This window comes from Kitasatospora sp. NPDC038210 (assembly GCF_055600605.1).
Genome location: NZ_JBVJYK010000038.1, coordinates 1 through 52403 on the forward strand (window position 1 = coordinate 1; position 52403 = coordinate 52403).

General features: G+C 74.2%; 40 protein-coding genes, 1 tRNA gene, 1 rRNA gene and 1 pseudogene. 32 read left to right on the forward strand and 11 right to left on the reverse strand.

The features are described from left to right. The 3 genes and pseudogenes from rrf to ACZ7KX_RS39140 all read left to right on the forward strand — a co-directional run. A 5S ribosomal RNA gene (gene rrf, locus ACZ7KX_RS39130) occupies positions 1–91 on the forward strand; the annotation flags it as partial. Positions 92–413: 322 nt separating this feature from the next. Then, a pseudogene (locus ACZ7KX_RS39135) lies at positions 414–1781 on the forward strand (hypothetical protein); the annotation flags it as partial. A 63-nt stretch (positions 1782–1844) separates the two neighbouring features. Then, positions 1845–2735, forward strand: coding sequence for a tetratricopeptide repeat protein (locus ACZ7KX_RS39140; RefSeq protein ID WP_470330737.1), 891 nt, complete (start codon positions 1845–1847; stop codon positions 2733–2735). A gap of 119 nt (positions 2736–2854) precedes the next feature. Here the strand turns inward: ACZ7KX_RS39140 and ACZ7KX_RS39145 are convergent, their stop codons facing one another. Further along, positions 2855–4225 (reverse strand): DUF1015 family protein, encoded by a 1371-nt coding sequence (locus tag ACZ7KX_RS39145; RefSeq protein ID WP_402804932.1) that lies wholly within the window; start codon positions 4223–4225, stop codon positions 2855–2857. A gap of 92 nt (positions 4226–4317) precedes the next feature. Here ACZ7KX_RS39145 and ACZ7KX_RS39150 point away from each other — a divergent pair, with 92 nt between their 5' ends. Together ACZ7KX_RS39150 and ACZ7KX_RS39155 are read left to right on the forward strand one after the other, a co-directional pair. Beyond that, positions 4318–4905, forward strand: coding sequence for a tetratricopeptide repeat protein (locus tag ACZ7KX_RS39150; protein ID WP_470330707.1), 588 nt, complete (start codon positions 4318–4320; stop codon positions 4903–4905). Between the two features lie 186 nt (positions 4906–5091). Continuing rightward, positions 5092–6129 (forward strand): HAD-IIA family hydrolase, encoded by a 1038-nt coding sequence (locus ACZ7KX_RS39155; protein WP_470330708.1) that lies wholly within the window; start codon positions 5092–5094, stop codon positions 6127–6129. A gap of 58 nt (positions 6130–6187) precedes the next feature. Here the strand turns inward: ACZ7KX_RS39155 and ACZ7KX_RS39160 are convergent, their stop codons facing one another. After that, positions 6188–6535 (reverse strand): SCP2 sterol-binding domain-containing protein, encoded by a 348-nt coding sequence (locus tag ACZ7KX_RS39160; protein WP_470330709.1) that lies wholly within the window; start codon positions 6533–6535, stop codon positions 6188–6190. Positions 6536–6712: 177 nt separating this feature from the next. On the opposite strand from ACZ7KX_RS39160, the gene ACZ7KX_RS39165 reads away from it, so the two are divergent. The 4 genes from ACZ7KX_RS39165 to ACZ7KX_RS39180 all read left to right on the forward strand — a co-directional run bounded on the left by ACZ7KX_RS39165 (position 6713) and on the right by ACZ7KX_RS39180 (position 9702). After that, positions 6713–7654, forward strand: coding sequence for a hypothetical protein (locus ACZ7KX_RS39165; protein WP_470330710.1), 942 nt, complete (start codon positions 6713–6715; stop codon positions 7652–7654). Further along, positions 7638–7862: a hypothetical protein gene (locus ACZ7KX_RS39170; RefSeq protein ID WP_470330711.1), complete on the forward strand. Its 225-nt coding sequence runs from the start codon at positions 7638–7640 to the stop codon at positions 7860–7862. The genes ACZ7KX_RS39165 and ACZ7KX_RS39170 overlap by 17 nt, the downstream gene beginning before the upstream one ends. A gap of 36 nt (positions 7863–7898) precedes the next feature. Continuing rightward, complete coding sequence (locus ACZ7KX_RS39175; RefSeq protein ID WP_350523518.1) at positions 7899–8705, forward strand: TlyA family RNA methyltransferase; 807 nt, start codon at positions 7899–7901, stop codon at positions 8703–8705. A 91-nt stretch (positions 8706–8796) separates the two neighbouring features. Next, positions 8797–9702, forward strand: a complete 906-nt coding sequence (locus ACZ7KX_RS39180) for an NAD kinase (protein ID WP_350523507.1) — start codon at positions 8797–8799, stop codon at positions 9700–9702. Positions 9703–9759: 57 nt separating this feature from the next. On the opposite strand, the gene yczR is transcribed toward ACZ7KX_RS39180, so the two are convergent. Further along, on the reverse strand, positions 9760–11277 hold the full coding sequence (gene yczR / locus ACZ7KX_RS39185) for a MocR-like transcription factor YczR (RefSeq protein WP_470330712.1): 1518 nt from the start codon (positions 11275–11277) through the stop codon (positions 9760–9762). Positions 11278–11406: 129 nt separating this feature from the next. Here yczR and yczE point away from each other — a divergent pair, with 129 nt between their 5' ends. From yczE to ACZ7KX_RS39200, 3 genes are all read left to right on the forward strand, one after another. Beyond that, positions 11407–12129 carry a membrane protein YczE gene (yczE, locus tag ACZ7KX_RS39190; protein ID WP_470330713.1) on the forward strand — a complete coding sequence of 241 codons (723 nt, stop codon included), beginning with the start codon at positions 11407–11409 and terminating at the stop codon, positions 12127–12129. Between the two features lie 82 nt (positions 12130–12211). Then, positions 12212–13969 carry a DNA repair protein RecN gene (gene recN / locus ACZ7KX_RS39195; protein ID WP_470330714.1) on the forward strand — a complete coding sequence of 586 codons (1758 nt, stop codon included), beginning with the start codon at positions 12212–12214 and terminating at the stop codon, positions 13967–13969. A 166-nt stretch (positions 13970–14135) separates the two neighbouring features. Further along, positions 14136–15314, forward strand: a complete 1179-nt coding sequence (locus ACZ7KX_RS39200; protein WP_470330715.1) for a glycosyltransferase family 4 protein — start codon at positions 14136–14138, stop codon at positions 15312–15314. 49 nt (positions 15315–15363) lie between these two features. On the opposite strand, the gene ACZ7KX_RS39205 is transcribed toward ACZ7KX_RS39200, so the two are convergent. After that, positions 15364–17364: a glycoside hydrolase family 15 protein gene (locus ACZ7KX_RS39205; protein WP_470330716.1), complete on the reverse strand. Its 2001-nt coding sequence runs from the start codon at positions 17362–17364 to the stop codon at positions 15364–15366. A gap of 759 nt (positions 17365–18123) precedes the next feature. On the opposite strand from ACZ7KX_RS39205, the gene ACZ7KX_RS39210 reads away from it, so the two are divergent. The 10 genes from ACZ7KX_RS39210 (at position 18124) to ACZ7KX_RS39255 (ending at position 31794) form a co-directional block, all read left to right on the forward strand. After that, positions 18124–19761 (forward strand): CTP synthase, encoded by a 1638-nt coding sequence (locus ACZ7KX_RS39210; protein ID WP_350523502.1) that lies wholly within the window; start codon positions 18124–18126, stop codon positions 19759–19761. A 106-nt stretch (positions 19762–19867) separates the two neighbouring features. Further along, positions 19868–20515 carry an NUDIX domain-containing protein gene (locus tag ACZ7KX_RS39215; protein WP_470330717.1) on the forward strand — a complete coding sequence of 216 codons (648 nt, stop codon included), beginning with the start codon at positions 19868–19870 and terminating at the stop codon, positions 20513–20515. A 275-nt stretch (positions 20516–20790) separates the two neighbouring features. Continuing rightward, the gene (locus ACZ7KX_RS39220) at positions 20791–23001 is read left to right on the forward strand and encodes a tetratricopeptide repeat protein (protein WP_470330718.1); all 2211 of its coding nucleotides are present in this window, start codon (positions 20791–20793) and stop codon (positions 22999–23001) included. 260 nt (positions 23002–23261) lie between these two features. Further along, the gene (gene ald, locus ACZ7KX_RS39225; RefSeq protein ID WP_350523499.1) at positions 23262–24377 is read left to right on the forward strand and encodes an alanine dehydrogenase; all 1116 of its coding nucleotides are present in this window, start codon (positions 23262–23264) and stop codon (positions 24375–24377) included. 425 nt (positions 24378–24802) lie between these two features. Continuing rightward, positions 24803–25870: a ParA family protein gene (locus tag ACZ7KX_RS39230; RefSeq protein WP_030290161.1), complete on the forward strand. Its 1068-nt coding sequence runs from the start codon at positions 24803–24805 to the stop codon at positions 25868–25870. Next, complete coding sequence (locus tag ACZ7KX_RS39235) at positions 25867–26541, forward strand: hypothetical protein (RefSeq protein ID WP_470330719.1); 675 nt, start codon at positions 25867–25869, stop codon at positions 26539–26541. The genes ACZ7KX_RS39230 and ACZ7KX_RS39235 overlap by 4 nt, the downstream gene beginning before the upstream one ends. Before the next feature lie 876 nt (positions 26542–27417). Beyond that, positions 27418–28308 (forward strand): segregation and condensation protein A, encoded by an 891-nt coding sequence (locus ACZ7KX_RS39240; RefSeq protein ID WP_470330720.1) that lies wholly within the window; start codon positions 27418–27420, stop codon positions 28306–28308. Between the two features lie 317 nt (positions 28309–28625). Continuing rightward, on the forward strand, positions 28626–29219 hold the full coding sequence (gene scpB / locus ACZ7KX_RS39245) for an SMC-Scp complex subunit ScpB (protein WP_470330738.1): 594 nt from the start codon (positions 28626–28628) through the stop codon (positions 29217–29219). Positions 29220–29281: 62 nt separating this feature from the next. Next, positions 29282–30541: a pseudouridine synthase gene (locus ACZ7KX_RS39250; RefSeq protein WP_470330721.1), complete on the forward strand. Its 1260-nt coding sequence runs from the start codon at positions 29282–29284 to the stop codon at positions 30539–30541. A gap of 245 nt (positions 30542–30786) precedes the next feature. Beyond that, positions 30787–31794 carry a helix-turn-helix domain-containing protein gene (locus tag ACZ7KX_RS39255; protein ID WP_470330722.1) on the forward strand — a complete coding sequence of 336 codons (1008 nt, stop codon included), beginning with the start codon at positions 30787–30789 and terminating at the stop codon, positions 31792–31794. Between the two features lie 93 nt (positions 31795–31887). On the opposite strand, the gene ACZ7KX_RS39260 is transcribed toward ACZ7KX_RS39255, so the two are convergent. The 3 genes from ACZ7KX_RS39260 to ACZ7KX_RS39270 form a co-directional block, all read right to left on the reverse strand. Then, positions 31888–32250, reverse strand: coding sequence for a DUF952 domain-containing protein (locus ACZ7KX_RS39260; protein WP_350523493.1), 363 nt, complete (start codon positions 32248–32250; stop codon positions 31888–31890). An 86-nt stretch (positions 32251–32336) separates the two neighbouring features. Then, positions 32337–33896: a DUF4139 domain-containing protein gene (locus ACZ7KX_RS39265; protein ID WP_470330723.1), complete on the reverse strand. Its 1560-nt coding sequence runs from the start codon at positions 33894–33896 to the stop codon at positions 32337–32339. A 2-nt stretch (positions 33897–33898) separates the two neighbouring features. Further along, on the reverse strand, positions 33899–36154 hold the full coding sequence (locus ACZ7KX_RS39270) for a DUF4139 domain-containing protein (protein ID WP_470330724.1): 2256 nt from the start codon (positions 36152–36154) through the stop codon (positions 33899–33901). A 405-nt stretch (positions 36155–36559) separates the two neighbouring features. Between ACZ7KX_RS39270 and ACZ7KX_RS39275 the strand changes: the two genes are divergently transcribed. From ACZ7KX_RS39275 to der, 3 genes are all read left to right on the forward strand, one after another. Continuing rightward, a complete protein-coding gene (locus ACZ7KX_RS39275) occupies positions 36560–37645 on the forward strand; it encodes a prephenate dehydrogenase (RefSeq protein WP_470330725.1) in 1086 nt (361 codons plus the stop codon). A 220-nt stretch (positions 37646–37865) separates the two neighbouring features. Beyond that, positions 37866–38579, forward strand: a complete 714-nt coding sequence (cmk, locus tag ACZ7KX_RS39280) for a (d)CMP kinase (RefSeq protein ID WP_350523489.1) — start codon at positions 37866–37868, stop codon at positions 38577–38579. A gap of 240 nt (positions 38580–38819) precedes the next feature. Beyond that, positions 38820–40274: a ribosome biogenesis GTPase Der gene (gene der, locus ACZ7KX_RS39285; RefSeq protein WP_470330726.1), complete on the forward strand. Its 1455-nt coding sequence runs from the start codon at positions 38820–38822 to the stop codon at positions 40272–40274. Between the two features lie 247 nt (positions 40275–40521). Here the strand turns inward: der and ACZ7KX_RS39290 are convergent, their stop codons facing one another. Together ACZ7KX_RS39290 and ACZ7KX_RS39295 are read right to left on the reverse strand one after the other, a co-directional pair. Beyond that, on the reverse strand, positions 40522–41382 hold the full coding sequence (locus tag ACZ7KX_RS39290; protein ID WP_470330727.1) for a hypothetical protein: 861 nt from the start codon (positions 41380–41382) through the stop codon (positions 40522–40524). A gap of 417 nt (positions 41383–41799) precedes the next feature. Then, entirely contained in the window at positions 41800–42666 is an 867-nt protein-coding gene (locus tag ACZ7KX_RS39295) for a hypothetical protein (protein ID WP_470330728.1), read from the reverse strand. A gap of 591 nt (positions 42667–43257) precedes the next feature. On the opposite strand from ACZ7KX_RS39295, the gene ACZ7KX_RS39300 reads away from it, so the two are divergent. The 7 genes from ACZ7KX_RS39300 to ACZ7KX_RS39330 all read left to right on the forward strand — a co-directional run bounded on the left by ACZ7KX_RS39300 (position 43258) and on the right by ACZ7KX_RS39330 (position 49314). Continuing rightward, entirely contained in the window at positions 43258–44037 is a 780-nt protein-coding gene (locus ACZ7KX_RS39300; protein ID WP_470330729.1) for a transglycosylase family protein, read from the forward strand. Positions 44038–44295: 258 nt separating this feature from the next. After that, positions 44296–44685 (forward strand): transglycosylase family protein, encoded by a 390-nt coding sequence (locus ACZ7KX_RS39305; protein WP_470330730.1) that lies wholly within the window; start codon positions 44296–44298, stop codon positions 44683–44685. Positions 44686–44948: 263 nt separating this feature from the next. Further along, on the forward strand, positions 44949–45563 hold the full coding sequence (locus ACZ7KX_RS39310) for an alpha-ketoglutarate-dependent dioxygenase AlkB (protein ID WP_470330731.1): 615 nt from the start codon (positions 44949–44951) through the stop codon (positions 45561–45563). A gap of 198 nt (positions 45564–45761) precedes the next feature. After that, positions 45762–46622 (forward strand): acyl-CoA thioesterase, encoded by an 861-nt coding sequence (locus tag ACZ7KX_RS39315; protein WP_470330732.1) that lies wholly within the window; start codon positions 45762–45764, stop codon positions 46620–46622. A gap of 148 nt (positions 46623–46770) precedes the next feature. Beyond that, positions 46771–47559: a DUF1684 domain-containing protein gene (locus ACZ7KX_RS39320; RefSeq protein WP_470330733.1), complete on the forward strand. Its 789-nt coding sequence runs from the start codon at positions 46771–46773 to the stop codon at positions 47557–47559. A 71-nt stretch (positions 47560–47630) separates the two neighbouring features. Next, complete coding sequence (locus ACZ7KX_RS39325; protein ID WP_470330734.1) at positions 47631–49103, forward strand: MFS transporter; 1473 nt, start codon at positions 47631–47633, stop codon at positions 49101–49103. 134 nt (positions 49104–49237) lie between these two features. Next, a tRNA-Pro gene (locus tag ACZ7KX_RS39330) sits at positions 49238–49314 on the forward strand. Between the two features lie 386 nt (positions 49315–49700). Here ACZ7KX_RS39330 and ACZ7KX_RS39335 read toward each other — a convergent pair. Then, complete coding sequence (locus ACZ7KX_RS39335; protein WP_470330735.1) at positions 49701–50951, reverse strand: tyrosine-type recombinase/integrase; 1251 nt, start codon at positions 50949–50951, stop codon at positions 49701–49703. A 574-nt stretch (positions 50952–51525) separates the two neighbouring features. Further along, positions 51526–52242, reverse strand: a complete 717-nt coding sequence (locus tag ACZ7KX_RS39340; protein ID WP_470330736.1) for a hypothetical protein — start codon at positions 52240–52242, stop codon at positions 51526–51528. Between the last annotated feature and the right edge of the window lie 161 nt (positions 52243–52403).

The following is a 52403-nucleotide window of genomic DNA, read 5'->3' on the forward strand; positions in this document are numbered from 1 at the left end:
GCCCGGTTACATTCCGAACCCGGAAGCTAAGCCTCACAGCGCCGATGGTACTGCAGGGGGGACCCTGTGGGAGAGTAGGACGCCGCCGAACAATTATTCAAGGCCGCGGCCCCAGCGACTCGCTGGGGCCGCGGCCTTTTTGTGTTTTGCGAACGTGAAGAAGTCCGGCAGAACGGGACTTCCGCCCAGACGCGGAGGGTCCTGACATGCCGGACAATGGAGAAGGTGCGCGGGCCAGGAGGCCGGCGCCGAAACCGCGTGACGGCAGCGGGAGTTGCACGCACGGCCCACGCGGTGAAGCTGAAGCAGCAGAAGGAGTCACCACGATGTCGAACCAGCCCCAGGACCGTCCCGAGCGTCGATCGGACGACGGCCGAGGCTACGAGCCCCGGTCGCGTGGGGGCTGGTCGAACGACCGTGGCGCCTCCCGCCGCGACGACCGCCCCTCCGGCGGCGGCTACCGCCGCGACGACCGCCCGGGTGGCTACCGTCGCGATGACCGCGACGACCGTCCGCGTCGTGACGACCGTCCCTCCGGTGGTTACGGCCGTGACCGTGACGACCGCGGTGGCGAGCGTGGCGGCTTCCGCCGCGACGACCGCCCCTCCGGCGGTGGCTTCAACCGTGACCGTGGCGACCGTCCGTCGGGCGGCTTCAACCGCGACCGTGACGACCGTGGTGGCGACCGCGGCTTCCGTCGCGACGACCGGCCGGCCGGTGGCGGCTACCGCCGTGACGACCGTCCGTCGGGCGGCTTCAACCGCGACCGCGATGACCGCGGTGGCGACCGCGGCGGCTTCCGCCGCGACGACCGGCCGTCGGGTGGCTTCCGTCGGGACGACCGCCCGGGCGGCTTCAACCGCGACCGCGACGACCGTCCGCGTCGTGACGACCGTCCCTCCGGTGGGTACGGCCGTGACCGTGACGACCGCGGTGGTGACCGTGGCGGCTTCCGCCGCGACGACCGCCCCTCCGGCGGTGGCTTCAACCGTGACCGTGGCGACCGCCCGTCCGGCGGTGGCTTCAACCGTGACCGTGGTGACCGTCCGTCGGGTGGCTTCAACCGCGACCGTGACGACCGTGGTGGCGACCGCGGCTTCCGTCGTGACGACCGTCCGGCTGGCGGCTTCAACCGCGACCGCGATGACCGCGGTGGTGACCGTGGCGGCTTCCGCCGGGATGACCGTCCGGCTGGCGGTGGTTTCAACCGTGACCGTGGCGACCGCCCGGGCGGCTTCAACCGCGACCGCGATGACCGTCCGCGTCGTGACGACCGTCCCTCCGGTGGGTACGGCCGTGACCGCGACGACCGCGGTGGCGACCGTGGCGGCTTCCGCCGCGACGACCGCCCCTCCGGCGGCTTCAACCGCGACCGCGGCGACCGTCCGTCGGGCGGTTTCCGTCGGGACGACCGCCCGAGTGGCTTCAACCGTGACCGTGATGACCGCGGTGGCGAGCGTGGCGGCTTCCGTCGCGACGACCGTCCCTCCGGCGGTTACGGCCGTGACCGCGACGACCGCGGTGGCGACCGTGGCGGCTTCCGTCGCGACGACCGCCCCTCCGGCGGCTTCAACCGCGACCGCGGCGACCGTCCCTCCGGTGGTTACGGCCGTGACCGTGACGACCGCGGTGGTGACCGTGGCGGCTTCCGCCGCGACGACCGGGGTGGCGAGCGCGGCGGCTTCCGCCGTGACGACCGCCAGGGTGGTGGCTACCGCCGCGGCGGCGACGACCGCCGCGACGACCGGGACCGTCGGGACTACGACGACCGCCGTGGCAACTACGAGCCCGTCAAGCGCCTGCCGATCCCGGAGGACGTCACCGGCTTCGAGCTGGACGCGGACGTGCGCCAGGAGCTCAAGAGCCTGCCCAAGACCCTCGCGGACGATGTCGCCCGCAACCTGGTGATGGTGGCCCGCCTGCTCGACGGCGAGGCCGAGGAGGCCTACCAGTACTCGCGCGTCGCGCTCCGTCTGGCGTCCCGCGTGGCCGCCGTCCGTGAGGCGGCCGGTTTCGCCTCGTACATGACGCAGCGTTACTCCGAGGCGCTGACCGAGTTCCGCGCCGCCCGTCGGATGACCGGCCGGGCGGACCTGTGGCCGGTGATGGCCGACTGCGAGCGTGGTCTGGGCCGTCCGGAGCGGGCGCTGGCCATGGCCGGCGAGCCCGAGGTGAAGCAGCTGGACAAGGCCGGCCAGGTGGAGATGCGCCTGGTGGCGGCCGGTGCCCGCAGCGACATGGAGCAGTTCGACGCCGCCGTGGTGACCCTGCAGAGCCCGGAGCTGGCCTCCAGCTCCGTGCAGCCGTGGACCGCGCGCCTGCGGTACGCCTACGCCGAGGCGCTGATCGCGGCCGGCCGTGGCGACGAGGCCCGTGACTGGTTCGCCAAGGCGGCCGAGGCCGACACCGACGGCACCACCAACGCCTCGGAGCGGCTCGCCGAGATCGACGGCGTGGAGTTCACCGACGCGCTCGACCCGGAGCTGGCCGAGGAGGAGGCCGAGCAGGCCGAGGCCCCGGCGAAGAAGCGCACCGGCGACGTCGCCGACGACCGCGTGATCTTCGAGGACGAGGAGGACGTCGAGGAGTTCTACGACGAGGACGACCTCGAAATCGACGAGGACTTCGACGGCGTGGTGCCCGAGCGCGCCAAGGACGTCGCGTCCGCGGACGCCGAGGCTGACGACGCCAAGGCCGAGGACGTCAAGGCCGACGAGGCCGACGCCAAGAGCTGAGCGATCGCGTAACGCCGTGAGGCCCTGCCGTTCCCGGACTTCCCGGGGTACGGCAGGGCCTCACGGCGTCCGGGCCCGTGACACCGCGCGGCGAAGCGCGGGGACGGCCCGGCGCGGGGTCAGCCCAGCGTGAGGTTGCGCAGCACCAGTCCGGTGGCCGGCTTGGGCCCGAAGGAGGTGGACTTGCGCGGCATGGTGACGCCCTGCTCGGCCAGTCGGCGCACCACGCTCTCCCGGACCGGGTGCAGCAGGACGGCGGTGCCGCCGGTGCGCGCGGCCTCCCGTTCGGCGGCGACGGCGGTGTGCAGGTAGCCGATGTCGTCCGGACCGTCGGGGACGTGCCAGGTGCGGTCGAGCAGGGTGGAGTGCAGGACGGTGGCGTCCAGGTGGCGCCACTCCTCCGGCCGGTCGCGCGGCACGGTGGCGTCCAGCAGCGACTCGTCGGGCTCGCCGAGCAGCCAGTAGACGCCGTCGCCACCCGTCAGCACGAAGCCGTTGCCGCCGTGGCGTTTCTGCTCGGCGAGTGCCTGGAGCGCGGCGGGCAGCGGGCCCGGGACCTCCTTGACCTTCCAGTGGTCGCCGAGCTTCTCCAGCGCCTCGGCCACCGGCAGCCGGTAGAGCACCCGGTGGATCGCGCGGACCCGCAGCGGGTACCGGGCGGTGTCGACCAGGAGCACCATGCCGCGGTCCCAGGGGCTGCGCGGCAGGTGGCGGTGCTCGCGCTGGAGGCGCAGGTACATCTCCCAGCGGTGGTGGCCGTCGGCGATCAGCGCCCGGCAGGTCGCCAGGTCGCGGCCGATCTCGGCGATGTCGGCCCGGTCGGTGACGGCCCACAGCCGGTGGTGGGTGCCGTCGCTGGTGGCGGTGGAGATCAGCGGCTCGCCCTCGACCGTCCGCTCGATCACGCCGGAGGCGCCGCCGTCGCCCCGGTAGGTGAGCAGCAGCGGTTCGAGGTTGGCCCGGGTGGTGCGCATCAGGCCGACCCGGTCGGCGACCGGCCGGGGCATCACGTCCTCGTGGGGGAGGACGACACCGGCCTCGCGGCCGCTCACCGCGAGGGCGCCGATCAGGCCGCGCTGGAGCAGCTCGGGGGAGTCGGCGGTGGCGGGGACCCGTTGCTCGTACACGTAGATCGCGGGGGCCGGGTCGGCGGCGAGGATCCCCTCGCGCTGCCAGGCGGCCAGCAGCCGCGCGGCGTGCCGGTACCGGGTGTCGCGGTCGGGGCGGTCGCCGGCGTCCTCGGGCTCGGGCCTGGGCAGGATCAGCCGGACCACGTTGTGCGGGTCGGCGGTCTCCAGGTCGAGCCGACGGCCCGGGTCGACCACGTCGTACGGCGGGGACGTCACCGCGGCCAGGGCGCCGACCCGGTCGGGGACGTAGCGCAGGCCGCGGAAGGGGGACAGGGACAGGCCGGCGGTGGCGACGTGCCCGGGATCGCCGGGGCCGCCCTCGGGAGTCTCGACTCCGTCTTCTGCACTGGGTGTGCTCATTCTGGGCATCGTAACCGGGTACGCGTTGTTGAGAGATCGGAACACCCGTGCCGACTCGTGGGGCGGGTGTGCGACCGAGGGCGAGGTACCGCATGGACGACGGGCAGGAACGGGTGGACGGCGGCGGTCCGACCGGGTCGGGCGGGCCGGTCGGCGGGGTGCCGCCGCAGAGCCGGTCCGGGGAGCCCGCAGGGGACGTGTACGACTGGTTCCGCCGCGGCGCGCAGCTGCTGGCGCAGGGCCATCCGGCGGCCGCCGAGCAGCTGCTGGCCAGAGCGGTGGCGGCCGAGCCGCACTCCCGCAGCATCCGGGAGGCCCTGGCCCGGGCCCAGTTCGACGCGGGTTCGTACGCCGCCGCGCTGGAGAACTTCCGGGCGGTGGCGCTGGCCGACCCGTCGGACGACTACGCTCAGTTCGGGTGGGGGGTCGCGGCAGCCCGGCTGGGTGACTTCGAGACCTCCGCCGAGCACCTGGCGCTCGCCGTGGCGATGCGGCCGGAGACCGACCACTACCGGGCGGCCCTGCGGCAGACCCGGGCGACGCTGGCGGCCCGGGCCGGTGCGTACGGCCCGCTGCTGCCGGGGGCTCCCGGGTACCTGGCGCCCCCGCCCGGGGAGGCGGACCGGCCCGGGGGCGAGCCGGACGGCACCGCCGGCGACGTCCGACCGGCCGACGGCTGACCGACCGGCGCAGGGCCGACGGATGCCGGGTCGGTGAGTGCCGGGTCGACTGGCGCCGGGCCTCCCGTGGGGCCCGACGTACCCGGTGCCGGTGGGCGCGGCGTCGCACAGCGTGGTGCGGCGGCGAGGTGTACGACGTGATCACGACGCAGTGAACGACGACGCAGTGAATGAGGTAGCGCAGCCATGACCGATTCGGCCACCCCCGTGCGACGGACCGCCCCCGGCGGCAGCGAGCGGCCGCTGACCGAGGCCTACGACACGGCGCTGCTGGACCTGGACGGCGTGGTCTACGCGGGCGCCCGGGCGATCGAGCACGCGGTGTCCGCCCTGGACGCCGCCCGGACGGCCGGGATGCGGCTGGCCTACGTGACCAACAACGCCTCCCGCCCGCCGCGGGTGGTGGCCGAGCACCTGACCGAGCTGGGCGTGCCGGCCGAGCCGACGGACGTGATCAACTCGGCGCAGGCGGCCGCCCGGGTCGTCGCCGAGAAGGTCCCGGCCGGGGCGAAGGTGCTGGTCGTGGGCGGCCTCGGGCTGGAGGAGGCGCTGGCCGACCTGGGGCTGGTCGCGGTCCGCTCGCTGGCCGACGAGCCGCTCGCGGTGGTCCAGGGCTTCGACCCCTCGGTGGGGTGGGCGGACCTGGCGGAGGCCTCGTACGCGGTGCAGAGCGGGCTGCCATGGGTGGCGTCCAACCTGGACCTGACGGTGCCGCGGGCCCGAGGCATCGCGCCGGGCAACGGCACGCTGGTCGCGGCGGTGCGGGCGGCGACCGGGGTGGAGCCGGAGGTGGCGGGCAAGCCGCTGCCGCCGATGCACCGGGAGACCGTGCTGCGCACCGGCGCGAAGCGGCCGCTGGTGGTCGGGGACCGGCTGGACACCGACATCGAGGGCGCCTTCAACGGCGGGGTGGACAGCCTGCTGGTCTTCACCGGGGTGACCACCCCCGAGCTGCTGCTGGCGGCCCCGGTCGAACACCGGCCGACCTACCTGGCGGCCGACCTGCGCGGGCTCCTGGTCCCGCACGCGTCGGTGACGGCCGAGGCCGGCGGCTTCGCGTGCGGCGGCCGGGTCGCGGGCGTGGAGGGCGGCGCCCTGCGGCTGACCGGGTCGGGCGACCGTTGGGACGGTCTGCGGGCGCTGTGCGCGGCGGCGTGGGCGGCGCTGGACGCGGACGGTGAGCCGGTGGACGGGCGGAAGGCCCTGGCCGAGCTGGGCTTCTGAGGTCCGCCGGGGCCCGGTGGTCCCGGCTCCTGCGGAACGGGGCGGGCCGGGGCCGGCGTCAGAGGAGGGTGCGCAGCCGCAGCAGGTCGCGGAAGCCGGCCTCCAGCCGGACCCGGCCGCCGGCCCAGGCGGCGGCGAAGTTGAGGCGGCCGTCGACCATCGCGACCAGGTCGTCGCTGCTCATGGTGAGCCGGATCTCGGCCTTCTCGGCGGGCGGGCCGGGCGTGGTGACCACGTCCTGGATCCGGCCGTCGCGCAGCCGCCCGGTGAAGGTCAGGTCCAGGTCGGTGATCCGGCAGCTGAGCGACCGGTCGAGGGACGCGGCCTTGCGGACGTTGCCGGTGGACTGCGACATGTTCCGGCTGAGCTGTTCCAGGGCCTCCCGGCACTCCTCGACGTTGGCCATGGGCGGCGGCTCCCTCCCCCGGTCGCTACGGTGCTGACTGCGGGCCACGGTACCTCAGCGGGGTTTTGGCGGTAGCGTCGTCCGTGGGGTGCCCGGAACGGCCCGGGTACTGAGGGCGACGGAGCGACGCGAAGGCGATTGGGAGGCACCCGGATGCTGCCGAGGACGGTTCGGGGAGTGGTGGAGACCGCCGCCGGGGTGGTCGAGGAGGTGGGCAAGCGGGTCGTCGTGACGGCCGCCTCGATGCTGGAGAAGGCCGGGGTCGACGTCACGGAGGTCGAACGCCGGCTGGGCGGGGAGTTCCCGCCGTCGGCGAAGACGCTGCAGACGCTGGCGGGGGAGGCGGTCACCGCCGGGCTGGCCGGGGTCGACCTGGCGGTCGGGGTGGCGCGCAACGAGGCGGAGAAGGTCTTCGAGAAGGTCGGCGACCAGGTCACCAAGGTCGGCGTGGTGCTGGCGTACCTGGAGAGCAAGCTGCGCGAGGTCGAGGAGGAGACCCCGGCGGCGCCCGGCGAGGGTGCGTACGGCTCGGAGGAACGGGTGCCGGCGCCGCGGGCGGACGACCTGTTCGGGCGCGGCTGGGAGTACGAGGACGAACCGTCCGGCCGGTCGGCGGGCGAGCCGATAATCGCCGAACGGGTGGAGGTGGACGCGCCGGTCGAGGTCGACCCGCCGGTCCCGCCGGCCGCGCGGTTCTCGCCGACGCCGCCGGAGTCGAAGGAGCAGGCGCAGAAGGCTCCCGCGAAGAAGGCGGCGGTGAAGAAGGCGGCGGTGAAGAAGGCGGCGGTGAAGAAGGCGGCGGTGAAGAAGGCCGCGGCGAAGAAGGCCGCCCCGGCCGGGGGCAGCGCCGCCGAGAAGACGGCGACGCCCGGGACGGCGGCCGGGAAGGCCGCGGCCGAGAAGGCGGCTGCCACGCCCGCGAAGCCCGCCAAGCCCGCCAAGGCTGCGAAGGCTGCCAAGAAGACCACGACGGTCAAGAAGACCGCCACCGCCGGGCGCGGCACCGCCGCCGAGCAGTCGGCCGCGCAGCCCAAGGCACCGGCGAAGCGCACGGCGACCAGGAAGACCACCGTCCGCAAGGCCACCAGCGTGAAGAAGCCCGATGCCCGGGACGAGTGAGCCCGTCGCGGCACCCGGGGGCACCGGGCCGGCACCGGGGGCGGAGCCGCTCGGCGTCGACCTGCAGCCCACCGGCCATCCCGTGGTGGACGCCGCACTCGCCCGGTTGGAGGCTCTGGACGGGGCCCCCGCCGAGGCGCACGTCGCGGTGTACGAAGATGTTCACCAGCGGCTGGCCGACACACTGGCCGCGCTCGACCAGGAATGACCCGCGGGACCCGTAGGAGCTGAAACACCAGTGGCAGTGGCACGACGCCGACTCGACGCGGAGCTGGTCCGCCGCAAGCTGGCCCGGTCGCGTGAGCACGCGTCCGAGTTGATCGCGGCCGGCCGGGTGACCGTCGGCGGCACCACCGCGACCAAGCCGGCCACCCAGGTGGAGACCTCGGCGGCGGTCGTGGTGGCCAAGGACGAGAACGACCCCGACTACGTCTCGCGCGGGGGCCACAAGCTCGCCGGGGCGTTCGCCGCCTTCGTGCCGCAGGGCCTGGTGGTCGAGGGCCGCCGGGCGCTGGACGCCGGCGCGTCCACCGGCGGGTTCACCGACGTGCTGCTGCGCGCCGGGGCGGCCCGCGTGCTGGCGGTGGACGTCGGGTACGGGCAGCTCGCCTGGTCGCTGCAGAGCGACGAGCGGGTCACCGTGATGGACCGCACCAATGTGCGCGAGCTGACCCTGGACCTCATCGGCGGCACCCCCGTGGACCTCGTGGTGGGCGACCTGTCGTTCATCTCGCTGGGCCTGGTGCTCCCGGCGCTCGCCTCCTGCGCGGCCGAGGACGCCGACCTGGTGCTGATGGTCAAGCCGCAGTTCGAGATCGGCAAGGAGCGCCTGGGCAGCGGCGGGGTGGTGCGCAGCCCGGAGCTGCGCGCGGAGATGGTGCGCCAGGTCGCCGGGCAGGCGTGGGAGCTCGGGCTGGGCGTTCGCGCCGTCACTGCGAGCCCCCTGCCGGGACCGTCGGGCAACGTGGAGTACTTCCTGTGGCTGCGGCGGGACGCCCCGCAGCTGGACCCCGCGGACGCGGACCGGGCCGTGGCGGAGGGGCCCCGGTAGGGTGCTCAGCGGACGTCCGGCCCGTCATGCTGTATGGCGGCCGCACCGGGGCCATGAGAGACCCGGCAGGCGTGAGGGAGAGGGCAGCGGCATGAGCGATGAAGAACGTACGGTCTTCCTGATCGCGCACACCGGCCGGGAGGCGGCGCTGCGCAGCGTCGAGGGCCTGGTGCACGGGCTGCTGAAGTCCGGGCTCCGGATCAGACTGCTGGAGGCCGAGGCGGTCGACCTGGACCTGCCGGACGGCGTCGAGAAGGTGGCCGAGGGCCCCGGCGCGGCGGACGGCTGCGAGCTGATCCTGGTGGCCGGCGGGGACGGGACGCTGCTGCGCGGGGCCGAGCTGGCGCGCTCGCACGGGCTGCCGATGCTCGGGATCAACCTGGGCCGGGTGGGCTTCCTCGCCGAGGCCGAGCGGGACGACCTGGCCGTGGTGGTCGAGCGGGTGGTCGACGCGGACTACGAGGTCGAGGAGCGGATGACGATCGACGTCATCGTCCGCACCAACGGCGACGTGGTGCACGAGGACTGGGCGTTGAACGAGGCCTCGATCGAGAAGGCGTCCCGGGAGCGGATGCTGGAGGTGGTGACCGAGGTGGACGGCCGCCCGGTCTCCAACTTCGGCTGCGACGGCGTGGTGTGCGCCACGCCGACCGGCTCCACCGCGTACGCGTTCTCCGGCGGCGGGCCGGTGGTGTGGCCCGAGGTGGAGGCGCTGCTGATGGTGCCGATCTCGGCGCACGCGCTGTTCGCCCGCCCGCTGGTGACCTCGCCCGAGTCGGTGCTGGCCGTCGAGGTGCAGCCGAAGACCCCGCACGGCGTGCTCTGGTGCGACGGGCGGCGCTCGGTCGAACTGCCCGCCGGGGCACGGGTGGAGGTCCGCCGGGGCCGGACCCCGGTGCGGCTGGCCAGACTGCACCGGGCGCCGTTCACCGACCGGCTGGTCGCCAAGTTCGCGCTGCCGGTGACGGGTTGGCGCGGCCGGGCGAACCACCACTAGGAGCGCACGGCCGGACCGCACCGCCGGTCCGGCTCCGGCCCGGCCGCGGACGGTCCGTCAGACCGCCAGCGGCTGGGCCTCGTCGGTCGGGCCGAGCCGCCCGCCCGCCGCCGCGCGGGCGGCGACCGCGGCCAGGCGGCCGACGGCGGCCGGCACGGTCGCGGCGGGCACGGTGAGCGGGATCCGGATGTGGTGCTCGAACGCGCCGTCCGAGCCGAAGCGGTTGCCCGAGGCGACCCGCACCCCGCCGTGCTCCCCGGCCTGCGCCAGCGCCGCGCCGGACAGGCCGGCGGTGGAGACCCACAGCGCGAGCCCGCCGGTCGGCATCGGGAAGCTCCAGTCCGGCAGCTGCTCCGGCAGCGCGGCGGCGAAGGCGTGCGCGGTGGCCCGCAGCCGTGCCAGCTGGTGCGCCCGTACGGCGGGCAGCGGCTCGCCCAGCAGTTCGGCGGCGATCAGCTGGTCCAGCACCGGGGTGCCGACGTCGCTGTAGACCCGCTCGCCGGCCAGCCGGCGCACCAGCGCGGGCGCGGCCCGGACCCAGCCGATCCGCAGGCCGCCCCACAGGAGCTTGCCGGCCGAGCCGACGGTGACCACCTGGGCGGACCGGTCCAGCGCCGCCACCGGGCGCGGCAGCGGCCCGGACTCCGGTACGCCCCAACCGAGTTCGGCGGTGGTCTCGTCGACCAGCACGATGCTCCCGGCGGCCCGGGCGGCGGCCAGCAGCTCGCGGCGCTGCTCCTCGCCGATCAGCGCGCCGGTCGGGTTGTGGAAGTCCGGGATCACGTAGGCGAGCCTGGGCGCGGCGCCGCGCAGCACCCGCTGCCACTCCTCCGCGTCCCACCGCGGTGCCGGCCCGCCGTCCGGCCCCGGGCGGTACGCGAAGGGCACCGGGACCAGGCGGGCGCTGGAGAGCCGCAGCGCCTGCAGCGTGTGCGCGTAGCTGGGCGCCTCGACGGCGACCCGGTCGCCGCGGCCCACCAGCACCCGCTGGACCAGGTGCAGGCCGCCCATCGCGCCGGTGGTGATCAGGATCTGGTCGGGCGTGGTCGCCAGTCCGCGCTCGGTGTAGCGGCGGGCGACGGCCTCGCGCAGCACCGGGACGCCGGTGGGGTAGTGGCCGTGCCCGGAGGCGTAGTACGGCAGCTGTTCGACGGCCCGGGCGGCGGCGGCGCCGAACCAGGGCTGCGGGGCGGGCGGGGCGGCGACGCCGAGGTCCAGGGTGCGGCCCTGCTCGTCCGGCGGGACGGGGTGCAGGGCGTCACCGGGCGGCGGGGCGCCCTCGGGCAGGGCGGTCCAGCTGCCCGCGCCGCGCCGGCTGTGCAGGTAGCCGTCGCCGCGCAGCGTCTCGTACGCGGTGGCGACGGTGGTGCGACTCAGCTCCAGGGCGGTGGCCAGCTCGCGCTCGGCGGGCAGGCGGGCGCCGACCGGCAGCCGGCCCTCGGTGACCAGCAGCCGGATCTGCCCGGCGAGGGTGCGGTAGGCGGGCCGGCGGGCGGTGGCCGGTTCGGGGAGCCGGGCGGTGGCGAGCAGCCGGGCCAGCGCGGGCGGGGTGACGGTGGTGTGCCAGTCGGCCATGGATATCAGTCCACTTGCTCGGGATTGGCCCTGTAGTGGGCCGTTTTGGCTCGTCCATCATGGCAGGGTGGCCGCACCGGCCGCCACCGCCGGGCGGACCGGGGGTGCAGCACCACCGCAGGAGCACCAGTGGCCACGTCGACCACGCCCCGACCGGGCACGCCCGTACCGACGACCGGAGAACCCGCCGGGGACAGCAGCCTCGCGGCCCGCGTCCTCGGCGACACCCACGGCCTGGGCCGCCGGGTCCCGCAACTGTTCGCCGGCCTCGCCCTGTACGGCGCGAGCATGGCGCTGATGCTCCGCTCCGGCCTCGGCCTCGACCCCTGGGACGTCCTCCACCAGGGCCTGCAGCGCAGCATCGGCCTCTCGGTCGGGGCCTGGGTGACGATCTGCGGCGCCCTGGTGCTGCTGCTGTGGATACCGCTGCGCCAGCGTCCGGGGCCGGGCACCGTCGCCAACGTGCTGGTGATCGGCGCGGCGATGGACCTCACCCTGCGGGTCGTCGACGGTTTCGCGGCCCTGCCCGTGCGGATCGCCGTGATGGCCGGCGCGATCGTGCTCAACGGCCTGGCCAGCGGCCTCTACATCGGCGCCCGCCTCGGCCCCGGCCCGCGGGACGGACTGATGACCGGCCTGCACCGGCGCACCGGCCGCTCGCTGCGGCTGATCCGCACCGGCATCGAGCTGACCGTCCTGGCCGTCGGCCTGCTGCTCGGCGGCACCGCCGGGATCGGCACGGTCGCGTACGCGCTGGCCATAGGCCCCCTGGTGCAGGTCTTCCTTCCCCTGTGCACCGCACGTGCGACCGCACCTGTGACCGCGCCCACAGCCGGGCCACAGCCCGCGTGAAACCGCCGGAAGGGGTGAACTTCGGGGCACGGAGTTGCCGCGCGCCGTTGTCGCTCGTCGCGCGCCGGGGGCGGAACCTCGTATGGTCGTCTCCGTGTTGGACGAGATGCGGATACGGGATCTTGGGGTCATCGACGACGCGGTGGTCGAACTGGCCCCCGGCTTCACCGCCGTGACCGGTGAGACCGGCGCGGGCAAGACCATGGTCGTCACCAGCCTCGGCCTGCTGCTCGGCGGGCGCGCCGACCCGGGCCTGGTGCGCAACGGCACCGGACGGGCCGTCGTCGAGGGCCGGCTGGAACTGCCCGCCGACTCCCCGGTGGCGGCCCGGGCCGTCGAGGCCGGAGCGGAACTGGACGACGGAGCCCTGCTGATCAGCCGGACCGTCTCCGCCGAGGGCCGCTCCCGGGCGCACGTCGGCGGGCGGGCCGTGCCGGTCGGGCTGCTCGCCGAACTCGGCGAGGACCTGATCGCCGTGCACGGCCAGACCGACCAGCAGCGCCTGCTGCGCCCGGCCCGCCAACGCGGCGCGCTGGACCGGTACGCGGGCGAGGCGGTCGCCGAGCCGCTGGCCCGCTACCGGGAGACCTACCGCACCCTGCGCGAGGTCTCCGCGACCCTGGAGGAGCTGACCACCCGGGCCCGCGAGCGCGCCCAGGAGGCCGACCTGCTGCGCTTCGGCCTGGACGAGATCGCCGCCGCCGAGCCGGTGGGCGGCGAGGACGCCGAGCTCGCGGCCGAGGCCGAGCGGCTCGGCCACGCCGACGCGCTGTCCTCCGCCGCCGCCCTCGCGCACGCCGCACTGGCCGGCGACCCGGCCGACCCGGAGGCCCTGGACGCGGGCACCCTGCTCGGGCAGTCCCGCCGCGCCCTGGAGGCCGTGCGCCACCACGACGAGCGCCTGGCCGCCCTCGCCGACCGGCTCAACGAGGTCGGCTACCTGCTCGCCGACGTGGCCGGCGACCTGGCCGGCTACGCGGACGACCTGGACGCCGACCCGGTGCGCCTGGCCGCCGTCGAGGACCGCCGGGCCGTGCTCGCCCAGCTGCTGCGCAAGTACGGCGGCGAGGAGAACACCCTCGCCGAGGTGATCGCCTGGGCCGAGGCCGGGGCCGTACGGCTCGCCGAACTCGACGGCGACGACGACCGGATCGACGAGCTCGGCGCCCGCGAGACCGAACTGCGGGCCGAGCTGGCCGAGCTCGCGGCCGAGGTGTCGGCCGCCCGGCAGGCTGCGGCCGGGCGCTTCGCCGCGGCCGTGTCCGCCGAACTCGCCGAACTGGCCATGCCGCACGCCCGGGTGACCTTCTCGATCAGCCAGGTCGACGACCTCGGCGGGATCGAGGTCGGCGGCCGCACCGTCGCGTACGGCCCGCACGGCGTGGACGAGGTCGAGGTGCTGCTCGCCCCGCACCCGGGCGCCCAGCCCCGCCCGATCGCCAAGGGCGCCTCCGGCGGTGAGCTGTCCCGGGTCATGCTCGCCGTCGAGGTGGTCTTCGCGGGCGCCGACCCCGTCCCGACCTACCTGTTCGACGAGGTGGACGCGGGCGTCGGCGGCAAGGCCGCGGTCGAGATCGGCCGCCGGCTGGCCAAGCTGGCCGAGTCCGCCCAGGTCGTGGTGGTCACCCACCTCCCGCAGGTCGCCGCGTTCGCGGACCGGCACCTCGTGGTGGAGAAGACCAACGACGGCACCGTGACCCGCAGCGGGGTCAAGGTGCTGAACGACGAGGAGCGGGTGCGCGAACTCTCCCGGATGCTGGCGGGCCTGGAGGACTCGGAGCTGGGCCGTGCCCACGCCGAGGAACTGCTGGCCGCCGCCCGGGCTCCGCGCCACCGGTAGCCGGCGCCGACGGCCCCCCGGACCGCCGGCGACGCGCCCCGGTGGCGCCGACTGTCCAAGAGGGCCGCCGACCTGGCATGGTGGCCGCTGGACACTGGCTTCCCAGCCCCGAGCGCCGCCCGGCGGGCAATCCTCGCGAAGCGGCGCGCGAACCTGATCGAGTCGGATGCGAGACGACGTGGACCATTCCGCCGCCCGGGCCACCGCGGCCGCCCCGGAACCGGGGCAGCTGCACGTGGTACTCGTCCTGGCCGCCAGCACCGGCGGCATCGGTGCGCACGTGCGCTCCCTGGCCCAGGGCCTGGTCGCGCACGGGGTGATCGTCACGGTCTGCGCGCCGGCCGGCACGGACGCGCTGTTCGGCTTCTCCCGCACGGGCGCCAGGTTCCACACCGTCGACATCACCCCCACCGCGGGCGCCCGCAGCGACGCCACCGCGATCGGCGAGCTGCGCCGGGCCTTCACCGGCGCGGACGTGGTCCACGCCCACGGGCTGCGCGCCGGGCTGCTCTCGGACCTCGCGCTGCGCACCGCCGGCCGGTTCCCTGGCCTGCGCCCGGAGACCCCGCTGGTGGTCACCTCGCACCACGCGCTGCTGGCCACCGGCATGGAGCGCCGGCTGCAGCGGCTGATGGAGCGCCGGGTCGCGCGCGCCGCCGACCTGGTCCTCGGGGCCTCCTCCGACCTGGTCGCCCGGGCCCGCGAACTGGGCGCCACCGACGCCCGGCTGGGCCCGGTGGCCGCCCCGCCGATGCCCGAGGGCCGGCTCGGCCGGGCCGAGGCGCGCGCCACGCTGCTCGGCGGGGGACCGGACCGCCCGCTGGTGCTGACGGTGGGCCGGCTCGTCCCGCAGAAGGCCTTCGGGCTGCTGCTGGACGCCACCCGGGAGCTGGCCGCGCTGGACCCCGAGCCGCTGGTCCTGCTCGCCGGGGACGGCCCGGAGGCGGGCCCGCTGCGTGAGCGGGCGGCCGCCGAGAAGCTCCCGGTGCGGCTGCTCGGCTACCGCACCGACGTGCCCGACCTGCTGGCCGCCGCCGACCTGGTGGTGGTCCCCAGCCGCTGGGAGGCCCGCTCGCTGGTGGTGCAGGAGGCGATGCGGGCCGGCGTGCCGGTGGTCGCCACCGCCGTCGGCGGCATCCCCGAACTGGTCGGCGACGCCGCCGTGCTGGTGCCCTCCGGCGACCCGGCCGCGATCGGCGGCGCGGTGCGCGGGCTGCTCTCCGACCCGGCCCGCCGCGAGGCGCTGGTGGCGGCCGGCCGGCAGCAGGCCGAGACCTGGCCGGACGAGGCCGCCACCGTCGCCCAGGTGCTCAGCACCTACGACGAGCTGGTGCAGCGCAGCTAGGGCCTGCTCCGAGCCCGTCCCGAGCCTGCCCCGGGCCGGTTCCGGTGCGTCAGACCGTCGCCTGCTCGACGCGGTCGGCGGCCCGGCCGTCCGGCTGGGCGGACAGGTACGCGGCGCCGCACGCGGTCAGCCGCAGGGCGGTGTCGATCAGCGGGACGTGGCTGAAGGCCTGCGGGAAGTTGCCGACCTGGCGCTTGAGGCGCGGGTCCCACTCCTCGGCGAGCAGGCCCAGGTCGTTGCGCAGCGACAGCAGCCGGTCGAAGAGGTCGCGGGCCTCCTGCACCCGGCCGATCATGGCGAGGTCGTCGGCCAGCCAGAACGAGCAGGCCAGGAACGCGCCCTCGTGGCCGGAGAGGCCGTCCACGTTGTTGCCCGACTCGTCGTGGGTCGGGTAGCGCAGCACGAAGCCGTCCTCGGTGGACAGTTCGCGCTGGATCGCCTCGATGGTGCCGATCACGCGCTTGTCGTCCGGCGGCAGGAACCCGACCTGGGGGATGAGCAGCAGTGAGGCGTCCAGCTCCTTGCCGCCGTAGTACTGGGTGAAGGTGTTGCGCTCCGGGTCGTAGCCCTTCTCGCAGACGTCCCGGTGGATGGTCTCGCGCAGCTCGCGCCAGCGCTCCAGGTGGCCGTCGGCGGGGGCGTCCTCGGGGGTCTGCTCCAGCAGCTTGATGGTGCGGTCGACCGCGACCCAGGCCATCACCTTGGAGTGGACGAAGTGCCGGCGCGGGCCGCGCACCTCCCAGATGCCCTCGTCCGGCTCCTGCCAGTGCTCCTCCAGGTACTCGATCAGGCGCAGCTGCAGGTGGTGGGCGTGGTCGTTGCGGACCAGGCCGGTCATGTGGGCCAGGTGGAGGGCCTCCACCACCTCGCCGTAGACGTCGAGTTGGAGCTGCCCGGCGGCGCCGTTGCCGACCCGGACGGGCTGCGAGCCCTCGTAGCCGGGCAGCCAGTCCAGCGAGGACTCGGTGAGCTCGCGCTCGCCGGCGATGCCGTACATGATCTGCAGGTTCTCCGGGTCCCCGGCGACGGCCCGCAGCAGCCACTCGCGCCAGGCCTTGGCCTCGTCGCGGTAGCCGGTGCGCAGCAGGGAGGAGAGGGTGATCGCGGCGTCGCGCAGCCAGGTGTAGCGGTAGTCCCAGTTCCGCTCGCCGCCGATGTCCTCGGGCAGCGAGGTGGTGGGGGCGGCGACGATGCCGCCGGTGGGGGCGTAGGTGAGGCCCTTGAGGGTGATCAGGGAGCGGACCACGGCCTCGCGGTAGGGGCCCTGGTAGGTGCACTGGTCGGCCCACTCGTGCCAGAAGTCGGCGGTGGCGTCGAGCATCACCTCGGCGTCCGGGGTCCGGGGCGCGTCCAGGTGGGAGGCCTGCCAGGTGAGGGCGAACGCGATCCGCTCGCCGGCCGTGACGGTGAAGTCGGCGTAGGTGGTGAGGTTGCGGCCGTAGGTCTCCGAGACGCCGTCCAGCCAGACGGAGTCGGGTCCGGCCATGGCGACGGTGCGGTGGGTGCCGTCGGCCTGCTCGACGCGGTGCACCCAGGGCACGATGCGGCCGTACGAGAAGCGCATCCGCAGCGCCGAGCGCATCCGGACGGTGCCGGCCACGCCCTCGACGATCCGGATCACCTGGGGGACGGCGTCCTTGCCGGCCAGCGGACGCGGCGGCATGAAGTCGATCACCCGGACGGTGCCGCCCTGGGCGTCCCACTCCTGTTCCAGGATCAGCGAGTCGCCCCGGTAGCGGCGGCGGTCGGCGGGCACGGCGGGGGCGGCGGCGGTGGGCGGCGGCACCCGGAGGTCGGCGGTGTCGGCGATGCGGACCCGGCCCCCGGTGGTGGGGGCGGTGGCCGTGGCGGGCGCGGGGACCTCGGTCAGGACGGCTTCGGCGGGGCCGATCCGCCAGAAGCCGTGTTCATCGGTGCCCAGCAGGCCGGCGAACACGGCCGGCGAGTCGAAGCGGGGCAGGCAGAGCCAGTCCACCGCCCCGTCCCTGCTGACCAGGGCGGCGGTCTGCATGTCCCCGATGAGTGCGTAGTCCTCGATACGGCCGGCCACGTGGATCTCCAGTTCGCAATGTGGTCAGGGCATCGGCGAGACGAGGGAGCGGGTCTGCGGGGCCGGAGGTCCACCCCGGGACGTCCGGTCTGCCGGGGGGTGGTGGCAGGCCTTGCTGGAGTGTCCGCGCGGGGCTCGGTCGAGCCCCTGGAGTGGGTGGGGAGGAGCTGCAATACGGGGAGGTCCGGTCGCGCATCGGGGACCGGGAGCGTCCTGACCCTCCCACGCCCTCCGCGTGCTCGTGCTGTCGGCGATGCGTCCGAGCAGCTTACGACGGACGAAAGGGGCGAAGCACGCGGGCGCCGCCCGGTGTGGCGCCGCAATTCGGCGGAAATGCCGTGCATCGCGGAGGCGTGGCGCAGGATGGTCCGGAAGGATCACCTCCGGCTGGTCCCTGTGGAGGAGCCGCCATGACCCGGACGGATGCCGCCGGCTGGCCCGGTCCGGTGGGTCGTGCGACCGGTGTGACTCATGCGGCGGATGATGCGCCGGTGGTGCGCCCGGCGTGCGCCCCAGGTGCGGCGCGCGCGGCCCGAACGGCGTCCGGGTCGGGTCACTGTTACCCTGGTATCCCGTGGACCGGCGGGATCAAACGCCCCGGACCAGCCGAACCGGCGACTCTTCGAGCGCGGTGCCCAGCACCCGCCACCGTCGCCCGGCGAACCCCGAGCCTCCCGCCCACGTCACTTTCGACACGCGACCCACGGGAGCCCCCTCTTGGCACAGCCCCATTCCGGCAAGGCAGCGAACGGCCGAGCCGTGACGACCAAGCACCTCTTCGTCACCGGGGGTGTCGCCTCTTCGCTCGGCAAGGGGCTCACCGCCTCCAGCCTCGGAGCCCTGCTCAAGGCCCGCGGCCTGCGCGTCACGATGCAGAAGCTCGACCCGTACCTCAACGTGGACCCGGGCACCATGAACCCGTTTCAGCACGGTGAGGTGTTCGTCACCGACGACGGCGCCGAGACCGACCTGGACATCGGCCACTACGAGCGGTTCCTGGACACCAACCTGCACGGTTCGGCGAACGTCACCACCGGCCAGGTGTACTCGACCGTCATCGCCAAGGAGCGCCGCGGCGAGTACCTGGGCGACACCGTCCAGGTCATCCCGCACATCACCAACGAGATCAAGTCCCGGATCCGCCGGATGGCGACCGAGGACGTCGACGTCGTGATCACCGAGGTCGGCGGCACCGTCGGCGACATCGAGTCGCTGCCGTTCCTGGAGGCCGTCCGCCAGGTCCGCCACGAGGTCGGCCGGGACAACGTGTTCTTCGTGCACGTCTCCCTGCTGCCGTACATCGGCCCCTCGGGCGAGCTCAAGACCAAGCCCACCCAGCACTCCGTCGCCGCGCTGCGCAACATCGGCATCCAGCCGGACGCCATCGTGCTGCGCGCCGACCGCGAGGTGCCGCAGGCCATCAAGCGCAAGATCTCGCTGATGTGCGACGTGGACGAGGAGGCCGTGGTCGCGGCCATCGACGCCAAGTCGATCTACGACATCCCGAAGGTGCTGCACGGCGAGGGCCTGGACGCCTACGTCGTGCGCCGCCTGGACCTGCCGTTCCGCGACGTGGACTGGACCACCTGGGACGACCTGCTGCGCCGCGTCCACGAGCCGCAGCACATCGTCAAGGTCGCCCTGGTCGGCAAGTACATCGACCTGCCCGACGCCTACCTGTCGGTGACCGAGGCCCTGCGCGCCGGCGGCTTCGCCAACAACGCCCGGGTCGAGATCAAGTGGGTCACCTCGGACGACTGCGAGACGCCCGAGGGCGCCCGCGAGCAGCTGGGCGACGTGGACGCGATCTGCATCCCCGGCGGCTTCGGCGACCGCGGCGTCAACGGCAAGGTCGGCGCCATCACCTTCGCCCGTGAGAACAAGGTCCCGCTGCTCGGCCTGTGCCTGGGCCTGCAGTGCGTGGTCATCGAGGCGGCCCGCAGCCTGGCCGGCCTGCCCGAGGCCAACTCCACCGAGTTCGACGCCGCCGCCAAGCACCCGGTCATCTCCACCATGGCCGAGCAGCTGGCCATCGTCGACGGCAAGGGCGACCTGGGCGGCACCATGCGCCTGGGCCTCTACCCGGCCAAGCTCGCCGAGGGCTCGATCGTCCGCGAGGTCTACGGCGGCGAGCAGTACGTCGAGGAGCGCCACCGCCACCGCTACGAGGTCAACAACGCCTACCGCGCGGACCTGGAGAAGACCGGCCTGCAGTTCTCCGGCCTCTCGCCGAAGGGCGACCTGGTCGAGTACGTCGAGTACCCGCGCGAGGTGCACCCCTACCTGGTGGCCACCCAGGCCCACCCGGAGCTGAAGTCCCGCCCGACCCGCCCGCACCCGCTGTTCGCGGGCCTGGTCAAGGCCGCCATCGAGATCAAGACCGCGGCCTCCGCGTAGTTTTCCTCTCATCGGCCTCGGTCGTTCACCGGACGGCGGCCCCGCGATTCCCGCGGGGCCGCCGTCCGGCGTTAGATTGTGTCGTACTGACGAAAAGGGGAGAGCGATGGACGAGCACAGCGACCCGGTGATCGCCGACGTGGCCGAGGAGTGGGAGGTCCGGGCGAGCGGGACGCCGTTCCGGGGCAAGGTCACCGGCGTGCGCAGCGAGGAGGTCCGGATGCCCGACGGCAGCTGGGCCCGCCGCGACTACCAGACCCACCCCGGCTCGGTCTCCGTCCTCGCCCTGGACGGGGAGCAGCGGGTGCTGGTCCTGCGCCAGTACCGCCACCCCGTGCGCCAGCGGCTCTGGGAGCTGCCGGCTGGCCTGCTCGACGTCCCCGGCGAGAACCCCTGGCACGCCGCGCAGCGCGAGCTGTACGAGGAGGCCCACTGCAAGGCCGGCACCTGGCGGATCCTCGCCGACTACTACACCTCGCCGGGCGGCACCGACGAGGCGCTGCGGATGTTCCTGGCCACCGACCTGGCGGCGGCCGAGGGCGAGCGCTACGCCGCCGAGGGCGAGGAGCAGGAGATCGAGGTCGCCTGGGTGCCCGTGCCGGAACTGATCAGGCTGATCCAGGCCGGACAGCTGCACAACCCGACCCTGATCACCGGCACCCTCGCCGTGCACGCCGCGCTCACCGGCCCGGACGGGCTGGACGCGCTGCGCCCGGCGGACTCGCCCTGGCCGGCCCGGCCCTTCGAGGCGTGAGCGAACCGCCCGGCGGACCCGGTGAACCTCCGGGCGAACCGTCCGGTGGACCTGCCGGCGCACCTGATGGCGAACCGCCCGGTTGATTCGCCCGGGTGATTCGCCGGTTCGTACGACCGGTCACCTCGGCTCAGCCGGACGGTCGAACTACGCTTCGCAGACAGGGCGCCCGTCCCGGGCCGCCTCCGCTGAGCACCGGGCACCCCGTCCGGATGCCGAGCGCCGGATGCCCAGCTCCGGATGCCGAGCGCGGGATGACGTCGGGAGTGGCACGGGTGGCGAGGAAGACGGCGACGACGGACCCCGGCCCCGACGTGCCCGCCGGAGCCGTCCCAGGCCTGGACCGACTCCCGGCCGGGCCCACGCTCTTCGTCGGCCGGCGCGCCGAGCTCGCCGCGCTGCGGGCGGCCGCCACCCGTCCGGTGAGCGGCCGCTGCCCGGTCCTGGTCCTGGCCGGGCGCCCCGGCTCCGGGCGGACCGCGCTGGCCGCACGCTTCGCCCGCACCGTCGCCGCCGACTACCCGGACGGCGTGCTGTTCGCTCGGCTCTCGGCCCCCGACGGCGGACGGGTCCCGCCCGCTCGGGCCGCCCGACTGCTGCTGGAGCAGCTCGACCCGGAATCGGCCGTGCCGCTGCCCGGGGCGGTCGAGGACGGACGGGACGAGCCCGGCTGCGTCGCGCTGCGCGAGGCGCTGGCGGGACTGCGGGTGCTGCTCGTGCTCGACGACGTGCGGGACGCCGGACAGGTGTGGCCGCTGCTCGCCGACGAGCCCGGCTGCCTGGTGCTGGCCACCACCGCGGGCCCGCTCACCGGGATCGAGGACATCGACCCGGTGATCCTCGGCGGGCTGGACCGGACGGCCTCCGGCGAACTGCTGGCCGACCTGGTCGGCGGCACCCGGATCTCCTGCGACCCGGTCGGCGCGGCCGACCTGGCCGAGGCCTGCGCCGCCCGGCCGGCGGCGCTGCGGCTGATGGCGGGGTGGCTGCGGGGGAACGCGAAGACCGCGGTCACCGACGCGGCGCGCGAGCTCACCCGGGTGGTGGGCGAGGAGACGGGGACGGCCCCGGGGGGCAAGGGCGCCGCGGACGACGTGGTGAAGGCGGGGGCGGAGCAGGCGAAGCCGTCGGCGAACGCCCGGAAGGAAGCACGCAAGGACGCGTCGCGGAGTGCCGCTCGGACGCAGGCGGGGGACACGGCACGGAACGCGCCAGGGAACGGGCCGGGGAACGGGTCACGGAACGGGTCGGGGGACGGGGCACGGAACGGGTCGGGGAACGGGTCGGGGAACGCGCCAAAGAAGAAAGAGGAGGGCGGGGTCGCTCCCGGTGCCGGGGCGGCCGCTCCCGGTGTCGAGTCGGCGGGCGACCGGGCGGCCTGGGTGAAGCCCGGCCCGGAGCCGGCCGAGCCGGTGCCCGTCCCCGACAACGACCCGCTGCTCGGCGCCTTCACGCTGCTGTACCGCGGGCTGCCGGCCGCCCAGGCGCGAATGCTGCGCACCCTCACCCTGGCCCCGGCGCAGACCGCCGACCCGCGCACCGCCTCCGCCCTGGTCGGCTGCCCGGTGCCGGACGCGGCCGCGACCCTGGCCGCGCTGGCCGAGCGGGAGCTGCTCGGCGCGGAGGCGCCGGCCGCCGACGGCACCCCGCGCTACCGGGTGCCCGGGCGCCTCTACCCCCGGCTGGTCCGGCTCCGCGAGCAGGAGGACCGGCCTGCCGAGACCGAACTCGCCCGGGCCCGGCTGCTGGAGCGGCTGGTCCGGCTCACCGAGTCGGCCCGTGCGCTGCTCGACCCCGAGGGCGGCCCCGCCCCCGACCCGCTGCCGGCCGCGTTGCGGCTGCACTCGCCCGAGCACGCCCGTGAGTGGCTGCTCGGCGAGCGGGAGCTGCTGCTCGGGGCGGTGGCCGACGCGATCGGCCAGGGCGACCTGGACGGCTCGGCCGGGCGGCTGGTCACCGCGCTGCTGCGGGCGCTGCCGCTGACCGGCGCCCCCGCGCCCGCGGACCTCTACCGGCTGCACGAACTGGTGCTGACCGTCGCCGAGCGCAACGGCCGCCCCCGCCGGGCCTCGGCCGCCCTGCTCAACCTCGGTGACCTGCAGGTCGCGGCCGGCCGCTGGGAGCAGGCGGCCGCGCACTACCGGGCCGCCCTGGAGCACGCCCGGAAGGCCGACGACGAACCGCTCTGCGCGCGCGCCCTGGAGGGCGCGGCAGGCTGTCACCGGGCGCTCGGCGACGCGGTGCGCGCCGCTGACTGGTACGGGCGGGCGCTCGGGCTGCGCCAGTCGCTCGGGGACCACGCGGCCGAGGCCCGACTGCTCGCTCGGGTGGCCGAGGCGCACACCGCCCAGCGCCGTTTCGACGAGGCGGACCGCGAGTACCGGGCGGCCCTCGCCGTGCTGCGCCGGCTGGGCGACGAACGTGCCAGGGAAGCCGTCGGGGCGGCCCTCGCGGACCTGCGGGAACGCGTCGACGCCGGGTGGTGACGGGCGTTTCAGAGGTATTGTCGAAGATGCCCGGTTGGGACGTCTTTGGTAGGTAAGTCGCAGGGGAAGCCTACGAACCTGCCAATGTGTGCGGGAAAATTATTCACTTTGGAAGGCTGACACGCCGACTGGGCTTCATTACACTCGGACCTAGTCGCGCAGCGATCCCCGCCCCGGGCTGCCCGGAGGCTTCCCCACGTGCGCGTCGCCCACCGGTCTTCTCCGGTCGGGACCCCCATGGCAAGAGGACGTGTTCAGTCGTGAAGGTCGGCATCCCCCGCGAGGTCAAGAACCACGAGTACCGCGTGGCCATCACGCCCGCCGGCGTGCATGAGCTGGTCCGCAACGGACACGAGGTCTACATCGAGGACAACGCCGGTCTCGGCTCCTCGATCCCCAACGAGGAGTACGTGGCCGCCGGCGCCACCATCCTCCCCACCGCCGACGAGGTGTGGGCCACCGCCGACCTGCTCCTGAAGGTCAAGGAGCCCATCGCCTCCGAGTACCACCGGCTGCGCAAGGGCCAGACCGTCTTCACGTACCTGCACCTGGCGGCCGACCGCTCCGGCACCGACGCCCTGATCGCCTCCGGCACCACCGCCATCGCGTACGAGACCGTGCAGCTCGGCAACGGCGCGCTGCCGCTGCTCGCCCCGATGTCCGAGGTCGCGGGCCGCCTGGCCCCGCAGGTCGGCTCGTACCACCTGATGCGTCCGGCCGGCGGCCGCGGCGTGCTGCCCGGTGGCGTGCCCGGCACCCACCCGGCCAAGGCCGTCGTCATCGGCGGTGGCGTCTCCGGCTGGCACGCGGCCACCATCGCCATCGGCATGGGCTACGACGTGACCCTGCTGGACCGCGACATCAACAAGCTGCGCGAGGCCGACCGCATCTTCGGCACGAAGATCAAGGCCATCATGTCCAACTCCTTCGAGCTGGAGAAGGCCGTCCTCGACGCCGACCTGGTCATCGGCGCCGTGCTGATCCCGGGCGCCAAGGCCCCGAAGCTCGTCACCAACGAGCTGGTCTCCCGCATGAAGCCGGGCTCCGTGCTCGTCGACATCGCCATCGACCAGGGCGGCTGCTTCGAGGACTCGCACCCGACCACGCACGACGACCCGACCTTCCAGGTCCACAACTCGGTCTTCTACTGCGTGGCCAACATGCCGGGCGCCGTCCCGAACACCTCCACCTACGCGCTGACCAACGCCACGCTGCCGTACGTCATCGAGCTGGCGAACCGCGGTTGGAAGGAGGCGCTGCGCCGTGACCCGGCGCTCGCCAAGGGCCTGAACGTGCACGAGGGCCAGATCACCTTCCCGGCCGTGGCCGAGGCCTTCGGCCTGGAGTCGGTTTCCCTGGAGAGCGTGCTCGCCTGAACCCCCTGACCGCACGGCGGTCGTTCGCCCCCGATCCGGTGCCTCCGGGTCGGGGGCTTGGCCGTGCCCGTGAACGGCCGGTTGACCGGGTGGGTCGCTCTGTCGTCAATTTCCGTCGGTCGTGTCACCCGCCCGCAGAAACGTCGGGGTCGATGACCCACTCATCCCTTGACAGCAGCCCGCCTGATAGTCGACACATCCTGCCCACTACCGTGGATTGTGTTGCTGCGAACGCCTTGAACGGCCTAGAGTCGCAAACCGTCGGCATGCTGCCACGCTGACGAATCGACATAGAGTCCTGGATGCCCAAGGAGGTAAGACGACTTGTGAATGAGTCGACAATTGCTCCCGGGGGTGGTCAGCCAGGACTGGCGGAGCACACCGCCGGCCAGCCGAGTGTGGAGCCCGGGGCCCGGCAGCCCTCCGTGGGTTCGGCCGAGGTCGGCTCGGTCGCACTCCGCACCTTCGAAGCACGCCAGAACACAGCACAGGTGACCACGGTGACCGATCACGACACCGACTTGGCGGCCTACGGCCTGGCCTACGGAGAGTTCGCCTACGGCGCCTACGACGACCCGGACGCCGAGTACGAGCCGGACCCGGAGTACGCCGCCACGCTGGCCCCCGACGCCGCGCGTCAGCGCCGCGAGCGGGTCGGCCCGACCGGCCGTCCGCTGCCGTACTTCCCGATCCCCGCGCCGGTCGCCGAGCACGGCCCCGCCCAGATCATCGCCATGTGCAACCAGAAGGGCGGCGTCGGCAAGACCACGTCGACCATCAACCTGGGCGCGGCGCTGGCCGAGTACGGCCGCCGGGTGCTGCTCGTCGACTTCGACCCGCAGGGCGCGCTCTCGGTCGGCCTCGGCGTCAACCCGATGGAGCTCGACGTCACCGTCTACAACCTGCTCATGGAGCGGGGCCTGACGGCCGATGAGGTGCTGCTGAAGACCGCGGTCCCGGGCATGGACCTGCTGCCGTCCAACATCGACCTCTCCGCCGCCGAGGTGCAGCTGGTCAGCGAGGTGGCCCGGGAGTCCGCGCTGGCGCGCGCCCTGAAGCCGCTGCTGCCCGACTACGACTACGTCATCATCGACTGCCAGCCCTCGCTGGGCCTGCTGACGGTCAATGCACTGACGGCCGCTCACAGCGTGATCGTTCCGCTGGAGTGCGAGTTCTTCGCGCTGCGCGGTGTCGCGCTGCTGACCGAGACCATCGAGAAGGTGTGCGAGCGGCTCAACCCCGAGCTGCGCCTGGACGGCATCCTCGCGACCATGTACGACTCGCGCACCGTGCACAGCCGCGAGGTGCTGGCGAGGGTCGTCGAGGCGTTCGGCGAGCACGTCTTCCACACCGTCATCGGGCGGACCGTGCGGTTCCCGGAGACCACCGTCGCCGGCGAGCCCATCACCACGTACGCCACCAACTCGGTCGGTGCCGCCGCCTACCGCCAGCTCGCCAGGGAGGTGCTCGACCGGTGCCGCCCCGCCGAGTGAGTCTCCCGGGTGCCGACGAGCTGTTCCGGACCACCGGCGGGATGGCGCTGTCGCCGTCCCTCGCGTCGCGTCCGGCCGCCGAGGCATCCAGACCGGAGACCGCGCGGACCGTCAACGGCTCGGACGGCGCCGAGGGCGCCGAGTCCGCACAGGGTGCCCAGGGCGTCCCGGGGCCCCAAGGCGCTCAGGGCCACCAGGGTGCTCAGGGCTCCCAGGGCGACAGGCAGCTGACGCCGGAGCAGCAGGCGTCCGGCGTCGTACCGGCGCCCGCGCAGCCGCCCGTCCAGCGGCCCGGCGGGGCCCAGGTCGCGCCGGGTGCCCAGGCGGTCGGCACGACCGTGCCGGGTGGCCGAGGCGCCGCCGTCGCTCCGGCGGCTCGGGCGCACGCGGGAACCGCCGAGGAGCAGGCCGGTGCCGCCGGGCGCGCACGGCCGCGCGGCCGCGCGCCGCGCCGACCCAGCGGGCGCGAGCGGCACGACGAGAAGATCACCGTTTACGTGTCCGCCGAGGAGCTCATGGACCTTGAGCACACCCGGCTGGTGCTGCGCGGTGAGCACGGCCTGGCCGTGGACCGCGGACGGATCGTGCGGGAGGCCATCGCGGTCGTCCTGGCGGACCTGGAGCAGCGGGGCGAGGCCTCCATCCTGGTCCGGCGCCTGCGCGGCCGGTAGGACGCGGCGGACCGGTGGGTCGGTGGGTCGGTGGGTCGGTAGGTTCGGCGGGGCCGTGTGGGTGGCAGATCGGCGGGCCTGGTAGGTCGCGCGGGCGGTAGGGCGGCGCGGCGCGGTAGGGCCGGCAGGTCGGCCGGAGAGCCCGACAGGGGCGCCGAGGGGCCTCGGGCCCGGCGCCGGAGGCCCGCCGCTGGGCGGCCGGGCGCCAGGACTCTTCACCCGAGGGCATGGGGTCGCTGCCTCGGGGTCGGGCCTGATCGGGTGCTGAGGGTCATGAGGCGCGCTCATGGGGTCGCTCGCTCCGGGTGCGGGCCGCGGGCCGGGCGCTGAGAGCCATGCGTCGGGTTCATGGGGCTGTCGAGTGCGGCGGGGCTGCGGCTTCCTGATCGGGTGCCGAGGGCCATGAGATCCGTGCATGGGCGCGCATGCCCTCGGGGCTGTGGGTTGGTGATCGGGTGCCGAGGGCCATGAGGTCCGCTCATGGGGGCGCCTGCCCTCGGGGCTGTGGGTTGGTGATCGGGTGCCGGGTGGCATGAGTCGGGCTCATGGGGCTCGTGTGGTTTTAGGGACGCGGGATGAGGGTCGCAGGTCGGACGTTGCGGGGCATGAGCGGTGCTCATGGTGCTCATGAGGTCGCCGGGGCGGATGCCGAGGCCCATGAGTCGGCCTCATGCGGTGGCTGCTCCGGGGTGGGGCGTTGCTCGCCGGGTCCGTGGCGGGCGCTGGAGGGGCGTTCTCGGGGCCGTGGGTCCCTGGCGGGGGTCCGGGTGGGTGATGGGCCTGTGCGCGGGGCTGAGGGGCGTGGCGGGCCCTCGGGCGGCGTGTCGGGGGGCCCGGGGCGGAGCGTGGGGCGGGGACGGGTGAAGATGGACCGTCATGCCGAGCACCACCGAACCAGCTGAAACCGCCGTGAGCGCGACCGAGGACGGGTCGCGGGGCGGCTTCCGGGTGCGGCTGGACAACTTCGAGGGCCCCTTCGACCTCCTGCTCAGCCTGATCGCCAAGCACAAGATGGACGTCACCGAGGTGGCGCTGGCGACCGTCACCGACGAGTTCATGGCGCACATCCGGGCGATGGGCCCGGACTGGGACCTGGACGCGGCGACCGAGTTCCTGGTGGTGGCCGCCACCCTGCTCGACCTCAAGGCCGCCCGCCTGCTGCCCGCGGCGGAGGTCGAGGACGCGGAGGACCTGGCCGTCCTGGAGGCCCGTGACCTGCTGTTCGCCCGGCTGCTGCAGTACCGGGCGTACAAGCGCGCGGCGGCGGTGTTCGGCGAGCGCTGGGCGGCCGAGCTGCTGCGGCGCCCGCGGACGGTCGGGCTGGAGCCCCGGCACGCGGAACTGCTGCCGGAGGTGGTCATCACTATCGGTCCGCAGCGCCTCGCCGAGCTGGCCGCCAGGGCCATGGAGCCCAAGCCGAAGCCGGTCGTGTACGTGGACCACATCCACACCCCGCCGGTCAGCGTGCGCGAGCAGGCCGGGCTGGTGGTCGGGCTGCTCACCGAGCTGGGCGAGGCCTCGTTCCGGCAGCTGGTGGAGGACGCGCCGGACACCCTGGTCGTGGTCGCCCGCTTCCTGGCGCTGCTGGAGCTCTACCGGGAGCGGGTGCTCGACTTCGAGCAGCCGGAGGCGCTCGGTGAGCTGCGGGTGCGGTGGGTGGCGGAGGAGGGCCGGGTCTCGGTCGAGGTGACGGACGAGTTCGACCGGCCGGTGGGAGAGGCCCCGGGCGAGACCCGGGGCGAGGTGGAGGAGGACGAGCGGCGATGAGCGGCGGGAACGAGGGAGGGCGGCCGGTGCGGCGCCCACTGGGGCTGCCGGGGCAGCCGCGGGCCGAGGAGTGGATGGAGCCGGCCTTCGAGCTGCTGCCGGACCCGGTGGAGACCACGAATCCGGCGGACCGCGGGGAGCGTGTGGAGCCCGTGGCGGCCGAGCCGGAGGCCCGGGTGGTGCACCAGAAGTCGGCTCCGTCGACTTCCGGCGCAGAGGAGCCGCCCGCCCCCGCGCAGCCGCCCGCCCCCGCGCGGCCGGCCGACGCCGGGCCCCGGGCCGACGCCGGACTGCGGGCCGAGCTGGAAGCGGTCCTGATGGTCGTCGACGAGCCGGTCGCCGAGGAGCGGCTGGCCGGAGTGCTGGAGCGGCCGCGGGCCGAGGTGGCCGCAGCGCTGCGCGAGCTGTCCGCCGAGTACACCGCCCAGGGCCGCGGCTTCGACCTGCGGTTGGTGGCCGGCGGCTGGCGGTTCTACACCCGCGAGACCTGCTCCGCGGCCGTCGACCGCTTCCTCCTGGACGGCCAGCAGGCCCGGCTCACCCAGGCCGCGCTGGAGACCCTGGCGGTGGTCGCCTACCGGCAGCCGGTGTCCAGATCGCGGGTTTCCGCCGTCCGCGGTGTGAACTGTGACGGCGTGATGCGTACCCTGGTACAGCGAGGACTGGTGGAAGAGGCCGGATCCGAGCCCGAAACAGGTGCGATCCTGTATCGGACGACGAACTACTTCCTGGAACGGATGGGGCTCCGCGGCCTGGACGAGCTGCCGGAGCTCGCTCCCTTCCTGCCCGAGGTCGACGACGTGGAAGCGGAGTCCCTGGAGGGCACGATGATCGCGGAGGCGGTCGCCGCCGCTGCCGCGCAGGCCGCGGACGGCAGTGGCGAGGCCGGTCGGGCCGGGCCCGATCGGTAGGGGGCGGTGAGGTCGGCCGAAACGACCGCACATCCCAGACGGAACGACGTACGGACACTTTGATGCGTAGCAGTGGCAACGGCAGGAACAGCAGCGGCGGCGGGAGCGGTCGCGGCGGACAGGGCGGGGGCCGGGGCGGCGGCTCCTACGGCGGCGGCAGCGGTGGCGGCCGCGGCGGCTCGGGCTCGCGCGGAGGTTCGTACGGCGGTGGCTCCTACGGGGGCGGCGGCCGCGGCGGCTCGGGCTCGGGTTCGGGCTCGCGCGGCGGCTCCGGTTCGTACGGCCGCGACAGCCGTCGGGACGACCGTCGCGACGACCGGCGCGACGACCGCCGGTACCCGGACCGCCCGCTGCGGCCCGAGGAGCGCAAGTACGACCGCCCCGAATACGGCGGCGGCCCGAACGCCACCCCCGCCCGCGGCGGCTTCGCCGGCCGGCGCCCCGGTCCGGCCCCGCGCCCGCGCCGTGAGGGCCAGGGCGCCCCGGGTGACCCGCGCCGCCAGCCGCAGCGCTCGCGCGAGCTGCAGGCCAAGATCGAGGACGCCGTCCTCGCCCGGCACGACAAGCCGGCCGTCAAGCTTCCCAAGACCTTCGGCGAGCCCGAGGGCGAGCGCCTGCAGAAGGTGCTGGCCCGGGCCGGCGTCGGCAGCCGGCGCGCCTGCGAGGAGCTGATCGAGCAGGGCCGGGTCGAGGTCAACGGCAAGCGCGTCACCGAGCAGGGCAAGCGGGTCGACCCGCAGAACGACGAGATCAAGGTGGACGGCCTGACCGTCGCCACCCAGTCCTACCTGTTCTTCGCGCTCAACAAGCCGGCCGGCGTGGTCTCCACCATGGAGGACCCGGACGGGCGCCAGTGCCTGGGCGACTACGTGACCAACCGGGAGACCCGGCTGTTCCACGTCGGCCGCCTGGACACCGAGACCGAGGGCATCATCCTGCTCACCAACCACGGCGAGCTGGCCCACCGCCTCACCCACCCGCGCTACGGCGTGACCAAGACCTACCTGGCCGCCATCCAGGGCCCGATCCCGCGCGACCTGGGCAAGCAGCTGGCCCAGGGCGTGGAGCTGGAGGACGGCTACGCCCGTGCCGACAGCTTCAAGGTGATCTCCAACGTCGGCAAGAACTACCTGGTCGAGGTGACCCTGCACGAGGGTCGCAAGCACATCGTCCGCCGGATGCTGGCCGAGGCCGGCTTCCCGGTCGAGAAGCTGGTGCGCACGCACTTCGGTCCGATCGCCCTGGGTGACCAGAAGTCGGGCTGGCTGCGCCGCCTGACCAACCCGGAGGTCGGCCAGCTGATGCGCGAGGTCGGCCTGTAGGTCGTCGCGTTCGCCCGTCCCTGAGGGCCCCCGGTCGCCGTGGTGCGGCCGGGGGCCCTCTGTCGTGCGGGGTGTGCGGTCCGTGCGGGTCGTGTGAGACGGGACGCAACCGCTGGTCACGGCCTTGTCAGCGTCATGATCCGTGGCAGAGGATGGCCACCGGGCCACCGTCCCGCCGCGTGGCGGGACTGCGCCAGCACGGGCGCCGGTGGGCGGAGCAGGGGCGAACAGGGGGAGACGGCGTCGTGTCCGATGCACCACTGGGGCGGGCCGGCGGACAGGCCCTCGGCACACTGGGCCTGGCCGAGCCGGACGGGCAGGTGTACGCGGCGCTGGTGGCCAATCCGCAGTCCACCGCGGAGGAACTGGCGGAGGGCTGCGGCCTGACGCTCCAGCAGGGCGTGCGCGCCCTCGACCGGCTGGCGCAGCAGGGCATGGCCACCCGCGCGCCGGTGGACCGGCAGCGCTTCCTGGCGGTCGCCCCGGACGTCGCGATCGGCACCCTGATCGGCCACCGGGAGTCCGAACTGCGGCAGGCCAGGGCCGAGATGCACCGGCTGATGGACGCCTTCCGGGAGGCCTCGCGCTACACCGACCCGGCGCACTCGGTGGAGGTGCTGACCGGCGGCGAGGCGATCGCCCAGCGGCTGGAGCACATCACCGAGACCAGCCAGTACCAGGTGCGCGGCTTCGACCGCCCGCCGTACATCCAGGACCCGGTGGCACCGATGCCGCTGCAGCGCCGCCGGCTGCGCGAGGGCGTGAAGTTCCGGACCGTCTACGACCGGGAGGCGGTGGCCTGGCCCGGGCGGCTGGAGAAGAACATCCTGGTCGGGGTCGCGGACGGCGAGGAGGCGCGGGTCCGGCCGACGCTGCCCATGAAGATGATCATCTCGGACGACCGGATGGCGATCATCCCGATCAGCGTCGGTGACAGCGTGCTGGACGCCGCCTACGTGATCCACCCCTCGGCGCTGCTCCAGGCGCTGGACACGCTGTTCGAGGCGGAGTGGGAGCGGGCCGTGCGGCTGCAGGCCGCGGTCGGCACCGGGGACGCGGCGCCGGAGCCGGAGGCCGACCACCGCAAGCTGCTGGGCCTGCTGGCGGCCGGGCTCACCGACGAGTCGATCGCCCGCTCGCTCGGCTGGAGCGCCCGGACCACCCAGCGCCGACTGCAGAGCCTGATGCGCTCGCTGGGCGCCACCACCCGCTTCCAGGCCGGCATGGCGGCCCGGGAGCGGGGGTGGCTCTGAGCCCGGACCCGGCCCCGGACCCGAGCCTCGCACCGGGGGCGGGGGCTCGGGCGGGGCGGGGGCTTGGCCGGGATCGGGGCTGGGCTCCGGGGTTCAGCTCCAGGGGGTGAGCGAGGACCAGCGGCCGTCCGGCCCCCGTTCGACCTTCTCCAGGCCGACCACGGCGGAGCGGTTCAACCGCCCGTAGATGTGCGGGAAGAGCACGTCGGGGGTGGCCCCGGGCGGCGGGGCGCCGTGCGGAGCCTCCCACTTGACCATCGGCTCCACCAGCGACTCCTCGATCAGCAGCACCATCAGCGGGTCGGGGGAGTCGGCGAAGAAGGCGTTGGCGACCGCGAGCGCCGTCTGCTCGTCCGCCGAGCAGTGGATGAACCCGTCGGTCAGCAGCGAGGCGGTGGCGTACGGGCGGCCGGGGTCGGCCAGCCAGTCGTCCAGGGGGGCGAGGTGGAGGATCATGTTTCCTTTTCTACCCGTTGTCTCCGGGTTTGTTCCTGAGCGGTCGTCACCCGCCGGGCGGTGGTCGCCCTGCCCGACGGCGGGCGTCAGAGTCCGGCCACCTTGGCGGAGGCGGAGATCTCGTACACCAGGGTGAGCGTGCGGCGGGCGCCCGGGCCGAGCGGGACGTCCCAGCGGACGATGCCCTCGGCGTCGAAGGCGTCCGGCGCCGGGGAGCACTCCTCCTTGCGCAGCCGGACCTCGACCGCCGACACCTCGGAGACCGGCACCCGTTCGCGCACCGTGACGATCCGTTCGTCGTGCTCCTCCGGGCCGGAGAAGCGGGACAGGTGCAGCCGCACCGTGCGGGTGGTGGTCTGGCGGCCGGTGAGGCCGGCGGTGGCCTGGCGCTCCTCGGTCTCGCGGACCACCCGGTAGCCGTCCGAACTGCCGAAGGACAGCTCGGCGTCGGCGCCGGTGGCGGTGAAGCGCAGCTCGCCCCGGCCGGTGAAGCCGCTGCCGCGGACCAGCTCGACCGGGCCGGCCAGCAGCGGGTGCCCCGCCGCGTTGCGGAACCGGACCACCTGGGTGACCAGCGGGGACAGCTCCGGGGCGCAGGCGTACTCGCTGCTCGCCGGGCCGGTGAAGGCACCGAGCGGCACCCGGTGCGCCCGGCCGTCGGAGGGCACGGTCGCGGGGGCGGAGGCGGGCAGCACCCGGACCTCGCCACCGTCGTCCACGCCGGGGACCCCACTGCTCGGCCCGAGCTCGCTGATCGCCTCCTCGCGCAGCTCGACCTCGACCGTGCGGCGCTCCTCGTCGGTGCGCTCGCGCAGCACCAGGACGTCCTCGGCGACGGCCGGCGGGTCGGTGGCGAGCGCGGAGCGGGCAGTGGAGAAGGTGAGCCGGGCGTTCGTCCAGTCCTCTCCGGTGCGCTGCCAGACCACCGCCTCCGACTCCAGCTGCAGGCCGCCGTCGCCCAGGGTCGCGCGGTAGGACGGGCGCCAGAGTGCGCAGGGCACCAGGTGGGAGACGGTCAGCCCGGCCGGGCCGGCCCGTACCGCCTCGACGGTCAGGTCCAGGTGGGCGGTCAGCTCGGCCGGGTCCTCCTCGGCCTCGTCCAGCGCGATCAGGGCCTGTGAGCGCTCCTGCTCCAGACGGCGCAGCCGGGAGTGGGTGGTGCGCAGCTCCTCGCCGTAGCGCTCGCGCTCCGCGTCCACCCGGTCCAGCTCGCGGGACCACCGGCTGCGTTCGAGCTCGCCGATGCCGGCGCCTTCGCCGATCTCGCGCAGCAGGTCGGCGGAGAGCTGGGCGAGCAGGGCCAGCCGGGCCTCCAGCCGCGCGCGGGTCTGGTCGGCCAGGCGGCTCTCGGTGTCCAGCCGGTGGAGCCGGTGGCGCAGTTCCGAGTCGTCCGGGCCGGGCGGCAGCGGGGCGCGCGGGGTCCAGGCGCGGACCAGCCGGGCGTCCAGGACGCGGACGCCAGGGGTGGCGGACTCGGCGCGCAGGGTGCGGTCGACGGCGAGTGCGGTGAGCGGGCCGAGGCGCAGCCGCTGGACGCCCGCGGTGAGGTCGACCGTCGTCGTGCGCTCGACCTGGCTGCGGTCCTCCAGGCAGGTGACGGCGGTGACGGGGAGGGCGTTCGTTTCCCGGGTGGTGTCTCCGCTCATGGTCAGTTCCTCCGGTTTCCGCCGACGATGGCCTTTCCGGCCGGGATCTTGATCAGGTAGCCGCCGTCCAGCTCCGTGCTACCGCCGGGCGGCAGGTCGACCCGCCAGAGCCGGGTGCTGGGCGGACACTCCGGTGTCGGGACGGTCGGGGCGTGCCACTCGGCCCGCTCCTCGATCCGGACCTCGGCGTCGGAGGTGACCGGCACCCGCTCGCGCACCTCCACCGTGACGGCGCGGCCGAGCCGGTTCGCGAGCCGGACGTGCACCCGGTGGTCGAGCACGGTGCTGTTGCCCTTCAGCATGCCCGTGGTGGACTCGCGCAGCTCGGTGCGGCGCGCCACCTCGATGCTCTCGGTGACGCCGATGCCCAGGCGCCGCACACCGCCGGGCGCCAGGGTGGGCAGGGCGGCGGTGAGCAGGAACTCGTCGTCCACCGTGACCTCGACCGGGCCGGCCAGGACGGCGCGGTCGGTGCGGTTGGCGAGCACCAGGGTCGCGTACACCTTCTCCTCGACGGCGGGGACGGTGACGTACTCGGGGCGGACGGTGAGCGGGATCTCGTCCACGGTGACGGTGTGCCAGGTGCCGTCGGACGGGATGTCGGCGGGGGCCGCGGCGTCGAAGCGGTGGTCGAAGGAGCCGGCCGACTCGCGGGGCGGGACGGCGTGCCGGGGCAGGACCAGGCGGCGGACCTGCTCGCCCGGGTTGCCGCCGGGCAGGGCCCGGTCCAGCTCCTCGTGCTCGACCCGCTCGGGGCGGGGGTGCAGGGCGCCGCGCCGGGCGGTGGGTTCGTCGGGGCCGGCCAGGACGAGGTCGGGGTAGTCGAGCAGGGTGGCGTCCGGGGCGAAGCCGGTGGCCCGGGGCGGGACGGCGCGGCCGCCGCGGCGGAGCCCGCGGGAGCGGCGGGCCTCCGCCGGCGGGCGGCCGCCCGGTGCCTGCGGGAGCGGGGCGGCGGCGGGAGCGGCGGCGGGAGCGGCGAGTACGGGTGGCGGGGGGCCGCCGTAGCCGGCGAAGCCGCCGGGGGCGGGCGGGGGTGTCGGTGCGGTGGTCGGCGTGGCCATCGGCTCGTCGACGCTCAGGGTGCCGCCGCCGTACCGGCCGGAGGGCGCGGGCGGGGTGTCCGCCAGTGCGGCGAAGGCCCCGGGATGGGGGCCGGCGGGTCGGGCTCCGCCGAGCCGGGGGCCGGCCGGTACGGGGCCGGCCGGTACGGGCCTGGCGAGGTGGGCGGCCCGGGGCGGGGGCGGGACGGCGGCCGCGTCGTAGCCGGTGAAGAGGTCGGACAGGCCGGCCGGGGGCTCGCGCCAGCCGGAGGGCGGCGGGGCGGGCTGGCTGCGGCCGATCCGCAGCGAGGCGAGCCGGGGCAGGTCGGTGCGGCGGTCGAGGTCGGCGGTGGAGAGGGCGAGACGGACGCCGGTCCAGTCCTCGCCGGTGCGCTGGGCGACGGCGGCGCGCAGGAGGAGGTGGCCGGCGTCGGAGCCGGTCCGGTGGGACAGGCGGTAGGTGGGCACCCAGCGGGCGGCGGGGACGCCGTACTCCAGTTCGAGGTGGAGGGTGGTGGCCTCGCCGTCTGTGGGGGCGGTGCGGTCGGTGGAGGTGGTGCCTTCGGTCGGGGCGGTGCCGTCCGTGGTGATGGTGAGCAGGACGGTGGCGGTGGTCGAGACCGGTGCGGCCCGGTCGGCGGTGGACGCCCGCTCCAGCCGGTCGGCCGCCGAGTCGCGCTCGTGGTCGGCGAGTTCGATCTCCCGGTTGAGCTCCTCGGCGCGCTGCTGGAGCCGGGCCAGCCGCTCGTCGACGAAATCGGCGAGCTCCAGCCAGGCGTCCGCGGGTGTACGGCGCAGCGGCTCCTCGTGCCGGCTACGGGGCGGCACCGCACGCAGGGCGGCGGTGTCCGCGATCGCGGAGAGGACCAGCCCGCGGCGCTCGCCGAGCATGCTGCGGCGCTCGGTAGCCTCGTCCAACTCCCTCTGCAGATCCGAGAGTTCCGTCGGCTCGCGCAGTTCGGCGACCTGCTCCAGCCGGGCCTCGGTGACCGCCGTGCCGGCCGGTCCGGAGAGCACCCGGGCACGCAGTGAGCGGCCGTCCAGGGACAGGGGCAGGCCGGTCAGCCGCAGCCGCCCGCCGCGCGGAACGGGCACGGTGGCCCGGCGGCGGCACACCGCGCCCTCCGCGTACACCACCACGGAGTCGAGGACCGACGGGTGGGCCGGTACGGCCGGCGGTTTCGTCCGACCCGTCCGGCTGCTGTGCTGATCGTCCATGCGCAACCCCTTCGTTCGCGTGTTGCCTGCCGTGTGCCGTGTGCCGTGTGCCGTGTGCCGTGTGCGTGTGCCGCGTTGTCGTGAGTCGCCGTGCCGGGTGTCGCCCGTCGCGGCCGACTGGTGCTGTTCTCTTGCTCTCCTGCTCGTCCGCTCCTTCGCCCGGGCGGCCAGTCTGCCCGGCTTCGGTGCGGGCGTCGCCGGATTTCCGGGTGCGGCGTGTGCACTGGATGGGACGGGGGCGGGGTCGCCGCGGTTGCCGGTGCCGGGAGCTGCCGGGAACTGCCCCCGTGGTTGCCGGGTGGCAGGTGGGGACTTCGGCGCAGCGGATGAGGGAGGATGGGGCGCGGGTGCTCCCGGACGGTCCCGGCACCTGTCGAGAATCGTGATCGAGGAGAGCGACCCGCCATGCGCACTGCCGTCGTCGTCGGCACCGGACTGATCGGCACCTCCGCCGCGCTCGCCCTGACCGCTCGCGGCCTGACCGTCCATCTGGAGGACGCCGACCCGGACGCCGCCCGCACCGCCGAGTCGCTCGGCGCGGGCACCACCGATCCGGCCGACGGCCCGGTGGACCTGGCGATCATCGCCGTCCCGCCCGCGCTGGTCGGCAAGGTGCTCGCCGACTGCCAGCGCCGCAACCTGGCGCACTGGTACACCGACGTCGCCAGCGTGAAGGCCGGCCCCGGCAGCGAGATCGCCGCACTCGGTTGCGACACCGTCCACTACATCGGCAGCCACCCGATGGCCGGCCGCGAGCGCTCCGGCCCGCTGGCCGCCCGCGCCGACATCTTCGAGGGCCGCCCCTGGGTGCTCACCCCGACCGCCGACACCGACACCGAGACGCTCAACGCCGCGCTGGAGCTGGTCGCGCTCTGCGGCGCGATGCCGATCGTGATGGACGCCGCCGAGCACGACCGGGCCGTCGCCCTCGTCTCGCACGCCCCGCAGCTGCTGTCCTCGCTGGTCGCGGCCCGGCTGGAGAACGCCGACGACACCGCCATAAGGCTCTCCGGCCAGGGTGTGCGCGACGTCACCAGGATCGCCGCGTCCAACCCCGGCATGTGGGTCGACATCCTCTCCGCCAACGCGGGCGCGGTCGCCGACATCCTGGACGAGGTCGCCCTCGACCTCGGCCGGACCGTCACCGCGCTGCGCGCGTTGGAGGCGGCCGAGGAGGGCGAGCGCCGGGCCGGCGCGGCCGGGATCGAGGCGGTCATGCGGCGCGGCAACACCGGCCAGGCCCGGATCCCCGGCAAGCACGGTGCGCCGCCGACCCGGTACGAGACGGTGGCGGTCGTGCTCGGCGACCAGCCGGGCGAGCTGGGCCGGCTGTTCGGGGAGGTCGGTGACGTCGGGGTCAACATCGAGGACGTCGTCATCGAGCACTCGACCGGGCAGCAGGTCGGCTTCGTCCAGCTGTCGGTGGCGCCGACGGCGGTCAAGCGGCTGGTGAAGGCCTTGCGGGCGAGCGGGTGGAGCGTGCGGGACTGAGGCGCCGGGGGCTGCCGGGGGCTTCGGGGTTTCGGGGGGATTGGTGGGCTTCGGGGGGCTTCGGGGCCGGGGTTCGCCCGGGCGCTTCCGGAGGCTGAGCGGGAGCGGGGCGGGCGGCGGAGTCCGTGACGGCGGCGGTCCATTAACCTTGAGGGAGACAATCCCCGGCCGTCCGCCTGCGCAGGCTTCGGCTCCCATGCTCAGAGAGAGGTTCGCCCCCGTGGACACTGCCGACCGAGCGCACGCCCCGGTCGTCGTCGCCATCGACGGACCCTCCGGCTCCGGCAAGTCGACCGTCTCGCGGGCGGTGGCCGCCCGGCTGGGCCTGAGCTTCCTGGACACCGGTGCCATGTACCGGGCGATGACCTGGTGGATGCTGGCCAACGAGGTCGACGTGAACGACCCGGAGGCCGTCGCCGTCGCGTGCGGCAAGCCGGTGATCGTGTCGGGCACGGACGCCGACGGCCCCACCATCACGGTGGACGGCCAGGACGTCTCCGGCCCGATCCGCGGCCCCGAGGTGACGGCGCAGGTCAGCGCCGTGGCCGCGGTGCCGGCGGTGCGGGCCCGACTGGTGGAGCTGCAGCGCGGCTGCGCCGAGGTCGCGGAGCGCGGCATCGTCGCCGAGGGCCGGGACATGGGGACCGTGGTGTTCCCGGACGCCACCGTCAAGGTCTTCCTGACCGCCTCCGAGGAGGCCCGGGGCGCGCGCCGGGCCGCCGAGCTGCGCGCCAAGGGCGTCGACGAGGCGACCATCACCGCGATGGCCGCCGATCTCGCCCGCCGGGACGCCGCCGACTCCTCCCGGGAGACGGCCCCGCTGGCCCAGGCCGCGGACGCGGTCCTGGTGGACACCAGCGACCTCACGCTGGAGCAGGTGATCGACCGGATCGCCGGGCTGGTGGAGGAACGGGCCGGGCTGTCCTCGGTCTGACCCGGCGCTCGTCGGACCGGCCGATGGTCGGGCCGGCCGTCGTCGGACCGGCTGACTGTCGGACCGGATGATGGTCCGGCCGGGCCCTTGCCGGGCCGGCCGCTGCCGGGTCCGACCCCTACCGAGTGAACCGCGGGCCGGTGAGGCGCCGCGGAGACAACCATCGCGCTGCCCCGAGCGGGGCAGGTACGCACGGCACGCCCCTGGGAAGGGCCGGGCCGGGAAACGGAACAGACGAACATGACCGCAGAGCACACCACCGCCGATCACGGCGGACTGGACGCCGCCGACTACGCCGAGTTCATGGCCCTCGCCGCCGAGGAGGGCTTCGACATCGACGGCGTCGACGTCCTGGACGGCGCCGAGCACGTCCGGCTGCCGGTGCTGGCCGTGGTCGGCCGCCCGAACGTCGGCAAGTCGACCCTGGTGAACCGCATCATCGGCCGCCGCGAGGCCGTCGTCGAGGACAAGCCGGGCGTGACCCGCGACCGGGTCACCTACGAGGCCAGCTGGAACGGTCGCCGCTTCAAGGTCGTCGACACCGGCGGTTGGGAGATCGACGTCCTCGGCATCGACGCCATGGTGGCGGCCCAGGCCGAGCTGGGCATCGAGCAGGCCGACGCGGTGCTGTTCGTCGTGGACGCCACGGTCGGCGCCACCGACACCGACGAGGCCCTGATCAAGATCATCCGCCGGGCGGGCAAGCCGACCGTCCTGTGCGCGAACAAGGTCGACGGCCCCTCCACCGAGGCCGAGGCCGCCTACCTGTGGTCGCTGGGCCTGGGCGAGCCGTTCCCGGTCTCCGCCCTGCACGGCCGCGGCTCGGGTGACCTGCTGGACGCCGTCATGGACGCGCTGCCCGAGGCCCCGCCGCAGACCTTCGGCGACGCCGCCCCCGGCGGCCCGCGCCGGATCGCGCTGATCGGCCGCCCGAACGTCGGCAAGTCCAGCCTGCTGAACAAGGTCGCCGGCGAGGAGCGGGTGGTCGTCAACGAGCTGGCCGGCACCACCCGCGACCCGGTCGACGAGATGATCGACCTCGGCGGCAAGACCTGGAAGTTCGTGGACACCGCCGGTATCCGCCGCCGGGTCCACCTCACTGCCGGCGCCGACTTCTACGCCTCGCTGCGCACCGCCGCCGCGCTGGAGAAGGCCGAGGTCGCGGTCGTCCTGATCGACGCCAGCGAGACCCTCGCCGAGCAGGACACCCGCATCATCTCGATGGCCGTCGAGGCCGGGCGCGCCGTCGTCGTCGCCTACAACAAGTGGGACCAGCTGGACGAGGAGCGCCGCTACTACCTGGAGCGCGAGATCGAGCGCGACCTCGTCCAGGTGCAGTGGGCCCCGCGGGTCAACGTCTCGGCCAAGACAGGCCGGCACATGGAGAAGCTCGTCCCGGCGATCGAGACCGCGCTGGAGGGCTGGGAGACGCGCATCCCGACCGCGCGCCTGAACGCCTTCCTCGGCGAGCTGGTGGCCGCCCACCCGCACCCGATCCGGGGCGGCAAGCAGCCGCGCATCCTGTTCGGCACCCAGGCGGGCATCCGTCCGCCGCGCTTCGTGCTCTTCGCCTCGGGCTTCCTGGAGGCCGGCTACCGGCGCTTCATCGAGCGCCGGCTGCGTGAGGAGTTCGGGTTCGTGGGGACGCCGATCTCGATCTCGGTGCGGGTTCGGGAGAAGCGCAAGAAGAAGTAGAAGTAGCGGGTGGAGGTAGAAGTAGAAGGAGCGTGAGTCGGGGCGACCCGGCTCACGGCGGTTGGGCCTCGTCACGGTGGTGGCGGGGCCCATCGGCGTTTCTGTGCGTCAGTGGATGCCGTGGATGCCGGGGGGCAGGGGCGGCGGTGGGGTCGGTGCTGGCGGTGCCGGTGCCGGTGGTGGGGCGGTGGGGCGGCGGGGCGGCGGGGCGGTGGGGTGATGGGGTGATGGGGTGATGCGCGGTGCCTCAGTGGTGATCGCCGTTGCGGCCCGGGGGGAGGGAGAGCATCTGTCGGTGACGGCCGCCGGTGGCCGGGGCGGTGGCGAGCCCGGTGGCCGTACCCATCACCGGGGAGGGGGCGGGCGGTGCGGGCGGCGCGGGCGCCGGTACGGACATCGCATGCGGGACCGGGCCGAGGTACCCGGCGGCGACCCAGCCCTGGCCGTTGGTGAACTGGCCTGCAACGCTTGCGGATTGGGCCGAGGTGGGGGCGGCAGCGGCAGCGGTGGCGGTCGGGGCGGCGTGGTCGAGGCCGTCGCCGGTGCGGGTGCCGGTGGCGGCGGTTGCGGTGGGGGCCGGATGGTGGTGGGCCTGGAGGCCGTGGGCTGCGTGGCTTCCGGGATGGTGGCCGGTGTGAGCCGCAGCGTGGGCCGCGGTGTGGGGTGCGCCGTGCGGTGCGGCGGCGGGCGCGGCATGGTGGTGGCCGCCGGTGTGTCCGTGGTGACCGTGCTGGTGGTTGCCGGTGTGTCCGCCGACGTGGCCGGAGCCCGAGCCCGTGCCGTGGGGCTGGGAGGCCATGAACTGGGGGAGGCCCGGCGCCTGGCCCGCGAGGGTGTGGAAGGCCTGGTGCTGGTGCGGGTACGAGCGCTGCTCACTGCGCAGGGGGTAGCCGTCGCGGACCGCGAAGCCGGTGAACGCCAGGTCCTCCTCGCCCGAGCGGTCGCCGGGCAGCGCGCGGAAGAGGCGCCGGTACTCGGAGTACAGCTCGTCGTAGATCGGCGTGGTGGAGTGCGGGTGCTCGGCGTCGTACGACGGGCGCATGCCCGGGATCGAGCGGGGGACGGTGGTGGAGCGGCCGGGGGACGCGGAGACGTCGTAGCTGTACACGTAGGGGCCAACGAGTGAGAGGGGGCGGGGGATGCGGGGCGCTCATGCGGGGCGGCCATGAGAGGAGGTCATGTACGGCGGTCATGAGCGGTGAGCATGCTGCGCGGATGGCATGACCGCCGCTCATGCCGGGGCCATGAGGGACTCTCATGCGGCGTCTCATGAGGGACTCTCATGCGGGTCCCATGAGTAAGGCCCATGAGCCGAGCTCATGGGCAGGCCCCATGAATCACGCTCATGCGCTCTACGCCCCCGTGTGAGGCGTTCATCCCGGGGAGCGGGGAGCGGGGAGCGGGAACCGTGAGGCACACCGGACGCGCGGACCATCGGGACGTGCCGGGAGGAGCGAGCCCGCGCCGGAGGCGGCCCGGGGCGGCGGGGGAGGCCGCCGTCCGGCGCGCAGGGCAGGAGGACGGATCAGGTACCGGCGAGCGGGAGGGAGGCAGCGACCACCTGGCCCAGCGCCACGGCCCGCTCCAGCGCCTGGCGCAGCAGGTCCTCGCGGGGCTGGCGGCCGACCATGCCGGCCGGGACGGCGTACATGGTCACCTCGGAGAGCTGGCTCGCCGCCATCCGCCAGGCGTCGGTGACCTGGAGCGGCTGGTGCGCCTGCCACCAGCCGGTGCTGCCGCCGGCCGCGGCGGGCTGCAGGATCGCGTGCAGCTTGCCCATCGCGACCAGGACCGACCAGCCGGGCAGCTGCTCCGGGGTCTCGTCCAGGTCGGTGACGGGCTGGAAGCCGGCGTCCTGGAGGAGGTCGAGGAACTCGTCCTCGCCCGAGGTGCTGCCCGGGCGGCCGACCGGACCGGTGGGCTCGACGACCAGCGAGGCGTGGCCGACCTTGCCGTGCAGGACGAGTCCGCAGGTGATGCCGAGGATGGCGGCCTGGCCGGGGGCGGGCGACTGGGCCGCGGACCCGCCGGGGGCGGCCGGGCCCGGCTGCGGCGCGGCCGGCACGTGGCCGGCCGGCGCGGGGGCCGGGACGGCGAGGTCCGGGGCGCCGGTCTGGGCCTGGTTGATGCTGCGGACGGCGCCGACCAGCTGCTCCTCCGCGACCGGCACCACCTGGGAGGGGATGCAGCGGGCGTGCGCGAAGGCGAGCACGGCGGTCTCGTCGCCGACGAAGAGCACGGTGCTGGTGGGTTCCACGTGGGTGTCGCCGGGGGTCCGGCAGGAGGTGCACTCGTAGCTGTCGGGGGCGCGGTCGCCGCCCAGTAGGCGGTCGGCCTCGTCGTCGCCGATCTCGGACCGGACCTCGTCGCTGACGTCGAGCATGCGCGGCACAGGGTCTCCTCGGATGGATGCGGATGGGGCTTCGGGGGCGGACACGGGGAGGTCGACATGACCAACGGGCCCTTGTGTCAGGCGTCACGGGTGCCCGTCGAGGCTGACGGGAATTGCCCCGGATCCGACCGCGCGGCGTGTTCTCGTGGTCGCAATCTGTCGATGTCGGTGTCGGGACTGCCGGAACGGAACCGTGAGGTGGGTCACCCGCCGGGGATGTTTCAGCTGGGAATCAATGGTCAAAGCGGACATTTCGGGCATGATTGTGCGGGTCTTACCGCCGGTAACCCTTGGCTGAGCTGGGCAGACCGTTCAAGTTTTGAAATCTCCACCGACCGGCTCGTAGCTTCTTGGTCGGCGCAACGAGCGCCACCCGGGATCACCCCCGACGCACAGCCCCCCGGTCCGCCGGGCGCGGCAGGTGCCCGCCGACACGACCGCTCGAACAGGTCGTCGGCGAGCGGCTGGGTGGCCGGGGCGGCAGCGGCACGTCCGACACGTGCACGGCCGCCCGACGGACGCGGCAGGCGAACGCGGCCCCTCACGGGGCCTGGTTCCGCATGCCCGCCCGGGGCTGTCGAGAGGAACCCCATGACCTTCCGTAACGAGAACGCCGCTGCCACCACCTCCGCCGCCACCAAGCGCAACCGCGTTCGGATGGCTGTCGTGGCGGGCGCCGCTGTCGCGGCCCTGCCGGTGGCCGGCCTCGTCACGGCCACCTCGGCCTCCGCCGCCTCCGTCTCCACCTGGGACGCCGTCGCCCAGTGCGAGAGCGGCGGCAACTGGGCCATCAACACCGGCAACGGTTTCTACGGCGGTCTGCAGTTCACCTCCAGCACCTGGGCCGCCTACGGCGGCACCGCCTACGCCTCGCAGGCCAACCTGGCCACCAAGGCGCAGCAGATCGCCGTCGCCGAGAAGGTCCTCGCCTCGCAGGGGCCGGGCGCCTGGCCCGTCTGCTCCGTCAAGGCCGGCCTGACCAAGGGCGGCGCCCCGGCCGCCGTCGACACCTCGTCGGGCGCCACCGCCGCCAAGCCGGCCGCCCCGGCTGCCAAGCCCGCCGCCCCGGCCGCCAAGCCGGCACCGGCCCCGAAGGCCGCTGCGCCCAAGGCCGCCGCCCCCAAGGCCGACGCCGCGCCGAAGGCCGCCGCCCCGAAGGCTGCCCCGAAGGCCGACCAGGGCGCCAAGGCCTGGACCGGCTCGAACGACGCCAAGCCGGCCAAGGGCAACTACACCGTCAAGTCCGGTGACACCCTGAGCTCCATCGCCGCCGCGCAGGGCCTGGACTGGCACGACCTGTACAAGAACAACGCCAAGGTCGTCGGTGGCAACCCGGACCTGATCTTCCCGGGTCAGACCCTGAGCATCTGAGCTGCTGAGCTGTCGAACGTCTGAGCTGCCGAGCTGCTGGAACCGTCGAGGCTGCTGAAGCTGTTGGGGCTTCGAGGTCCTGAGGTTTCGTGAGCGGCTGACACCGCTTGCCCGGGCGTTCACCGGCTCCGGCTTCCACGGCCGCTCCCCCTCGCGCGGATACTCCGCCGAGTGGGGGAGCGGCCGTCGGCGTTCCGTGGCGGGCGGCCCGTGGCATGTCTAGGGTCGGCTGCCATGTCGCAATCGTGTGATGAACGTGTGGGCCGACGTCGGGTTGTGCTCCGGGTCGGTGCCGCGCTGGCGCTGGTGCTGGCCCTGCCCACGGGCGGTGCGCGGGCGGGTGCGGCCGTCCGGGTCGCGGACCTGGTGTGGGACGCGCTGGCCGACTGCGAGAGCGGCGGCGACTGGCAGGCGAACACCGGCAACGGCTTCTACGGCGGACTGCAGATCCGGCCCTCCACCTGGGAGGAGTCCGACGGCCTGCGCTTCGCCGACCGGCCGGACCACGCCGGTCGGCGGGAGCAGACGACCGTCGGCGAGGAGATCGTCCGGCGGCAGGGGTGGGGGGCCTGGCCGTCCTGCGCGAGGGAGTTGGGGCTGACCGGGGGAGGGCCCGGCGAGCGCCGCACCGGGCCCGATCGGGCCTGACCGAGGCTGGCCTGATGGGGCTGGTCACGACCGGAACGGGGTTGGGGCGGTCCCCGGTGGGGTCGGTGCGGGAGGATGGTGGGGTGATCCAGGGCGAGTTGTTCGGTGATCTGCCAGGGGCTGACGGCGCCGCGCGCGCTGCCGCAGCCGCAGCCGCACGAGCTTCCGGGTCTTCCGGGTCTTCCGGGTCTTCCGGATCTTCTGAGGCTTCCGGCGGACCCGGGCCCGACGGGCGGGCGCGCGTCGAGCCCGCTCCCGGCGCCGTGCTGCTCCCCGGCTGGCTGGACCTGGACGCGCAGCTGCGCCTGATCGCCGCCTGCCGGGAGTGGGCCCGTCCGCCGGCCGGTCTGCACACGGTGCGGATGCCCACCGGCGGGATGATGTCCGTACGGATGGTGAGCCTGGGATGGCACTGGTACCCGTACGGGTACCGGCGGGTCGCCGAGGACGGCGCGCCCGTCAAGCCGTTCCCGCCCGAGCTGGGCCGCCTCGCCCGCCGGGCCGTCGCCGAGGCGTACGGGCAGGCGCTGCCGGAGGTCGCGGGCGCCGCGTCGTACGAGCCGGACATCGCCATCGTCAACCACTACCCGCACGGCGCGAAGATGGGCCTGCACCAGGACCGCGACGAGCGGACGGACGCGCCCGTGGTCTCGCTCTCGCTCGGTGACCGCTGCGTCTTCCGGCTCGGGAACACCGAGACCAGGACCCGGCCGTGGACCGACCTGGAGCTGCGCAGCGGCGACCTGCTGGTGTTCGGCGGCCCGTCCCGGTTCGCCTACCACGGGGTGGTGCGCACGCTGCCGGGGACGGCGGACCCGGAGCTGGGGCTGGTGGGGCGGCTCAACATCACGGTGCGGGAGTCGGGGCTGGGGGCGTAGCGGCGGCTGCCCGGGAGGGCTCGGCCGGGCCCGCCGCTTCCGTCATCCGTTCGTCGACTCGTCTACTCGTTCGAGTGAAACGGTGGATCGGACACGGTGAGCGGGAATGACCCGGGTCGCCGGAGAATTCGAGTGAGCTGGAGAATTCGATCGGAGTCCGCATCCGAGGGGATCGGGGTCCGGAGAGGAAGCACGCTCATGGGTACCCCCGTCGACGACCTCGTCGATCTGCTCGACCTGGAGCAGATCGAACTGAACATCTTCCGCGGCCGCAGCCCCGAGGAGGCACTGCAGCGGACCTTCGGCGGCCAGGTCGCCGGGCAGGCGCTGGTGGCCGCGGGCCGCACGGTCGAGGACAAGCGCCCCGTCCACTCGCTGCACGCCTATTTCCTGCGCCCCGGGGTGCCCGGCGTGCCGATCGTCTACCAGGTCGACCGGATCCGGGACGGTCGCTCCTTCACCACCCGCCGGGTGCTCGCCATCCAGGGCGGCCGGTCGATCTTCGCGCTCACCGCCGACTTCCACAGGCCGGAGGAGGGCGGCATCGAGCACCAGTACCCGATGCCGGACGTCACCCCGCCCGAGGAGCTGCCCAGCGCACTGGAGGAGGTCGGCTCCCGGCTCGGCGAACTGCCCCCGTTCATCAGCCGCCGCCAGCCCTTCGACATCCGCTACGTCGACCGGCTGCGCTGGACCAAGGAGGAGCTGGCCGGCGTCGAGGCGCGCAGCGGTGTCTGGCTGCGGACCAACGGCCGGCTGCCGGACGACCCGCTGATCCACGTCTGCGCCCTCACCTACGCCAGCGACATGACGCTGCTGGACGCCGTCCGGGCCCCCGTCGAGCCGCTGTGGGGCGAGCGCCACTTCGACATGGCCTCCCTGGACCACGCGATGTGGTTCCACCGGCCGTTCCGGACGGACGACTGGCTGCTCTACCAGCAGGAGGCCCCGATCGCGCACGGTGCCCGCGGCCTGGCCCGCGGGCAGATCTTCGACCAGAGCGGACAGCTGGTGGTGTCCGTGGTGCAGGAAGGGTTGTTCCGACCGTTGAAGCGGTGAGACGGGAAGGCGCGCCGGGTGGCCGCATTGCGGTTTCGGCGGCCGCGGACCGGTGGGAATGATCCGTCCGAGCGGACGGTGTCGTGGATGATCGAGACGGGCGGCCCGAACAGCGGGCCGTCCCCGGACCGACCGGGAGGGTGGACCGATGACGGCGACGGCCGCGGAGGACTGGAAGCACTGGAGCGACGGGCGGGCCGCGTCCGTGAGCGCACCGCACGGCCAGCTGGCACTCACCGGCACGTACTGGCTGGAACCCGAGCCCGCCGAGATCCCCGGCCTGCCCGGTCGCTGGTGGGCCGACGCCGAGGGCGTCCGGAGCCGGGCGGCGGCAGGCGACGGCATCACCGTGACCGGCGCGGACACGCCGGTGGACGGCGAGGTGCTGCTGCGCCCGGACAGCGACCCGGCAGCCGACACCGCCACCCTGGGCGACCTGCTGCTCGTCCCGATCGAGCGCGAGGGCGAACTCGCCCTGCGGGTCTTCGACCCGGCCGCGCCGGGCCGGGTCGCCTTCGCGGGCATCTCGGCCCATCCGTACGCGCCCGAGTGGGCCGTGCCCGCGGTCTTCACCCCGTTCGAGGACGGGGCCCGGTCGGTCGTGGTCCCGAACGCGGACGGCAAGGATCGCCCGCTGGCCGTCACCGGGCAGATCGCCTTCACCGTGGCCGGCGAGCACCGCACGCTGACCGTCAGCCGGTCGGGCGACCTCCTCAGCGGCGTGTTCGCCGACGCCGGCAGCGGCATCGACACCTACCGCTTCCGCTTCATCACCCTGCCGGCACCGGATGCCGACGGCCGTACGGTCCTCGACCTCAACCGGGCCTACCTGCCGCCCTGTGCCTTCTCCGACCACTTCATCTGCCCCTTCCCGCCGCCCGGCAACCGGCTGGACTTCGCGGTCGAGGCGGGGGAGAAGCAGGTGCTGAGCAGGTAGCTGTCACGGGGTTCCGGGCCAAGGGAGGCCCCGCTGCGGGGGCGGCCGGGGGCGGGGCGGAGCATGGGAACATGTCGAACGATCAACATTCCACCTCCGCCGCGTCGGCGGACGCACCGCCCGTGGCCGGACCCGGGCCCGATCCGGCGGACGGTGCCGCAGCCACCGGTCTCGCCCCCGACGCCGGTGCCGTTTCCGGTGCCGTTTCCCAGGCCGGTGCCGCGTCGTCCGGTGCCGCGTCGTCCGGTCCCGCATCGCCCGGCACCGAGGCTGCCGGTGACCTGCCGGCGGACCCGGTGGCCACCGACGCGCCGTGGTACCGGCGTGCGTTCGCCGACCTCAGCCCGCTGCGCGAGAACGCCGACTACCGCAGGGTCTGGTCCGGTCAGGCCGTCTCCTCCATCGGCCAGCAGATGACGGCCGTCGCCGTCTCCGTCCAGGTCTACGACCTGACCGGCTCCGCCTTCGCGACCGGCCTCGTCGGCATCTTCTCCCTCGTTCCGCTGGTCGCCTTCGGCCTCTACGGCGGCGCGATCGCCGACACCGTCGACCGGCGCAGGCTCGGCCTGATCGGCTCGGGCGGCCTCGCCGTCGTCTCCGCGGTCCTGGCCGCGCAGGCCCTGGCCGGCCTCGGCCTGGTCGCCGTCCTCTACGCGGCCGTCGCCGTCCAGGCCGGATTCTTCGCCCTCAGCTCGCCCGCCCGCTCCGCGATGATCCCCCGGCTGGTACCCAGCCACCAGCTCCCGGCCGCGAACGCCCTGAACACCGTCAGCATGAACCTCGGCCTCACCATCGGCCCGATGCTCGGCGGCGTCCTGATCGGCGCGTACGGAGCCCAAGCCGCCTACCTGGTCGACACCGTCGCCTTCACCGGCACCCTCTACGCGATGTGGCGCCTGCCCGCCATGCGCCCGCTCGGCGAGCGCAAGGGCCGCGCCTCCGTCCTCGACGGCCTCCGCTTCCTGCGCGAGCAGCCCAACCTGCGCACCAGCTTCCTCGCCGACCTGGCCGCGATGGTCTTCGGCATGCCCCGCGCCCTCTTCCCCGCCATCGCGGTCACCTTCTACGGCGGCGACGCCGGCACCGTCGGCCTGCTGGTCTCCGCCCCGGCCGTCGGTGCCCTGACCGGCGCCCTCTTCTCCGGCTGGGTCGGCCGCGTCCACCGCCAGGGCGTCGCCGTCCTCGCCGCCGTCGCCGCCTGGGGTCTGGCCATCGCCGCCTTCGGCGTCCTCCACAACCTCTGGCTCGGCCTCCTGCTCCTCGCGGTCGCGGGCTGCGCCGACACCGTCAGCATGATCTTCCGCAACACGATGATGCAGGTCGCCGCCCCCGACGAGATGCGCGGCCGCCTCCAGGGGATCTTCATCGTCGTCGTGGCCGGCGGCCCCCGCCTCGGCGACTTCGAGTCCGGCACCGTCGCCGCCCTCACCAACCCCACCACCTCCGTGATCAGCGGCGGCCTCGCCTGCGTCGCCGCCGTCCTCCTCCTCGCCGCCCGCCGTCCCGCCTTCCTGGCCTACGACGCCCGCCACCCGACCCCCTGACCCCCCACCCCCAAACCTGGCAGCGAGCACCCCCCGACGTGCTGTATTGTTTTCCACGTCGCCGGGACACCGGGGACAAGGTCGAGAAGCCCACAGCAGAGCCCCCCAGGCCCTCGCTGCAGGCACCGAGACCACGGGACGTGGCGCAGCTTGGTAGCGCACTTGACTGGGGGTCAAGGGGTCGCAGGTTCAAATCCTGTCGTCCCGACCAGCATTTCTGCAGGTCGGAAGCCACTTCTATCGAAACGATAGAAGTGGCTTTTTCCTTTGGTGGTCGCAATGTGGTCGTGAACGCTCGTTCACATCACCTTGCTGGGCACGTTTCCGCAGGCCGGCCCCTCCGACCTGGTCGTGACGGGGCATTTGTTCGTTCATCCGGGAATCCGCGTGCCGTCGGTCGCGGACTGGTCGCCTCTGCGGCGCGGAAATGGGCCGGGATTCGCGGGAAATAGGCATGCTGACGGAACCTGCGGCGTCATCTGCTGCGACGGGCCGCACGTTTATCGGGTGTCAGCTATGAGCCGGGAATCCCGGTTGCTTGTCGGCTCTGGTGGCCGCAGCGGCCAGGAGGGCCGAGCCGCCTGCGGCGTGGGGCTGTCAGGCCGTGTGGCTGAACAGCGGGTTCGGCAGGCCGAGGTCGTGGGCGGGGGCGTCCGGGGCGTGCCGGGTGCGGGCTTGGACGAGGTGGAGCCTTGCCTCGATGGTGTTCACGGCGGCCCTGGCGACGTCCCAGGTCAGGTGGCTGTAGATGTTCGCGGTGGTCGAGAGAGTGGAGTGCCGCAGGGTCTTGGAGATGACGGCCATGGAGACGTTGCCCTCCAGGGCGAGGGTGGCGGCGAGGTGACGCAGGTCGTGGATGGTGACGTGGGGCAGCGCGGCCTGTTCGCGCAGCTCGTGGAAGCGCCGCCGGACGGCAGCCGGGTGGAGGGGCCGGCCGTCGGGGCCCTGGAAGACATGGCCGTTGACGGTGGCCGTGCTGCGGGCCATGGCGCGCTGAAGGGCGGCGGCGACGCGCTCCGACAGCGGCACCCAGTTGCGGCTCTTCCTGGTCTTCGGCGCGGTCAGGACGAGTTCGTGGTTGTCGACCGCGGACAGAGTGTGGCGGATGTACATGACGCGGTCGTCGAGGCGCACGCACGGGCGCTGGAGGCCGAGGGCCTCGCCCTTGCGCAGTCCGGTGCCGATGATGACCTCGAAGAGGTCGGCGAAGGCGGGGTCGACGTTTCGGCAGTGGGAGAGGAACGCGACGGCCTGCTCGGCGCTCCAGGGGACGCGTTCGTCGGGGCGGGGCCTGCGCATGGGCAGGGGCTGGGCGGCGTTGAAGGGCAGGCGGTGGGTGCGCACGGCGGACCCGAGGGCGCTGGAGAGCGTGGCGAGGCAGTGGTAGACGGCCTGGCGTCCGCGGCCGGCTTCGAGCTGCTCGTGGGTGTAGGCGGCGATGTGGTCGTGGGCGAGGTCCTCCAGGCGCAGCTTGCCGAAGACGGGTATCAACTCGCAGAGCACGTAGGTGCGGTAGCGGGCGTAGGTGGTGGGCTTGAGCAGGAACTCCATGCCCTTGAGCCACTTGGTGAGGTAGGCGGCCACCGTCTCGTGCGGGTCTGCGTCGAAGCCCAGCTTCCGGCCTTCGAGGAAGCGCCGCAGCGCGCTCTCGGCGGCGAAGTCGTCCTCGAACCCGCCGCGGCGCACGGTGCGCCGCCGGCCGCTGAGGGAGGGGATATCGACGGCGAACGTCCACGTGCCGTGCCCCTCCTCGGCCAGGCGCGGGCACCCGGCGCCGAGCTGACGCCGGTCGGCGTCTCGGCACCCGCATCGGCGGTAGACCCGGCCCGGCCGTCCTGACTTGCGCACTTCTTGTTCCTCCTGAGGCGATTGGTGCTCGATCGGCTCGCGGAGGCTAGCGGGGTGACCGCCCATCGGGTTGTCTGCGACCACCATGCGATCACCAACGCCGAATCAGGCCCCTGACCTGCGGCTCGCGGTGAGGACCCGCACCTGGGCGGGCCAATGAATGGGGAGACGGCCTCGCTATTTCGGACGGACGGCGTGAGGACCCGGAAATTGCTACCGTGCGTAACCACCGGCCCTGCTTCGGGACCGCTTCATGCCCGCTTCGGACCCCGAAGCGGGGACGTGCGAGCAGGAGGCCGGGACGACCTTTCTATTGACGGGAGCCCAAGCAGATGGTAGAGGGCTCTCGCCCTCTGGTGCATGTTCGGCCTGAAGGTCGGGCGTCCCGTGGCCTCGGTCTGGTTGCACAGTGTCACTGAAATGCGGCCCGGATGGGCGGGCCACCGCTGGCTCCAGGTCGAGGTGGGTGGGCGTGCCGACGTTGGGGGCGTCACGTCGGCCGGCCCGTGTGTGGACGTCCTTGTGGAGGTTGTGTGCGGGCCGGAGGTGCTACTCGTGCGGTCGAGTCGGACGGTCAGATGAGCCGGTCGCGGTTGGCGGCTGCGGCTCCGCGGACGAGGCGGGCGAATCGGCTGCGGTCGATGCCGGGCTGTCCGGAGTGCTCGTCGTCCCGGTCTTCGTCGTCGCTGAAGCCGTCCTCGTCGTTGGATTCGTTGTATTCCTCGTGGAGGAGCCAGCAGCCGTGGATGCCGGCGAGGAGGTCTTCGAGGAGGTCGGGGGCGGGGCGCCGGGGGTCGAGCGGGGTCAGGCGCAGGCCGCTGTCCTCGGGGTCGGTGTCCGGGCCGGTGTGCTGGGCGAGGTCGTCGTCGATGTCTTCGAGTTGCTCGCGCAGGCCGGCGGGGTCGGGGAGGAGGCCGTCGGCGATGTGGAGCGCGTGGCGTACGAGGCCGGTGACCGCGTCGTAGGGGGAGGTGCCGGCTTGGAGGAGTTCGAGGAGGTGGGTGGGGGTTTCGTGGGCGAGGGCTTCGATGTTGTCGGCTTCGAAGAGCAAGGCGGTGGGGGCATGGCCGGTGGCTTCGGCGGTGACCTCGGCGGCGGCTGCGAGCCAGTGGGCCGCGGCGACGGCGGCGGCGGTGGGGTCGATGTCGGTGAACAGCGCGGCGGGGCCGAAGGGGTCCTGTTCGAGGAGGCGGTCGGCGGCGGCGACCTGGACGGGGGAGGCGCCTTCGCGGCTGAGGAGGACGGCCTGGCGGGCGCGGCCGGTGAGGTCGCCGAGTTCGGCGTTCTCCACAGCGGCGAGCTCGGTGCCGACTTCGGCGAGGACGGCGTCGGTGAGGCCCGCGTTGCCGATGGCGTTTAGGGCACGTATTCGGTCGTGATCAATTTGTGCGATTCACCTTCGTAGTGGGTCCTGATCCGGTAGACCGTGGTGCGTGACGCGAGCGCAACTGA

Bases quoted from the DNA above. Each gene is read 5' to 3' on its own strand.
- ACZ7KX_RS39145 (WP_402804932.1), bottom strand. From the start codon at position 4,225: ATGAGCACACCCAGTGCAGAAGACGGAGTCGAGACTCCCGAGGGCGGC.
- ACZ7KX_RS39150 (WP_470330707.1), top strand. From the start codon at position 4,318: ATGGACGACGGGCAGGAACGGGTGGACGGCGGCGGTCCGACCGGGTCG.
- ACZ7KX_RS39155 (WP_470330708.1), top strand. From the start codon at position 5,092: ATGACCGATTCGGCCACCCCCGTGCGACGGACCGCCCCCGGCGGCAGC.
- ACZ7KX_RS39160 (WP_470330709.1), bottom strand. From the start codon at position 6,535: ATGGCCAACGTCGAGGAGTGCCGGGAGGCCCTGGAACAGCTCAGCCGG.
- ACZ7KX_RS39170 (WP_470330711.1), top strand. From the start codon at position 7,638: ATGCCCGGGACGAGTGAGCCCGTCGCGGCACCCGGGGGCACCGGGCCG.
- ACZ7KX_RS39180 (WP_350523507.1), top strand. From the start codon at position 8,797: ATGAGCGATGAAGAACGTACGGTCTTCCTGATCGCGCACACCGGCCGG.
- yczR (WP_470330712.1), bottom strand. From the start codon at position 11,277: ATGGCCGACTGGCACACCACCGTCACCCCGCCCGCGCTGGCCCGGCTG.
- recN (WP_470330714.1), top strand. From the start codon at position 12,212: ATGGTCGTCTCCGTGTTGGACGAGATGCGGATACGGGATCTTGGGGTC.
- ACZ7KX_RS39200 (WP_470330715.1), top strand. From the start codon at position 14,136: ATGCGAGACGACGTGGACCATTCCGCCGCCCGGGCCACCGCGGCCGCC.
- ACZ7KX_RS39215 (WP_470330717.1), top strand. From the start codon at position 19,868: ATGGACGAGCACAGCGACCCGGTGATCGCCGACGTGGCCGAGGAGTGG.
- ACZ7KX_RS39240 (WP_470330720.1), top strand. From the start codon at position 27,418: ATGCCGAGCACCACCGAACCAGCTGAAACCGCCGTGAGCGCGACCGAG.
- scpB (WP_470330738.1), top strand. From the start codon at position 28,626: ATGGTCGTCGACGAGCCGGTCGCCGAGGAGCGGCTGGCCGGAGTGCTG.
- ACZ7KX_RS39250 (WP_470330721.1), top strand. From the start codon at position 29,282: ATGCGTAGCAGTGGCAACGGCAGGAACAGCAGCGGCGGCGGGAGCGGT.
- ACZ7KX_RS39260 (WP_350523493.1), bottom strand. From the start codon at position 32,250: ATGATCCTCCACCTCGCCCCCCTGGACGACTGGCTGGCCGACCCCGGC.
- ACZ7KX_RS39265 (WP_470330723.1), bottom strand. From the start codon at position 33,896: ATGAGCGGAGACACCACCCGGGAAACGAACGCCCTCCCCGTCACCGCC.
- ACZ7KX_RS39270 (WP_470330724.1), bottom strand. From the start codon at position 36,154: ATGGACGATCAGCACAGCAGCCGGACGGGTCGGACGAAACCGCCGGCC.
- ACZ7KX_RS39275 (WP_470330725.1), top strand. From the start codon at position 36,560: ATGCGCACTGCCGTCGTCGTCGGCACCGGACTGATCGGCACCTCCGCC.
- der (WP_470330726.1), top strand. From the start codon at position 38,820: ATGACCGCAGAGCACACCACCGCCGATCACGGCGGACTGGACGCCGCC.
- ACZ7KX_RS39300 (WP_470330729.1), top strand. From the start codon at position 43,258: ATGACCTTCCGTAACGAGAACGCCGCTGCCACCACCTCCGCCGCCACC.
- ACZ7KX_RS39315 (WP_470330732.1), top strand. From the start codon at position 45,762: ATGGGTACCCCCGTCGACGACCTCGTCGATCTGCTCGACCTGGAGCAG.
- ACZ7KX_RS39320 (WP_470330733.1), top strand. From the start codon at position 46,771: ATGACGGCGACGGCCGCGGAGGACTGGAAGCACTGGAGCGACGGGCGG.
- ACZ7KX_RS39325 (WP_470330734.1), top strand. From the start codon at position 47,631: ATGTCGAACGATCAACATTCCACCTCCGCCGCGTCGGCGGACGCACCG.